Here is a 57,671-nt window from a genome sequence, read left to right as displayed (position 1 = left end):
AAGATACGGTCGCAATTTCAGAGTTAGGCACTTCAATCCCGACCAAGGATTTCCCTGGAATTGGAGCTTCGATACGGACATCTTTCGCAGCCAAGGCCAGAGCCAAGTCATCTGCTAGATTGGAAATACGATTGACCCGCACACCAACGGCTGGCTTGACTTCGTACTTGGTAACGGATGGACCAATTTCAGCACGTTCAACCGTTACCTTGATACCAAAACTTGCAAAGGTTTCTTCCAAAATCTTGATGTTTTCGCGAACGATTTTCTTTTCCTTGGACTGGTCTTTTGGCTTATCGGGTGCAAAAAGTTGCAAGCTTGGAAGTTTGTACTCTAAAGCTTTTTTAGCAGAAAAATCTACCTCAACATCCTCATCCTCTAAGAACTCATCCTCTTCTGGAATGTCAACTTCGCTAGGAACTTCATAGTCTGCTTGAGGGAGAATAATTTCAGGTTCTACCCATTCTTCCTCTAGAAGAGGTGGTAAATCATCAAAGTGAACAGGGGGAGCTTCTAAAATCTCGCCAGTTTCCATATCAACAGGAGGTATGTCCAACAAGGCTTGCTCTGCCTGCTCTTTCTCAAGTCTTTCCTGTTCCTCTGCTTCCTTACGAGCTTTTTCTTCTTCTCGTTTGACAAAACGTTCCTGTTTCTTCTGCTCACGTCTCTCCATCCAAAGCGAAAAACGTGCTCCAAGGAAATCAGCGACATCATAGACAGACCAGGGACTAACTAGAAGAGCACCGATCAAGATTAAGATAGCTCCGATAAAGTAAGTACCAATATTTGAAAAGAGAAAGGCGACTGGAATATAAAGGGCAACACCTAGAAGCCCTCCTCCAGCAAAGCTAGTCACACGAAAACCTGTCAAATCTGTCAAAACTTGGGCTAAAGTTCCCTTAAAGACAGCCTGCTCTAAGCCATATTTCCATACAAGATAAGCTTCAAAAATCAACAACAAGCCTGAAAAAATGCAAAGAAAACCTGAGATCAGACCTTCTTGCTTACGAATCCATTTGAAGAAAAAAAGATAGATTAGAACGACAACAATGACCAGATAGGCCAGACTTCCTACTAATAGACGAATGAGATTATAGAGGGTGAGACCCACTGCTCCTAATCTCAGAGCAGCGAACATTAAGCAAAAAGCTATGACTAAGGAAATTAACATCCGTTGGATAGCTTGCTTTCTTTCTAATTCAACTTTTGACGGTCTCCGTCTTGTTTTACTTGTATTTTTGTTTGCCATGCTTCTATTATACCATATTTCAGAAACATCTAGAGAAATCAAAAAATGACTGCATCTACTAGACACAATCATCTTTCGTTGATATTTCTGAATTTTCTATTCTATATGATTTTTCAACAACCTTGTCTCACTACTTCTTCAAAAATCTAATTGCTGATTTTCTTGCCTTCTCAATCTTTTCGATTTCCAACTTCTCTACAGCAGATGTAGGTATCCATTTTTTCCCAAATAAAACTTGAGCTGCTTCTATCATCAGAGCACAAGCCCGAAAGTCCTTTTCTTCTGTAATTGCTTCACAAAACAAATCCTTCGTTTTTTCCATTAAGATTTCTTTTTTTACTTGATGAAAAGATAATTGCATTAGACTACTGGCAGACCAGGCACGACAAAGAGCATCTTGGTCAGTCAAGAGATGTTGTCCTAAGATTTCTATCTCACCTATTGAACCAATCCAACCTAGGGCAATGATTAGCTTTCAACGATTCGAAGCTTCTGAACTAGGTAAAAGAGATATTAGAACAGGAAGTACTTGCTTGCAAGAAAACGCATAAAAATCTCTATGTCTTGCTTTGGAGAGGATTTTCGCTAGAAGATATACAATCAAAACGCGTTGACTCTCCACTTCCTCTTGATTGAGAGTTTCTAAAAGATAATCGATTCCCGCCTGCCCATGCTGGTCAAAACTCGCTTCAAAATTCAGGTAAGTTCCTTCCTCCCAATCGTTGCAAATGAGCTCAAAATGAAAGGCAATTTCTGGGCTCCTACCTAAATCAGCTATAAAATGAATTCGTTTAGAATCAGGAAAATTCTCCTCCACCAAGCTGGCATAGGTCTCTTGCAACTCTTCTTTTGTAAGATTTTGGTGAGAGATCTTTTCTTTCACTAGTTTGTCGATTTCTTCTTTTCTAGAATCACTCATGACACTTATCTCCTCAAAGGTGTTTGTAGAACTTTAGCATTCTGTCATTTATACTCTTCGAAAATCTCTTCAAACCACGTCAGCGTCGCCTTACCGTACTCAAGTACAGCTTGCGGCTAGCTTCCTAGTTTGCTCTTTGATTTTCATTGAGTATTAAATTCTCTACGATTTACCTCTATTATATCACTTTAGAGACCGGTCTCTCTAACTCCATTATCAAAAAATGACTGCCCACTTTCGTGTTCAGTCATTTGAATGTATTTGTAATTATTTTTCTAAAGGTTTACGAAGGTAACCATAAACTACACCACTAACAAGTGCTCCAATCAAGACAAAGACAAGGTAAAGAAGGGCATTTGTTGTAAGGGCGATAACGAAGATTCCTCCGTGAGGTGCCATCAGTTTGATACCTGCAAGACCAACAAGTCCACCTGCCACTGCTGAACCAAGGATAAAGCTTGGAATCGCACGAGCTGGGTCAGCCGCACCAAATGGAATCGCTCCTTCAGTGATGAATGACAAGCCCATAACGATGTTAGTCAAACCTGAGTTGCGTTCTTCTTTTGTGAATTTATCTTTAAAGAGAAGAGTTGCGACGAAGATCGCAAGTGGTGGAACCATTCCTCCAGCCATAACTGCTGCCATGGCTACTGAACCACCTGTTGACACTGTTGCTGCAAGAGTACCAGTACCAAAGACATAAGCTGCTTTATTGACAGGTCCACCCATATCGACAGCCATCATACCTCCAAGAACGATACCAAGAAGGACAGCTGAACCGCCTCCAAGACCGCCAAGGAAGTCGTTCATAGCAGTGTTGATTGCTGCCATTGGGATGTTAACAGCAAGCATGACAAATCCTGTCAAGACTGTTCCAAGAAGTGGCAAGAGAAGGATTGATTTAGCACCTTCAAGCGAACGAGGAACTTTCACGTATTTTTTAACTAAGAGTACCAAGGCACCTGCGATAAATCCACCAACAAGAGCTCCTAGGAAACCTGATGATACACCTGCAAGGGCTGAAGTTGCTTCACCACCTTGAGCATAAGGGATTTTACCAAAGGCAAAACCTTCTTTGGCAATAGCTCCAGCTACGAAACCTGCTACCAAACCTGGTTTTTCAGCGATTGAGTAGGCAACATATCCTGCAAATACTGGAAGCATCAAACCAAAGGCTGCGCCACCGATTTTCATGAACATAGAAGCGAGTTCATGGTAAGAACCAAGATTTCCAAGGCTATCATTTGGCACACCCATTGCACCATCAATCAAGAAGGCTAGGGCAATCATGATACCACCACCGATAACGAATGGCAACATTTGAGATACACCACTCATCAAGTGTTTGTAGAAAGCACCACCGATACTTTGTTTTTCATTAGACGCTGTTGAAGCTTTTGCTCCGTTAGCAGCATGATAAACTTCAGCATTTCCAGAAAAAGCCAAGTTGATCAACTCTTCTGTCTTACGAATACCATCTGCTACTGGACGATTTACCAATGGTTTGCCATCGAAACGATCCATTTCAACTGCCTTATCTGCAGCGATTATTACGGCTTTAGCCTTACGAATATCTTCTGCTGTCAATTTGTTGCCAACACCGCTAGCACCATTGGTTTCAACCTTGATACCGACACCCATTTCCGCGGCTACTTTTTGAAGAGCTTCTTGTGCCATGTATGTGTGGGCAATTCCTGTTGTACAAGCTGTAACTGCTACGATAAAGTCACCAGATTCATTCGCAGGAGCTTGTACTGGCTCTTGAGCTTTTTCTGAAGCTTGGTTAAAGAGGTCAATAACTTGATCAGCTGATGTTACTTGACGAAGTTTGTCAGCAAAGCCGTCTTTCATCAAGTATTGAGACAATTCTGCCAAGGCAGCCAAGTGAGTATCATTGGCACCTTCTGGAGCAGCAATCATAAAGAAGAGGTCAGTTGGTTGTCCATCTAAACTTTCGTAGTCAACACCCTTGTTTGACTTAGCAAATAGAACAGTTGCTTCCTTTACAGTAGCATTTTTGCTGTGTGGCATTGCAATACCATCACCCAAACCTGTAGAAGTCAAAGCTTCACGCGCTAAGATTCCTTCTTTAAAGCTTTCAAAATCTGTCACGTATCCGTGTTCAACCAAGCTATGAATCATTTCTTCGATAGCTGCTGTTTTTTCAGTTGCTTGTAAATCAAGCAACATGACATCTTTTCTCAATAAATCCTGAATTTTCATCTTTTTTCTACCTCAACTTTTTCATAAATTTCTTTAATAAATGCTGCAGTTGCCAAGTCATCAGAGAAGGTAGTTGCTGTTCCACAAGCCACTCCCCATTTGAAGGCTTCTACTGCGTCTTTTGATTTGACAAACTCACCAGTAAATCCAGCAACCATAGAGTCACCAGCACCAACTGAGTTTTTCACTGTTCCCTTGATCGGTTTAGCAAAGTAGGCTCCCTCTGATGTTACCAGAAGGGCACCGTCACCAGCCATAGAGATGATAACGTTTTGAGCACCTTTAGCCAGCAACTCTCGAGCGTATTTTTCAATCTCATCTAAGCTTTCGAGTTTCACTCCAAAGATAGCTCCAAGTTCATGATTGTTTGGTTTGACCAAAAGTGGTTGATAATCCAAACTATCGATTAAGGTCTGACCTTCAAAGTCACAGACTACTTGAGCACCCGTTTGACGAGTCAAGGCAATCAAATCCTTATAGATGACATTGCCTAAGTTTTTAGCACTTGAACCAGCAAATACCACTGTATCTTCTGCTGTTAGACTTGAAAGAATAGCTTTTAATTCTTCAAGCTGTTCTAGCTCAACAGTAGGACCAGTTCCGTTGATTTCAGTTTCTTGATCCGCTTTAATCTTGACGTTGATACGCGTATCTTCTGCTACTTGAACAAATCGCGTTTCAATTTGTTCTTCAGCTAAAGTATCTGTGATAAATTTACCAGTAAAACCTCCAATAAATCCAGTCGCTGTATTTGGAATATCCAAGCGTTTCAAGACACGGCTAACATTGATTCCCTTACCACCAGCAAACTTATCATCACTATCCATACGATTAACACTACCAACTTCCACTTTATCCAGACGGACAATGTAGTCAATAGATGGATTTAGCGTGACTGTATAAATCATACTTCGATAACCTCCGTTTTTTCTTTGATAGCTGGCAAGAGTTCGTGACCCTTGCTTGTAATGACAATAGCTCTTTTTATAGGCGCAACCTTAGCGAAACAAGACTGACCTATCTTGGATGAATCCGCCAAAATATAAGTTTGTTTGGCATTTTCTAAGATAGCACGCTTGACAGCTCCCTCCTCCATATCTGGAGTTGTATAATAACCTTCGTCCACACCATTCATTCCGATAAAGGCACGGTCAAAGTGTAATTGGTTAATCTGATTAAGCGCGACACCACCGATGCTGGCATCAGTCGTCATCTTAACCCCACCGCCAATAATAACTGTTGGGATTTGCTTATCCACTAATTGGACCGCATGGTGAATGGAGTTGGTTACAACAGTAATGTCTTTTCGCTCCAATTCCTTAATGAGAAAGGCTGTCGTACTTCCTGCATCCACAAAGATAACATCTTTTTCTTTGATGAGGGAAGCTGCTTTCTGCGCAATCAATTTTTTCTCTTGAAGGTTTTTGACAGATTTTTCTTGAATGGTTTCTTCTTCTTGCAAGGAGTGAGGCAACTCTGCTCCTCCATGAACTCGGCGAAGTTTATTTTCCGATTCCAATTCATCTAAATCTCGTCTAACCGTTGATTCTGACGTGTCTAACAAACCTACTAATTTCTCTAGAGAAACGACTTTATGTTTGCCCAGCTCCTCTAAAATCAATTTTTTTCTCTCGGTTTTTAGCACTTACTCACCTCCTGTTAACGATTACAATAATCATTCTACCACAAAAAAATCAAAGTCAAGCACTTTTTGTCACTTTCTTTCATTTTCTATCATTTTGCCAATTGTTTGAATTTTATTTGCAAGATAATTCCCTTTATGATAAACTATTTTAGTAAGTATTGGAAGATTACTCAAGAGGCTTAAGAGGCCGTGTTGGAAACGCGGTAGGCGTGTGAAAGCGTGCGTGGGTTCGAATCCCATGTCTTCCGTTGCTATAGTGTAGCTGCATCTTCATGCAGCTTTTTAAAATGGATTTTTTATCTAAGATTATGATTGCAAAAGTTGCTTGACTAAAAAATAATCCAGTAAATCTTTGCATTAAAAAACGCATAGTATCAATGTATGTGAACACTTGATATTATGCGTTTTTTATAATCATCCTACAACTTTGAAAAGTTTAGTAAATAATTAATTTAAAATCAACTTGAAATATATAATTATTTTAGTTGCAATAAATACTATTATAGTCCATTCTATATTTACCAAAATATTTTAATAGGACTATGGATTGTTCTTAGTAACTCCGCAGAATTCGCCAAATCTGATACTCTACTAAAATCTTTACGAGCTTGTTCAGATAAAACAATACCACCTGGAAATAACTCACGACTAAAAAATTCATAAAAATATCTAAAAGCTTGAGCAAATGCAACCCCTTCTAATTTCATTTCAGAGACTATTTTACTAACCAGACTGTAAGCATGGAAGTATTGTTGTTGAGGTAAGTTCATTTCTTTAAAACTATATTCAAATTTTACGATTGCATCTAGACATTGAGTTCTAAATTGTTGATTCATCTTAATACACTTTCATTACTATCTCAATCTATAAGCACCACCATCTGCTCTTATAACAGCCATCGTGATGCAACGTCAGTTACTATAAATTCTATTTTCAAAATTCCCATTTAATTGCGTATCATGATTACTATTTTCTGCATAATATCAAAATAGTTCACAATAGCCTTATGAAATTTTTTCTTCTACTTTAAATTAAACACTCTGAATTCTTCCATTACTTTGTATTCATGATAAACACCTCCAATGTAATATTATTGATTGAATCAGCATTTTGATGATCTTAATATAAGTACAACAAAAAATTGATTTCCTCAGAATCTTTAAATGTAAGTTTTTCATTATGAAATATCTTTTTAATATCCTTGATAGTAAATATAATATCCTCAATTTGACATGATAGATAAATTCTTCAACTTACTTTAAATTAGCAAATGTTATAGCGAGCATATTTAAGAAGGCTCCTTTACCTCTCTCTTGATGAGGTATCTTTGCAATCAAGCTAGCAAATTCTATCACATTTTTCGGCGCCAGATATTGATGAGTCATCAAATAAATAGACAAGTCATTACTTAATCTACCTATTGCTCCAAATTCATCATTTTTTATTGAGGTTTGTCCATTCAAAAATATTTTTTTTAATTGAACATCATGAGAAACTTCATCAGTTAATAATATGTTATCAATAAGATTTAATGTCTCTTGCTTTTTCATTATGAATACCTCCTATATAATAGATATTTTTTGTCAGATTGTAACCTTGACAAGTTCAGTATAGCAGAACAAAAGAAATTTTTACCGCTAGGTCTTTAAATGTACGATTTTCATCACGAAACGTATTTTTTCATGATTTGTAAGCATTCATTTTATTTTAATTATAAACCATGACATAAGAAAACGAGTATCTCCAACTATGGCATACTCGTTTGTTTGATAGTTAGAAGTGGGGGGTGTTCAGCCTCTTATGTAACATGCTCAAAACTTTTTAGAATAAATTAATATTAAAAGAGCTAATGATCTAATGAAGTGTCAAATGTTGCTAACTCCACTTATCTTCAAATTGAAACAGACACATTATCGGAGTCACTAATAAGAAAAAATCTAACCAATTTTGATATTTCATAATATAGGAAATAATACCAGCCATAACGAAAAGGTACAAAGCTGTACGATATCCTCTCTTTGGATTTCTATCAGGCTTAGTGTTAAAAATAATGTACACACAACAAATTGCAATGAGTATAAGTTGAACCATAGTTTCGTTTGACATATTAACACCTCTTCTTTTTTTAAACTATTTTGGGAGTCTCAATTCATAAACTAAATAGCCACCTACAATCGTCCCCTGCTGCACAAATCAAGTAAACTTGAGGTTACTCATAAAATACAAGATTGTCTCGCCTGAAATGCACCCGACAAAACTCCTGCCGTACACATAGAAACTCCGATAACTGTTCCATAGACAGCTCCTCTTCCTACTACTCCCCAATCAGTTTCTCCCTCAATGCTAGACAGCATTTCGGTATCCAAAACATCAAATTGACTCGTTGTTTTTGTTGCCCTGAGGAATACCAACATATTAATAATTATTACTTTTGGCGGATTGCAATTTTGATATATTTAGTGTATCAGAACAAACAACAATTTTACAGCAATATCTTAAAATGTACGATTTTCATCATGAAACGTAATTTTTCATGATTTGTGAACATTCAAGATTAAAAACATTCCGTTAATAAAATGGTATTAACTAATTTTCAAACCACCAATATACCATTTCTTATGTCATACTCGATTATTTAAATAACAAAAATAATTAGAAAGCCATAACAAGTGGTCGCTCATTTAAAGTTCTATTTCCAAAATCTGAGTAAAGACATGATTTTTACTTGTAGTTTTCAAACATACATTTGGATAAGATTTTAAAATTCTCCGAACATTGGCCAAACCTATACCCCGACCTACTCCTTTTGAAGAATTGTCACGCTTGAATATATCTCTCAATTCTATCTCTCTTTCTAAAGTAGAATTTTTAACAATCATGACTAATTTATTCCATTCTGTATCCTCAAGAAAACAAACTGCTATTCCTCCTTCTGCTGCGGACTCTATAGCATTATCTAACAAGATAGAAGTAATTGTTAAGAAGTCAATTTGTTCCATATTTTTTATAGAGAACTGTTCACTAATCTCCAGAGAAACTGGAACAGATAAGTTTTGGGCCTCCGATAACTTAGATAATAATAAACTCTTCAGCGCCAAATCCTTGATATTTCTTAGATGTGCCACATCAAAACGCTTACCTTTTAATTTTTCACCAGAATTTTTTAAAACACTATCATAAACTTGAGAAACTAGATTAATATCTTTTTGATCTATACCTATTTTTAAGCTGGACAAAATATTAGCATAATCATGTCTAAAGCTTCTAATTTCTTGATACAACCCTTCAACTTGTTGACTATAATTACTAAGATTTTGCAATTGAATTTCTTTTTGTAAAACGACTTTCTCCTGTAATTCTTGAAGTAATTTTCTATCCAAGAGATTAACAAAACAAATAAACAATAAAAAGTAAACTGCTGTCAATAATTCTTTATAACCTAACATTCTATCCCAGCTTACTTTGTCAATGTAGTTCATATAAGGTGGCAAGATAAAATAAACTAACATTAAGATATCCGCAGTAATTAAGATAAATTTTGTCTTTCTATCTAGGTTCTTTATTTTTAAATGACTAAAATTATATTGAAAGATACTAATAAGGAATAGCACAATAATTTTAGCTAATAAAGAGAAAATCATTATTCCAAAATTAGTTTCATATAGGCTTTGCAATATTGGAATTTTAGCAATTACAAAGTAACCTAAAAAATTTTTGATGACATCCCAAAATCCAAGTGGAAATAATGAGTAAAAAAGTAATAAAGAAACCTTACTCCTTAATTCACCAATGGACAAAGTATATAGAATAAAAAAAGTGGGATAACTCAATAATGACCCATAAAAATAAAATTCTGTTGATTCAAATACAACAATAAATAGTAATATTGAAAGATAGAACAGAATAATGGATATTACTACTTTTTTCAGGTTTAATCTCTCACCTACAACCCTAGCATGGATACATAACATTAGAAAAGTTCCTATAATATCTAGAAAAAATATCATCTAAATCTCCTTAGTCATGAAGGCTTTCGACAGTTTTCATGAGTGAACGTATTTTTAACCTAGAGACAATACAAGAGGACCCGTTCTGAAAATGAACTATCCGATTTTCTTTATCAATTGAAGATATATTATAAGGATTTACGATAAACGATCTATGACATTGAAATAAGCGTGGTTCCTGTTTAAGAATATCTGACAATTGTCCATAGAATTCAACTATGTCACGTTTGGAATAGAGCGTCAACTTATGAGCGATTGTTGATGTCTCAATATATAATAAATCTTTAAAAGGGACTTGAATTTGAGCTTTGGATCCTGTAAATACAAAAGAATCCTCAGATACTGTTCTTCCTTGTTTATCACTAACACTTGAAATAACATTTTCAATTCGTTTGATAAATAATGGTTCAGGTAATTCTTTATCAATGAAATCAATAGCTGATACTAAATATTCAAAAGATATGGGCATAAACTCAGAATGTGATGTTACAAAAGCAATCACTGCTTGAGAATCAAGTTTTCTAATTTCTCTAGCAACGTCTAATCCTCTTTTGTCATCATCTTTTATTTCAATATCAAGTAAAAATAATTGGTGATTTCCTCTCTCTGAAATGTCCTCTAAAAGCTGTTGAGGTTTTCCATAAACCTCAAAATGCCTATACTCAATCTTATTATCCACCAAAATTTTTTTGACAATACTTTCAATTCTAGTCTGTTGTAAAAAATTATCTTCTAGTATAAAAATATTCACTACTTCACTCCTATATATTTTTCCACTGATTTTTTAATATTGTAAAGTGTCTTCTAGAACAAGAGATGTCTGATACTCTATCATCCAAAAACATAATCGTTCTTGTCTCATGATTAAATCCTGCTATTTTATCTTTATTCACAAGAAACTTTCTATGGCATCTAATAAGTTCTTCTGTACTTTCTGCTTCAATTTTAGATAGTGAGGTTGAAGCTTCAAAATTCCCTTCGGCTGTTACAAAAAGAACAGCATGAGCTTTTGTTGGGTGAGTTGTAACATAATAAATTTTAGAGAGTGGTACCTTTACGATAGCTCTATCTTGATATAAAATGTAGTCTTTCATATTTAGCCTCCTTCTATTACTCTTATCTTATCAAAACTATGGAAACTAAATTGTTGTAAATCTTCAATGGTTTTTATAATGTCTTGATTGGTAAAAATGTAGACTATTTTTACATTTCATGAGAAAATAAATAACTTTAATATTCCTATAAAATACTCTCCTTGCTTTGGAGAGGAATACTATGAAACCAATTCAATTTTTAGATTATATTTTATATCAATAAATTTGCCTTATTATTTTGTAAAAACAGTGAGGAAAATAAAAAATTTCCTAAGATATAAAATTACTTACAAATACAAATTCTCTACCTATATTATCATAAAATCACAATTTTTAACATTTAAAAAAGGACTTCACCCTGTACATTACAGGACGAAATCCCTTTTGTATATTCTTTGTCTAACTTTTTGGAATCCAGTGAATTCAACTCTCGGGTGATTTTTTTCTACTTCATGTTAAAAGATCTTAAAAAATATCAAACAGCAATTTCACATTGAGGATGGTCAAGATAATGGAAACGATATAACCAAGGATGGTATTCCACTTGGCATTGGTAAATTCTCCCATCAGTGATTTCTTAGAAGTTAGATAAATCAAAGGGAAGATTGAAAATGGAAGAGCGATTGAAAGAAAGACCTGTGAATAAACCAATAACTGATCCAAGGTTTTTTCTTGATGACCAAACAGAACCGCTACTATCATAACAGGCAGTAAGGCAAAGAGACGAGTCGCCAAACGAATGAACCACTGAGGCAATCGCATATGCAAGAAACCTTCCATAACGATTTGTCCTGTCAAGGTACCTGTGATAGTCGAATTCTGACCACTGGCTAATAAAGCCAAGGCAAACAAGGTTGATAAGGTTGAGCTAGCTATAGCTCCTGCAATAGTAGAATCCTGCAGGGCGTTATACATTTGAGAAAAGGCAGAAATCTCAGATGCATGTCCGAAAAAGAGGGCCGCACCTAAGATTAAAAGAAGGGAGTTAACAATAAAGGCCAAGGACAGTTGAAGATTTGAATCCCAGATCATAAAGCGCACGGCTTTTCGAACATCATTCTTGTCCTTGTGATTGATTTTCCGAGTTTGAGACAAGGAAGAATGCAAATAGAGGTTATGGGGCATCACTGTCGCACCCACGATACCTAACGCCAAGGTTAATTGACTTTCATGCCCTGGCAAAGGACTTTCAAATAAGGTTGCATTCGGTAGATAACCCTCAACGATTCCTTGGAAGCTTGGATGTGACAAAGCTACCAGATAAGTAAAGATTGCTAAAATCGTTAAAATCAGTGTTGTCACAATAGCTTCAATCTTCTTAAAGCCAAATTTCATCAAAAGCAATAAGAGAAAGACATCTAGAACCGTCAAAAGGATGGCTATCATAATCGGAATCTTAAAGAGAAGATTGAGAGCAATCGCTGAACCTAGAACTTCTGCCAGATCTGTCGCCATCAAGGCTAATTCTAAAATCACCCATAGACTATAACGAAGCCATTTAGGTGAATGATGAGCCGTTGCTTGAGCCAGGTCCATCTGGGTTACAATACCAAGCTTTCCTGCCATCTGCTGAAGTTGCATGGCAATGAGAGATGAAATCAAGATAACAAACAAGAGACTATACTTATAGGAAGCACCACCGACTACACTGGTAATCCAGTTTCCTGGATCCATATAACCAACTGCGACAAGAGCACCCGGACCTAAAAAGGCCTTTAAATTTTGCCAGAAATGATTGTTATTTGGAGTATCGATAGATTGATTAATCTCAGAGAGTGACACTTTTTTATGAGAAGACATAGATACTTACCTCTTTCTAAACCTACTTTTTCATTATTTTCTATTAGAGAAAAATAAGATTGACTTTAAACTATTAAAACAATGAAAACTATATGAAAAACATTTAGTTTTTTCATTATTTTTCTTAAGGCACCTTAATATTTTTCTTAAGGCACCTTAATTATAACACAAAAAAATGAAAACTATATGAAAAACATTTAGTTTTTTCATTATTTTTCTTAAGGCACCTTAATTATAAAAAATATGATAAAAACTTAAGAAAATTCAACAAAATTTTAGGGAAAGTCAGAATAAGTCTACTCATTAACGATAATGATAAATCTATTGATAAACTTTGACATTTAATAGTGAACTGTAACTATTATTTCTAACTCGATTTCTCTATAAAAGAGGAAAAACCAGCGTCTTTTGACGCTGGATAAAAGCTACTTAGATCATTTAACAAGAAACTAAATTGCTTCTGTAACGAAGCTACGGCTTTCAAGTACCTTAAGCATAGCATCCGCTGTATCTAGGGCTGTAAAGAGTGGTACACCATGTTCGATAGCTGAACGGCGGATTTGTTCACCATCTTCATCAGCAGTTCGCTTGGTACCAACTGTGTTGATGATAGCTTGGATTTTCCCTTTACGAACATAGCTTGGGATATCATGTTCATCATCACCAATCTTACCAACGAGTTGAGCCTTCAAGCCATGACTTTCAAAGAAAGCTGCTGTTCCTTGAGTCGCAAGGATACCATAACCAATATTTTGGAAACGACGAGCCAAATCCAAAGCTTCTTCCTTGGCATCATCAGCGATAGTAAAGACAACATTCCCAAAGATTGGCAGGTGAAGATAAGAAGCTTCAAAGGCCTTGTAGAGGGCTTTTTCAAGAGTCGTATCAGAACCCATAACTTCCCCTGTTGACTTCATTTCAGGACCGAGCAAGCTATCTACTTTCGCTAGCTTGGTAAAGGAGAAGACTGGTGCTTTAATATGAACTCGAGTACTTTCTGGGTAAAGTCCATCTTGGTAACCAAGTTCTTCAAGACTTTGACCAAGAATGAGCTTGGTCGCTACCTGTGCCATAGGGATATTGGTTACTTTTGATAGGAACGGTACGGTACGACTGGCACGTGGATTGACCTCAATAACGTAAACTTTCTCATCCTTGATGACAAACTGAATGTTCATCATACCAAGACAGTTAAGGCCGATTGCTAGGCGTTTTGTGTAGTCTGCGATTGTTTCTTGAACCTTTTGAGACAAGGTTTGTGGAGGATAAACAGCCATGGAGTCACCTGAGTGGACGCCTGCGCGTTCGATATGCTCCATGATACCTGGGATGAGGACATTTTGTCCATCTGAGATAGCATCTACTTCACACTCTTGACCGACGATATAAGAATCTACAAGAACTGGATGATCTGGACTTGCCTTAACCGCAGTACGCATGTAAGAACGGAGATCTTCTTCGTTTTCTACAATTTCCATGGCACGTCCACCCAAGACATAAGAAGGACGAACGAGGACTGGGAAACCAATCTTACGAGCTGCAAGCACTGCTTCTTCTTCGTTTGTTGCAGTCTGTCCAGGAGGTTGTGGAATATCCAAGTCTTTGAGGGCTTGCTCAAAGAGGTCACGGTCTTCGGCACGGTCTAGGTCAGCAACCTGCGTACCAAGGATAGTTACACCAGCTTTTGCCAATGGTTCAGCAAGGTTGATAGCTGTTTGTCCACCAAATTGAACGATAACACCTTTTGGTTGCTCCAAGTCGATAACATTCATGACATCTTCAAATGTCAATGGCTCAAAGTAAAGTTTATCCGATACAGAGAAGTCGGTTGAAACGGTCTCTGGGTTTGAGTTCATGATGATGGCTTCGTAGCCAGCAGCTTGAATCGCCTTAACAGAGTGAACTGTTGCGTAGTCAAACTCAACCCCTTGACCAATACGGATTGGACCAGAACCGAGGACCAGTACAGATTCCTTTTCAGACTTGATGGATTCGTTTTCCCAACCATAAGTTGAATAGAAATATGGAGTTTCTGATTCAAACTCTGCCGCACAAGTATCAACCATCTTGTAAACTGGAACAATCTTGTTTTCTAAACGAAGTTGGCGAACTTGGTCAGCTGTAGTGTTCCAGAGTTCAGCAATCTTACGGTCTGAAAAACCATTCAATTTTGCAGTTTTCAAAACTTCAAGATCTTGTGGATGTGAGCCTAATTCTTGCTCAATTTCAAAGATATGCAAGAGTTTATCCAGATAAAAGATATCAATTTTTGTAAGCTCAGCAATTTCCTCTGGTGTATAACCACGACGAATGGCTTCTGATACGTAGAAGAGACGGTCATCTTGTGCTTTCACAACCTTTTCAATCAAGGCATCATCTGAAACATCTGCAAGTTCAGGCATTTCATTATGTTGGACACCAATTTCAAGTGAACGACAAGCTTTAAGAAGTGACTCTTCGATGTTACGACCGATGGCCATAACTTCTCCAGTCGCCTTCATCTGAGTACCAAGACGGCGCTCACCCTTTTCAAACTTGTCAAATGGGAAGCGTGGAATTTTGGCGACCACATAGTCAAGGGCTGGTTCAAACATGGCATAAGTTGAACCTGTAACTGGGTTAATGACCTCATCCAAGGTCAAACCGACTGCAATCTTAGCGGCCAATTTAGCGATTGGATAACCTGTCGCCTTAGAAGCAAGGGCTGAAGAACGAGACACACGAGGGTTTACTTCGATGACATAATACTTGAAGCTGTGTGGATCAAGGGCTAGCTGAACGTTACATCCACCTTCAATCTTGAGAGCGCGGATAATGCTCAAACTTGCATCACGAAGCATTTGGTTTTCATAATCTGACATAGTTTGCGCTGGGGCAAATACGATGGAATCCCCTGTATGAATCCCGACTGGGTCAAAGTTTTCCATGTTACATACAACAAGAGCATTGTCAGCTGAGTCACGCATCACTTCGTACTCGATTTCCTTGAAACCTGCAATAGAACGCTCAATCAAACATTGGGTTACAGGTGACAACTTCAAACCATTTTCAGCAATTTCACGCAATTCTTCCTCGTTGGCACACATACCACCACCTGTACCACCAAGTGTGAAGGCTGGACGGACGATCACTGGGTAACCAATTGTTGCTGCGAAGGCTACGGCTTCTTCCACTGTGTTAACAATTTCAGATTCTGGAATTGGTTGGTTCAGCTCTTCCATCAATTGTTTAAAAAGATCGCGGTCCTCCGCTTGGTCGATGGCAGACAATTTAGTGCCGAGAAGTTCTACTCCCAATTCATCAAGAATACCGTTTTTAGACAATTCCATTGCCATGTTAAGCCCTGTTTGACCTCCAAGAGTTGGTAGCAAGGCATCTGGACGTTCTTTACGGAGAATACGAGTTACAAACTCAAGTGTAATTGGCTCAATGTAAACCTTGTCTGCAATTTCCTTATCCGTCATGATGGTTGCAGGGTTTGAGTTCACCAAGACAACCTCATAACCTTCCTCTTTCAAAGACAAGCAAGCCTGAGTCCCAGCATAGTCAAACTCAGCAGCCTGACCAATAATAATCGGACCAGAACCAATCACCATAATTTTTTGAATATCAGTACGTTTAGGCATTTATAAGATATTAAGGGCGTCAAGCGGACAAAGCTAAAATAGGAGTTATGACGAAGAACTGTCAGTTCTAGGAATAACTATCTTTTTAGCACCGTCCGTAGCCCGTATTCAGTTCAGCAAATACGGCTCACCCTTCTCCTTTCTATTCGTCGCCTCACAGGGCGACATTAAATATGATACAAAGGACGAATAGAAAGCGATTGAATTTTAGGAAACCAAGGAAAGATTGACAATCCGAGTTGGGTTCTCTAAATTCCGAGCTTTCCGTCCGTGTTCAGTTACATAAATTCTCCGACGATTTCACACTCGTCTTTAGTTTGCTTGTTTGAAGGCTTCCATCATCTCGATGAACTCGTCAAATAGATAACTTGCATCGTGCGGACCTGGTGCAGCATCTGGGTGGAATTGCACAGAGAAACCTGGTTGGTATCTGTGACGTACACCTTCAACTGACTTGTCATTGATTTCTTCATGAGTAATCATCAAATGGTCTGGAAAATCTTCACGACTCACTGCATATCCATGGTTTTGACTAGTGAAATCCACGCGCCCTGTTGCAATTTCGCGTACAGCATGGTTAAATCCACGGTGACCAAATTTCATCTTATAGGTCTTGGCACCATTTGCCATCGCAAAGAGCTGGTGCCCCATACAAATACCAAAGATTGGAATTTTCCCGAGAATACCACGAATCATATCGAGTGCTTCTGGTACATCTTCTGGATTTCCCGGACCATTTGACAACATAACTCCGTCTGGATTTAAGTGAAGGATTTCCTCTGCTGTTGTAGTATAAGGAACGACCGTTACATTACAATCTCTCTTAGACAACTCTCTTAAGATTGAATGCTTGAGACCAAAGTCTACAAGTACCACACTTAAACCTACTCCTGGAGCTGGGTAAGCAGTTTTTGTAGAAACCTGTTTGATATTATCAATTGGTAGAACAGTTGCTTGAAGCTGGTCTGTGATGTGATCGATACTATCTCCAACATGTGTCAGAGTCGCTCTCATAGTTCCATGTTTACGAATGATTTTTGTCAAAGCACGTGTATCAATACCTGAAATACCAGGGATTTTCTTAGACTTCAAAAATTCATCCAGTGTCATCTGGTTTCGCCAGTTGCTGGCTCTACGAGCTTCTTCAAATACTACTACACCTTTACAGGTTGGACTGATAGACTCGTAGTCATCACGGTTAATCCCATAATTTCCAACCAAGGGATAGGTAAAGGTTAGGATTTGCCCATTGTAAGACTGATCCGTAATGGATTCTTGATAACCAGTCATCCCGGTATTAAAGACAATTTCACCAGTTACATCGATGTCAGCCCCAAAGGCTTTTCCTTCAAAAATTGTTCCATCTTCTAAAACTAGAAGTCGTTTAGTCATAAATTCACCTCTCGTGGATGCTCTCAGGCATCTTTTAACGTTTTGTGTCTTATTTTGCGTTTCTGTAAGTCAATACAGATTCTAAAATTGCCATTCTGACAAAGACACCATTGGTCATTTGTTGAACAATACGTGATTTTGGTGCTTCGACCAAGTGATCAGCAATTTCAACATCGCGATTTACAGGAGCAGGATGCATGAGAATAGCTTTATCTTTCAAGCGATTATAACGTTCTTGAGTCAAACCATGCTGGGCATGATAGCCCTCTTTTGAAAAGACTGTTCCACTTTCATGACGCTCATGTTGAACACGGAGAAACATCATCACATCAACTTGGTCAATGATTTCATCAATGCTTACAAACTGTCCATAGTCTGCAAACTCTTGACTTCTCCATTCCTCAGGGCCAGCAAAGTAGAGTTCTGCTCCTAAGCGTTTTAAGATTTGCATATTGGATTTAGCCACACGCGAATGGTCAAGGTCACCAGCAATGGCTACCTTGAGTCCTTCGAAGTGTCCAAATTCTTCATAAATGGTCATCAAATCAAGCAAGCTTTGGCTTGGGTGTTGGCCCGAACCATCCCCACCATTGATAATCGAAGTCGTAATCGTTGGACTGTCGATCAACTCTCTGTAGTAATCCACCTCTGGGTGTCGGATGACACAGGCATCTACTCCCAAGGCTGACAAGGTCAAAATTGTATCGTAGAGTGTTTCACCCTTGTTGACTGAACTTGTTTTCACATCGAAGTCCAGTAGCTGAAGGCCCAGTTTAATCTCTGCTACTTCAAAAGATTTGTGGGTACGAGTCGAACTCTCAAAGAAGAGATTAGAGACAATGTGTTGGTCCTCGTAAGACGCTTTTGCTCCATTTTTAAACTCAATTCCTCGTTTAATCAATTTCATGACTTGTTCTACAGTAAGGTCTTCCATTGAGACTACATGTTGAATGGCTTGTTGATTTTCTGACATGGCTAACTCCTTTTAGCTATCTAGGCTTCTTCGGTAATAAGAACACGATCTTGTCCATCTAGTTCAGTCATCTCTACGATGATTTCTTCTGAACGACTGGTTGGGATATTTTTCCCTACATAGTCTGGACGAATTGGCAATTCTCTATGTCCACGGTCAACTAGTACTGCTAGACTCACGCGCGCTGGACGACCATGTCCAACAATGTTATCAATAGCAGCACGAATCGTACGACCTGTGTAAAGAACATCATCCACCAAAATAACTTCACGATCTGTCACATCGACAGAGATAATAGAAGTATCTTCACCGCTTTTGACATCGTCGCGGAAAGGTTTGGTATCTAACTCAACGATTGGGACTGAGATTGACTCCAACTGTTCCAATCGTTCTTGAATGCGGCGGGCAATAAAGACACCTCGTGTTTTAATCCCTGCCAATACAATCTTGTTCAAATCTTTGTTTCGCTCGATAATCTCGTAGGTAATTCGAGTAATCGCTCGCTTGACGGTCAATTCGTCAACTACTTCTTTTGTCTTCATGACAAACCTCCAAAAAGAAAAGTCTCCTTAAACAAGGAGACTTCAGAATATATAGTTAAGCTAGCCCTACCAAAAACAGTATAGACTCCACCTTTCTACTTAATCCAGCTCCTTGCCTGCCTCACGGGACAGGATTAAAGGAATATTTGATTGGTACTACTATAACACAAAGTAGTAATCGATGCAAGAAAAAACACAAGAAATCAATTTTATAACGAACTAAAATCGTATAACTGTGGATAGTGATCGCATTCTGGATTTTTCGGATGACAGATAGCACGACCAAAGTAAATCATAGCCTGATGAGCTGCTAGCCATTCTTCTGGTGGCAAAACATCCATGACACGTTTTTCGACCTCAAGTGGCGTAGCTGATTTTTTTACAATATCGTGGTGTTTACAGATTCGCTCTACGTGAGTATCTACTGCAAAGGCTGGAATACCGAATCCTACGCTCAAAACTACATTGGCTGTTTTACGACCAACTCCTGCCAAACTCTCTAATTCTTCTCTAGTCTGAGGGACTTGACCGTCAAAATCATCCAGTAGTTGTTGGGCACATTTTTTGAGGAATTTAGCCTTATTGCGATAAAGGCCTAGGCGAGAAATATACGAGGCAATCTCACTCTCACTTGCATCTGCCATGGTTTGTGGGGTTGGAAAAGCTGCAAAAAGGCCAGGAGTAGCCTTGTTGACTGCCGCATCTGTCGTCTGAGCAGACAGCATAACAGCAACCAGAAGTTCAAAATGATTGCGAAAATCTAGACTTGGTTTTGCATCTGGAAAAAGAGCAATGATTTCCTCAATGACATGACGGGCACGTTTTTTGGATAAAACCATCTATTCGTCTCCGTCAAACAGTCCTTGCAAACCTGCAAAAGGACTATTTTCTTCTTTCTTGACTGCCTGTTGAGCTTGATATTCTTCCTCTGTCATGATTTGCCAGTCATTTCCAGAAACAAAGCCCTGACCTGCTTCTTCTTCAGCTGTTAGGACTTTGATAGGAATATTGAGCAAGATATTATCTGAGACACTTTCAGCCAGGTCGATTTCCCCATTTTCAATCGGTAAAACCAAGTCATCATCTAGAACTTCTTGGTCCAGTTGATTGGTAGCACCTTCCATAAAGACTTCCGTCACTGGATATGATTCATTCAATTCTACAGGTTTCATGCTACGGCTAGAGGCTAAGACGATTGTATAAGACAACTGATAATCTAGGAAAAACATAAGGTCTTCGTACTGAACTTTCCCTACAGCAACAATATCTTTTACATCTATAATTTCTTGATTACGGGCACGCAAGTCAGCTGCTAAGTCTAAAGTTTGCTCAAAGTGCAAACCTTCAGGCAACTTACGAATTTCTTGAATATTTAATTTCATACTTCCTCCATAAAGATTTTCTATCTTGATTATACCATGAAAAAAGTTCAAACAAGGTATCTAAACATTTTAAATATTTTTCACTATTTTTTGATATATTTATTATGACAATTTTATTTTTTGTGCTATACTATAGGCATCAATACATGAGCAAAGGAGGACGCTCATATGGAAGACAAAGAACTAATCTTAAAAGCACATCAACTCATTTCCGAGTTAAATAAAGCTTACCAAACTTGCAAACAAGGATTTCCTGATGATATACGCTTGCAACAAAATATTGACGAGCTACTCAAACAACTTAAAAAGACAGAGAAACTAGATAACTCTATCTTAATTGATCTTGAGACATTTTACCAACATACCAGTCTCTTGATTGGACTTGGCACCCTTAAACTCAATGAAGAAGCTCGCACAGCTTGGCGAAACTATGACAAGTTCCACTACGATCAAGTCAAACACGTACTGACTCTCTATGGACCTGTTTTTGGTTTCTAGAAAGATTTGAATTTCTCATTTCTTTTGACAAAGTGTTCTAAAAGGTATAAAATAAACATAATAATTTTCGGAGGTAAGGGAGACATGAACAACTAAGTCTATCAAATAAAGAACCTTTATTTAGTAGATCTTGTTTCTGTCTCTTTTTGTGTGCTCTTTTTTCTGCTGCTTTTTGCAGCCCTTTTAAAAGAGGATTTTTTGACATAGACAATTGGCTCTACTAGGTAAAGTAGAGCTTTTATTATGTATTATCCAAATTTAGAAAGGGAAACATGATGATAAAAATCAACCAGCTAACCATCACTCAAAACAAAGACCTACGAGACCTTATTTCCGATTTAAATATTACTATCCAAGACGGAGACAAGGTCGCTATTATCGGCGAAGAAGGAAATGGAAAATCAACCTTACTTAAAACTTTAATGGGCGAAAGATTAGCTGACTTCTCAATCAGTGGAGAAATCCAGTCTGACCTTCAGTCCTTGGCCTACATTCCCCAACATCTCCCTGAAGAATTGAAGAAAAAATCTCTACAGGACTACTTCTTTTTAGAGTCTGCTGATTTGGACTTCAGCATTCTCTACCGTTTAGCTGAGGAATTGCACTTTGATAGCAGTCGTTTTGCTAGTGACCAAGAGATTGGTAGCCTATCGGGTGGTGAAGCTTTGAAAATTCAGCTCATCCATGAATTAGCTGAGCCTTTTGAGATCCTCTTTTTAGATGAACCTTCAAATGACCTGGACCTTGAGACAGTTAATTGGCTAAAAAGTAAGATTCAGAAGATGAGGCAAACCGTTATTTTCATTTCTCATGATGAAGACTTCCTCTCTCAAACGGCAGACACCATTATCCACTTACGACTGGTCAAGCACCGGAAAGAAGCGGAAACGCTAGTAGATCATTTAGACTACGATAGCTATAGTGACCAGAGAAAGGCTAGTTTTGTCAGACAAAGCCAGCAAGCTGCCAACAACCAAAGGGCCTATAACAAAACAATGGAAAAACACCGCAGAGTCAAGCAAAATATCGAAACTGCACTTCGAGCTACCAAAGATAGTACTGCTGGTCGCTTACTGGCTAAGAAAATGAAAAATGTTCTTTCTCAAGAAAAACGCTACGAAAAAGCAGCTCAATCCATGACCCAAAAGCCACTTGAAGAGGAAGAAATCCAACTTTTCTTTTCAGATATAGAGCCATTAGCAGCTTCTAAAGTCTTACTTCGACTGGAAAATGATACTTTATGCATCGGCCAACGAATTTTGTCTCAAAAACTCCAACTAACTGTTTGGGGGCAAGATAAAATCGGCATCATCGGTCCCAATGGAATTGGCAAATCGACTCTGTTAGCCAAGTTGCAACAACTACTAAGTAGCAAAAGTGAGATTTCACTTGGATTTATGCCACAAAATTACCAAGAAACATTGCAATTGGATCTATCCCCAGTAGAATTTCTCAGCCAAACTGGACACAAAAAGGAATTACAGAAAATTCAATCTCACTTAGCCAGCCTTAATTTCAGCTTTCCAGAAATGCACCACCAAATCCGCTCCTTATCTGGAGGTCAACAAGGCAAACTCCTTCTTTTGAATTTAGTTCTGCGAAAACCAAACTTTCTCCTTCTGGATGAACCCACACGAAACTTTTCTCCAACTTCTCAACCCGAAATCAGAAAACTCTTTGCCAATTACCCTGGGGGCCTCATCACTGTTTCACATGATCGACGTTTCTTAAAAGAAGTCTGCAGGAGTATCTATCGTTTGACAGAGAATGGTTTGGAAATAGTTGATTTACAAGATTTATAACTGTAGAAAATAGCAAACATCCAGAGGAAAATCTCTGGATGTTTTTACATATGTTTCAGACGCTCAATCCGTTCTGAGATTGGCGGATGGGTATAGAAGAGTTTTTGCAAGCCACCTCGTTTTTGAGGATCGTTGATGTAAAGTGCACTGCTAGCATCATCCACATGACGACTCATAGGCTGACTATTGTCCAGCTTACGAAGGGCATTGATCATCCCTTGAGGATTACGAGTCAACTCTACACTTGAAGCATCTGCTAAAAATTCTCGTTGACGAGAGATGGCTAGTTGTACCAAGGTTGCTGCTAGGGGCGCCAAAACAATTGCTAGGAGAGAAACAACTAGCATAATAATTTCAAGTCCACCACTATCTCGATCATCACTTCTACGACCACGGCCTGCACCTCCCCACCACATCATGCGTCCAGCCATACTTGATAAAAGTGTAATGGCACTGGCAAGGGCAACCGCAATCGTAGAAATACGAATATCATAGTTACGAATGTGACTGACTTCATGGCCTATAACCGCCTCTAACTCTTCACGATTCATAATCGCAAGGAGTCCTGAAGTTGCTGCTACCGCTGCATTTTGGGGATTTGAACCCGTAGCAAAGGCATTTAAGCTGGCATCATCGATGATGAAGACACGTGGCATAGGGATTTGCGCCACCATAGCCATATCTTCAACAACATGATAAAGAGTTGGTGCTGTCTGCTCATTCACCTCACGCGCACCATTCATGGACATGACAATCTCTGTCGATTGAAAAATCATAGACAAGGCATAGATAAAGCCGATAATCAGAGCGATAACTAAACCACCAAGACCAGACCGCATAAAGAGGTAACCAACTGCATAGCCAACAAGAGCCAAAAGTAAAAAGAATACTAGTAGTAAAATCCAAGTTCTTCGCTTATTACTCGCGATTTGATCATACAACATCCTAGTCACCTAAACCACTAAAATCAACCTTTGGTACTGCCTTTTCTTCTTCAGGAGTCTGAAGGAAATCAGCCACTTTAAAACCAAAAAGTCCTGCAACTAGGTTACTTGGGAAAGTTTCCAATTTGACATTATAGTTGCTAACAACACTATTGTAGAGTTGGCGAGAGTAAGAAATTTTATTTTCAGTATTGGTCAACTCCTCTTGCAACTGTGCAAAGTTGCCACTTGCTTTTAGGTCTGGATAATTTTCTGCAACCGCAAAGATTCCTGAAACCTGACGTGTAAGAGCATCACTAGCCTTCATAGCTTCTGCTGGTGAAGTTGCTGCGGCTACTTGATTACGAAGTTCTGCAACTTTTTCAAGCGTTGAACCTTCATACTTTGCATATCCTTTCACGGTCTCAATCAAGTTTGGCAAGAGATCGTTACGACGTTTCAACTGAACATCAATCTGACTCCATGCCTCCTTAGTTTGCATGCGATTTTTAACCAAACCGTTATAACTAACAATTACGAAAGTAACAATAAGAGCAAGAACTCCAAGAATAATCCAAGTCATCATATAATTCCTTTCTGCTTTTAGATTAGTACCAGTATATCAAATTTCCATCTTTTTGTGGTAAAATAAGATGATACTAAAGAAGGAAACTACTATGAAACCAGAAACATTTTATCAACTACTAGCTGAACAAAATATCAATCTTTCTGACCAGCAAAAAGTTCAATTTGAGCGTTATTTTGAACTCTTGGTCGAATGGAATGAAAAAATCAACCTAACTGCTATTACAGAAAAAGAAGAAGTCTATCTCAAACACTTCTATGATTCCATCGCTCCTATTTTACAGGGATTGATTGAAAACCAGCCCATTAAACTCTTAGACATTGGTGCTGGAGCAGGTTTTCCTAGCCTCCCTATGAAGATTCTCTATCCTCAGGTAGATGTGACCATTATTGATTCCCTTAATAAACGAATTAACTTTCTGAATCTATTAGCCCAAGAACTAGGGTTAAAAAATGTCCACTTCTATCACGGACGTGCAGAAGACTTCGCCCAAGATAAGAACTTCCGTGCTCAGTTTGATATCGTTACGGCTCGTGCTGTTGCCCGTATGCAGGTCTTGTCCGAGTTGACTATTCCCTACTTAAAAGTCGGTGGAAAATTGCTAGCACTGAAGGCCAGCAATGCCCCAGAGGAATTGACCGAGGCAAAAAATGCCCTTAACCTTCTCTTTAGTAAGGTTGAAGATAATCTCAGTTACACACTTCCTAACGGAGACCCTCGATACATTACTATTGTCGAGAAGAAAAAAGAAACGCCAAATAAATACCCAAGAAAGGCTGGTATGCCTAACAAACGTCCGCTTTAGAAAGATTAAAAATCTGCAAACTCACACCTCACTTTCTTATTTCTTAGCTCGGGAAAAAATGATTTACAAAATCATACCTCGCTCTCTCATTTCAAGGCTCGGGAAAAAATGATTTACAAAATCATACCTCGCTCTCTCATTTCAAGGCTCGGGAAAAAATGATTTACAAAATCATTTTTTTCTGCTATACTATCCTAAGCAAAGGTTTTTAATGTCATCCCGTGAGGTGACGAAGGCGCAGATCTATATAAAACTTTTTAAAACTTGATGAAGGAGTCTTGTTTTAGAGAGGTCTTACTCTGGGAGCCTATTGCTATAAAATAATGGGCTCTTTTTTGATGCCCAAAAGTGAGGTTAATATGAAACAGGAATCAACTGTTGATTTGCTTTTAGACGTTGACCAACGTCCTTCAGCTGGAAAGGGAATTCTTCTTAGCTTCCAGCACGTATTCGCCATGTTTGGTGCAACCATCTTGGTACCTTTGATCTTGGGAATGCCTGTATCGGTTGCCCTTTTTGCATCAGGTGTAGGAACACTCATTTACATGATCTCTACTGGCTTTAAAGTTCCAGTTTATCTGGGTTCTTCTTTTGCCTTTATCACAGCTATGTCACTTGCCATGAAAGAAATGGGTGGTGATGTATCTGCTGCTCAGACAGGGGTTATCCTGACTGGTCTTGTTTATGTCCTTGTTGCTGCAAGTGTGCGCTTTGCAGGTACAAAATGGATCGACAAACTCTTACCACCAATCATTATCGGTCCTATGATCATTGTTATCGGTCTTGGACTAGCTAGTTCAGCTGTAACCAATGCTGGCCTTGTAGCTGATGGAAACTGGAAAAACGCTCTTGTAGCCGTTGTTACTTTCTTGATTGCTGCCTTTATCAATACAAAAGGAAAAGGCTTCCTACGAATTATCCCATTCCTATTTGCCATTATCGGTGGTTACCTCTTTGCCCTAGCACTTGGATTGGTTGACTTCACTCCTGTTCTTGAAGCTAACTGGTTTGAAATCCCTGGTTTCTACCTACCATTCAATACAGGTGGTGCCTTCAAACAATACGACCTTTACTTCGGTCCTGAAACAATTGCCATCCTACCAATCGCAATCGTAACCATTTCTGAACATATCGGAGACCACACCGTTCTAGGTCAAATCTGTGGACGCCAATTCTTGAAAGAACCAGGTCTTCACCGTACCCTTCTTGGTGATGGTATTGCAACATCTGTTTCTGCCTTCCTCGGTGGACCAGCCAATACAACCTACGGTGAAAATACAGGGGTTATCGGAATGACTCGTATCGCTTCTGTCTCAGTTATCCGTAACGCTGCCTTTATCGCAATTGCCCTTAGCTTCCTTGGTAAATTCACTGCATTGATTTCAACAATTCCAAACTCTGTACTTGGTGGTATGTCTATCCTTCTTTACGGGGTTATCGCAAGTAACGGTTTGAAAGTCTTGATCAAAGAACGTGTTGACTTTAGCCAAATGCGCAACCTTATCATCGCAAGTGCTATGTTGGTGCTTGGACTTGGTGGTGCTATCCTTAAACTTGGACCAGTTACCCTTTCAGGTACTGCCCTATCAGCTATGACAGGTATCATCCTAAACTTGATCTTGCCATACGAAAACAAAGACTAATCCATATAGAATCAACAAGAGGTCGGGACCAAAAATCCCGACCTCTATTTTTATTATGTGACTATTAGTCCGTCTCGCTCCGTGAGGTGCGAGACAAATAAACCACCCGCTATGCGGGTGCGCGTCGAAGGTTATACCAAAAAAACTCCAAGCGCGATACAATAAAGGTGTTCAAGCCAATTGTAAAGCGAAAGGAGAAAACCATGGCACAAAAGTCTCATAGTTTATCACACACAAAGTGGATGTGTAAATATCACATTGTGTTCACCCCTAAGTATAGACGAAAAGTGATCTATAATCAATATCGAAGTAGTTTGGGAGAAATATTCCACCGATTATGTAGTTATAAAGGTGTTGAGATTATCGAAGGTCATTTAATGCCTGATCATGTACATATGTTGGTAAGTATTCCACCTAGGATAAGTATTTCAAGTTTCATGGGGTATTTAAAAGGCAAAAGTGTACTCATGATGTTTGATAAACACGCCAACCTCAAGTACAAGTTTGGGAATCGGCATTTCTGGGCAGAAGGTTATTATGTGAGTACAGTAGGGCTTAATGAAGCCACAGATCAGGAAAAGCATGATATAGCACTAGATAAATTAAGTGTAAAAGAATATGAGGATTCCTTTAGGGATAGTGGCAAGTAATACTCACGCCTCTTTAAGAGGCAAGTGACGAGTCAAGAGCAATGAGGCTTGAACAACGTGAAAGCCAGCGTCTTTAGGCGCTGGCTGGTAATTTGGGCTTATAGCCCTGGTGCAAACCACCCGTTAGACGGGTGGTTATGATTCACAAGAAGACTTTGATACAGTGACTCATTGGACTGTTGTCAAAAAGTTTGATTTCTTAATTTCCCCAAGCAATCAAAAGATACAAGAGACTGGAACCAAACATATCAGCAAGAGCATGCATGAGAAAAAATGGCAGTAAATTCTTGACTACATATTTGTACAAGAAATAATAAAAGAGACCATAAACAAGCCCAATAACCAAGGCCCAAAGTAATCCTTGATAGGTATGGAAAGAAATCCGTATAATTACCGAGTAGACTAGAGCTAACCACTTGTGCTTTTCTTTTACTGAAGTCAGTAAGCCTAGGAAGAAAAATTCTTCATAAAAACCATTTAGTAAAGCATAGCAAATCGCCATCGGCGTTAAAGCCATGAATTTTCGAATGATTTCCATAGGATCTATAAAAGGGATCAACTGAGGATTAAAATAATTATACTCACCACTAAGGGTTGTAATGATATCACCGAATATCCCAACTACAGCAAAGATAAGGGGAATCCAAATTAAAACAGACCAGCGCCAGCGTAAAGGAAGCTGTTTAAAATCATAATTTCGAATCACAAGATAAAGGAAGGTAATCCCTAACATCATCAATTGAAAATTGAAATTACTAGAATAGGCTGCCCCATCACTTGCTACATTTGTCGTAGTTTCTGTGACACTAGTAAGAGTTGAGGGCGATAAACTCTCCATAAATTGTTGAGTAGAACGAATGATAAACTCTCCAAACATTAAAACAGTGATGATGAGGATATCGAACCATTTTAAGTATCTTAAAGGTTTTGATGGATGAATACTTTGTAGCAAATTCATATTTCCTCCTTTATCTTTAAATGTATGGATTGATTATAAACATTCATTCTTAAAGTTATATGAACCACCTTGCTGGAAGATTAAAAAACAGCCTTATCAAAGACTGCTTTAATACATTAAACGGAATGATGTTTCTTTTCCAACATTAGATCCTTCAATGATATGATAGTCACGGCTAGTAAAATCATAGCCATTCCAATAAAATCTATCGGATAGAAAATATCCCCCATAATCATGAAGGCAAAAAATACTGCCGAGATAGGCTCAATCGAAGCCAAAAGGCTAGACTTGACTGGTCCTATCATACTTGCTCCCTTGAGGAAGGCTGTATAGGCAAAGACCGTTCCAATCAGAATGATACCTGCAAAAGCTAGAAAGATATCAAAAGATAAGGGAATACTAGCCCCGATAAGCCCTGTAAAAGGTACTGCTAGAAAACCTGAGATTGTCATTCCAACACCAATAACCAAAATGCTCCCCCATTTTTGAATCAATTTTATGGGTAAAATGATATAAAGAGCATAGGTTAAGGCCGAGAACAAACCCCAAAATAGACCAGCTGGAGTCATCGAGAGTTGATCCAATTGCCCATGGGTTGCAATGAGAAAGATCCCACCTATAGCTAAAAACATAGAGATGATTTCTGAAAGCGTCGGAGCCACCTTATCCTTGATACAAGTGTAAGCAAGGATTCCAACTGGACAGACATACTGGAGAACTGTCGCTGTCCCAGCATTTGTCTCCTGAATAGCTGAAAGATAAGCTAATTGATTTAGAAAAAGACCAAATAAAGAAAATAACAAGAGAGAAAACAGACTTGATTTATCCTTCAGAAAGGCCATAAATTTATCCCTTGATTTAGTATAGGCAAGAAGAATCAGGAGTAATCCAGCGATTATCAAGCGGATATTGGTCAGAACGAGAGCTGAAATCCCGTGAACCATCAAGTACTGACCACTGGTTCCCGACAAGCCCCAAGCAATACCTGCAATGACTGTATAAAGAGTTCCTTTTAAAGCTTTTGACATACTTCCTCCCTAGTCTGCCTCTCGAATCAAGTCCATGACCTGATTACGATCCAATATCCACTGAGCACGCTCATCTTTTTCATAAGTTCGGTTAGATAGAAAAATTGCCGCCTCTTGCTTCTTACGATTCCACATGATAAAGGTCCCAGTATAGCCTGTATGGTCCAGCCAATCACCTTCAAGATTCCAGGCCAATGAGCGTTCTTTATCATTCAGATCCGAAAAATTCTGACTTAAGTCTGCAGCAAAATCATCCTGCAAATAATGCTCTAGAAAGACTTTTAAATCATGAACTGTCGAAAACAAGCCTGCACTACCTGCATGCTTTCCAAGCAAACGAGCCTTGGGATCATGGACCACTCCTGCTTTCTGTCCACGGACCGTTGGAACAGCACAGTTAACTGGACCAAACTGAGTTTCCTTCATCTTCCATGGATTCAACACTTGCTCTTGTAAAATCTGATCCAAGTCCTTTTCAAAATAAGATTCTAAAAGAAAACCTAGTAAGAGAAAGTGCACATCTGAGTATAGAAAGGCTCTCTTCTCTCGGCGATTCAGATGAAACATAGCTTCTCTTAACTGATCTGCTGAAAACTGATCTCTATTAGGAATAAAAGGATCCAAATCCGTTGCATGCGTTAGGAGTTGTCGAATGGTGATGTCTGGGTAATCCACTTCTGGAAGATAGTCTCTTATGGAGTTATCTAACTCAATCTTGCCTTCCTTCCACAAAAAGGTTAAGACCGTTCCTACTCCAACGACCTTGCTCACACTTGCCAAATCATAGACCAAGCCCTCACGAGTCTGCTCACCAGTTTCTGGATTTGCTTCTCCTAGATACCAGTCAGACCAAACGCCATCCTGATAATATGCAAAAGAGGCACCAGGATAAATCCCTGCCTCAATTTGTTGCTTTATTTTTTGAATGATTTTTTGTTTCATACTGCTTCAAACCACAATTCGATGTTGTTGGTGTCCTTACTTAGGAAAAACTTCTCAGATTTTGGAATAAAGTAACCAGCTTCTTCAAATCGCTGACGCAATACAGGCAAATCTAAATTCTCTACTTGAAATTTCAACATGGACAAGTCCCAAGTTACATTATTTTCAACCAGTAAATCGCTCCCTTGAGCTTGATTAAAAGCTAGTCGGTTTTCAATTTCTTCTTTTTCAAGTAGGCTTGATGTCTCATCTGGTAAGTTGATTTCCACCGAGATTTCAAAAGCTGTCAAATATCTCAGTTTCTCAGTTTTTGAAAAAGTGACTTCTTCCTCAACTTTTTTCAAATCCTTGATATCATCTTCAGCATGAATAAGAATACAATCCCCTTCTGGAGAAAGAACCTCAAAAGCATATCCCTTAGCTCCTTTATAGAGTTGAGGGATTGCTTCCATTCTAGCTAGTAGTGCTTCAATCTCAGATGGCTTCTCTACCTTTACAAGTAATCTAGCTAATTTTTTAATCCCTTCAACCTTACGGCTCCTCATACTTGGTGACTCTTCTAAAACTAACTTTTCAATACCTGATTGGTCTCCTAGTGATAAGAATGCTGACTCTTCAAGCAAGGGTTTCATCCCCAAAGTCTCAATATAAAACAACTCATTTAAATTTCTATTATTTACCTTTAGCGTCGGGATCATACGCTTTATTTGATTTACAATCATAAATTCCTCCAACACTTTTTATTTTAAAGGATTTTATCTTTTTTTACAAGTTATTCAATAAAAAACTTTAACTATATTAACTCTTTAAATTAAATTCCCCCTTCTGTTTGTAGAAGGGGGCTTGATTGTTTTTACTAAAATAGCTTATTTAGTCTTTCCAAGATAGTGTTGCTTGCAGACCGTAATGATCACTAACTTGTGGACTGTTTTTACCATCAAAGACCACGTGAAGTTTTTCTACCTGCACATCCTTTGTTGTAAAGATATAATCGATTCGAAGAGGTTCGCTATTTCCCTTCCAACCATCAATTTCAGGCGGAACAGTGTAACTACCACTTCTTTCTTTTGCAACTTCAAATGCATCTTGTAAGTTTAGTGGACTAGCTAAAATAGCTTGGTAGCCCTCTTGACCTGCAGGATTATTAAAATCACCTGCTAGCAAGAGTGGCTTGTTCAATTCTTTCAGAACTGCTTCAAAGCGCGCCCATTCCTCTTGGAAGCCTTTATCCCACCAAGAGAGATGGACACTCGCAACTGCAAGTTCTTTACCTTCAACTACTGTCTCTGCTAGAGCAACTCGACGAGTGTGGTAATCTGTCGGATCATCTACATCTGAAACCAAAATTTCACGCGCCTCAATTGGTGTTTTAGATAGGATTGCAACACCTTCATGGTAACGATCATAACCGATATGGTTATAGGCCCAAGTCCAATAATAGTTTTGACCTTGCTCAGCCAACTTCTCTACCAAAAGTCGCACATAGTGGTCTTGATGAATCGGCTCAGCAGATGGTAATGGCTGATAAAGTACACCAGCTTCTACTTGCGCTGAAGTAATTTCCTGGTTAATTTCTTGAAAACAAATCAAATCATAACTGTTTTCAAGTATATCTTGAAGTAAAAGTTGAAACTTTTGTTCAGGATCTTTTTCCATCCAACTATGGGTATTGAGTGTTAAAAACTTCATGCTTTTCTCCTATTAAACAAGAGGTTGGAAACAGCTTCCAACCTCCTAAATATTACAATTCTACTTTTGCAACTGCTGTTTTAGCAGCAAGAGAACCTGTTTGTTCTAATTTAACTGATTTGATCGCATCACCATTTGTGAAGACAACTACAGTTGTAGTTTCACGACCAGCTTCACGGATAGCACCCAAGTCAGCTGTGACAAGAAGATCACCAGCAGCAACCTGTTGTCCTTCAGTAACACGAACTGTAAATGGTTTTCCTTCAAGACTTACTGTGTCCAAACCAATGTGAACAAGTACTTCAAGGCCTGCTTCAGTCACAAGACCAAGAGCGTGTTTAGTTGGGAAGATACTTGATACAGTACCTGATACTGGAGATACAATGTTTCCGTTTGATGGTTCTACTGCAAATCCATCACCCATCATTTTTTGTGCGAATACAGGATCCTTAACTTGATCCAATTCAATCACTTGACCGTCAGCAACTGAGTATACTTCTTCAGTCACACCTTTGTATACAACAGCATCTTGTTGAGCTGCTGCCATTTGACTTGGAAGAGTTTCAGGAATCACTTCACCTGAGTCAAGAAGGTCTTGGATATCTGATTTCAAAACGTCAGCTTTAGGTCCGTAGATAGCTTGGACACCTTGTCCTTTCATGACAAGTCCCATAGCTCCTTCAGCTTTCCATTGTTCCTCTGTTCCAACTTTTCCAGCATCTTTTACAGTAACACGAAGGCGAGTCATACATGCATCCACATCAACGATGTTAGCACGTCCACCAAGAAGGTTAATGATGTTAACAGCTTGAGAAGCTTCTGCAACTTTTGACTCACCAGAAGCAGCAGATTCTGATGAACCTTCAGCAGTTTCGTAGTTTCCGTTACGTCCTGGAGTAGCATAGTTGAATTTTTGAATCATGAAGTTGGCGATAAAGTACATGATAACTGCAAATAGTGCTGTTACCCAGATAAAGTTAATGATATCCATACCAAGACCAGCATTGATAGCTAGTGGAGTACGAGTCAAGAATTCAATTGAACCGAATGAGTGCACACGAAGGTGAACAATATCAGCCATAGCAAAGGCAGCACCTTGAACAACAGCGTAGACAAGGTAAAGAGGTGTTGCAACGAACATGAACATATATTCAATTGGCTCAGTAACACCAGTCAAGAAAGTTGCAAGAGCTGTCGCAATCATCATACCTTTGTATTGGTGTTTCTTGTCTGCTTCAACATTACGGTAAATAGCAGCAGCCACACCCATCAAAATACCGAATGAACCAATCATTTGTCCAACTTTGAAACGAGCTGGATGAACTGTATCTAGCAATGTTTGGTATTGACTAGCATCAGTACCTTTAAGGTTTACAAGGTCTGTTACCCATGCAAGCCAAAGTGGATCTTGTCCAAATACTTGAGTGCCTTTTGCTGCACCAGTTAAAATATCGTAAGTACCACCAAGAGCTGTATAGTTCATTGGGATAGTCAACATATGGTGAAGACCAAATGGCAAGAGCAAGCGTTCCAAAGTACCATACAAGAATGGTGCAAGAACTGGTGCTGTTTCTTGTGAATTAGCAATCCAGATACCGAAGTTGTTGATACCTGTTTGAACAACTGGCCAGAAAGCTGAAAGAAGAATTGCAGCGATTGCTGAGCGAAGAATAACTACAAATGGTACAAAACGTTTCCCGTTAAAGAATGAAAGGGCATCAGGAAGTTTACGGAAATTATAGTATTTGTTAAATGCAGTCGCTCCAACAAAACCGGAGATAATCCCTACAAATACCCCCATGTTAAGGGCTGGTGACTCAAGTACACTAATGAAGTAATCAGCAACCTTGATAGATCCACCAAAGATTGTTGAAACCATAGCGTTAGGATCTTTCAACATATCCCCTGATACACCGAAGATTGTACCAGTGATACGGTTAATAAGGATAAATGCAAGACCTGCCGCAAAAGCACCACCAGCACGTTCTTTAGCCCAACTTCCTCCAATAGCGAGGGCAAACAAAATATGAAGGTTACCGATAACTCCCCAACCAATTTGCTCTAGTACGCCACCAGTAATAACTAGGGGAGCAAGGTTTGGGTCAATCATTGCAAGTGACTTACCGATTGAAATCATCAATCCAGCCGCTGGCATAACAGCGATAACCACCATTAGAGCCTTACCGAATTTCTGCCAAAATTCGAAAGACAAGACATTTTTGAATGTATCTTTCATCATTCAAATCTCCTTTATATTTATTCGGCAAACGTTTTACGAAAACGTTTGCGCTTGTTTATGATTTAATTCTACCACTTTTTATTTTTTTGTAAAGGCTTTTATAAAAAAATTTTGACTTTTTCTTTCGTTTCACTTTCTAGGCACGCTCTCTCTTACTGACCTTTTTTGAGTTTGTAGGGCTTTTCTGATATAATATTAGCTATGAAATCCTATAATACCTTGAATGATTACTATCGAAATTTATTCGGAGAAAAAACTTTTAAAGTTCCTATTGATGCTGGCTTTGACTGTCCAAACCGTGATGGAACTGTAGCACATGGGGGCTGTACTTTTTGTACGGTTTCTGGTTCTGGAGATGCAATCGTTGCTCCTGATGCTCCTATCCGCGAGCAATTCTATAAGGAAATTGACTTCATGCACCGTAAGTGGCCTGAAGTTAAAAAATATTTGGTTTATTTCCAAAATTTTACCAATACACATGAAAAGCTGGAAGTGATTCGCGAGCGTTATGAGCAAGCCATCAATGAACCTGGGGTTGTCGGTATCAATATCGGGACTCGACCAGATTGCCTTCCTGATGAAACAATTGAATACTTGGCAGAATTATCAGAGCGAATGCATGTTACCGTAGAGTTAGGCTTACAAACTACTTATGAAGAAACTTCCGAATTGATTAACCGCGCCCACTCCTATGAACTCTACGTAGATACAGTCAAACGACTTCGGAAGTATCCGAAAATCGAGATTGTTGCCCATTTGATCAATGGTTTGCCCGGTGAAACTCATGAAATGATGGTGGAAAATGTTCGGCGTTGTGTAAGGGACAATGATATCCAAGGGATTAAGCTTCACCTACTTCACCTCATGACCAACACTCGAATGCAACGCGACTATCATGAAGGTCGTTTGCAACTCATGAGTCAGGATGAATATGTCAAGGTCATCTGTGACCAACTAGAAATTATTCCCAAGCATATCGTTATCCATCGGATTACGGGTGATGCGCCTAGAGATATGCTGATTGGTCCTATGTGGAGTCTCAATAAATGGGAAGTTCTAAATAGCATTGAGGCTGAAATGAAACGACGAGGTAGTATCCAAGGATGCAAGGCTGTAAAACAGGAGTTTATGAATGAAAAGACCACTTGAAATGGCGCATGATTTTCTTGCCCAAGTCATCACCCAAGAAGATATTGTCGTTGATGCGACCATGGGAAATGGCCATGATACCCTTTTTCTAGCTAAGTTGGCTAAACAAGTCTACGCTTTTGATATACAGGAACAAGCTCTAGAAAAGACAAGCCAACGTCTACAAGAAGCTGGTTTGACCAATGCAGAATTAATCCTACAAGGTCATGAAACCGTGGATCAGTTTGTAAGGGAAGTTAAGGCAGCCATCTTTAATCTTGGTTATCTTCCTTCAGCTGATAAAAGCATTATCACCCAACCTCAAACAACCCTTGAGGCACTAGAAAAACTCTGTCAGATGCTCGTTAAGGGCGGGCGGATTGCCATTATGATATACTACGGGCATGAAGGCGGAGATATCGAACGGGATTCAGTCATGGATTTTGTCAGTCAGTTACCGCAACAAGAATATACTGCCTCTATCTATCGCACCCTCAACCAAATCAACAATCCACCATTTTTAGTCATGATTGAAAAATTAGAAAGGTATCGCCATGGATCAACAATACCTACGAGATAAAATAGAAGGACTTCGTCACAAATTTGTCGAATCAACCCAACATGAACGGGCAGTTGGTATGTTAGATGAAGCTCATATGAGCAAGAAGATGCTGAAAATCAAGAAGAAAATGATAACACTTGAAATGGAACGTTGTCAGAAGAAAATCGAGCACAAGGACTGCTCGAAGATTGATCAAAAAATCCAAGAACAAAAGGAACTTTTTGAAGCTTGCCGCAAACAAAAATAAGGAGGTAGAAGATGAATTTACTTTTTTATCTCTTAGTATTTTTACTAGTTCTTATTGTTTCTAGCACGACCAATAAACTTCTTCCCTTTTTACCCATGCCCCTGATTCAAATTTTATTAGGGATTGGAATTGGACTTTGTTTACCCAACAACCAATATCACTTAGATACTGAGTTATTCCTAGCTTTAGTCATTGGCCCGCTACTCTTTCGAGAAGCTCAAGAAGCAGACATTACTTCTATCCTAAAACACTGGCGGATTGTCCTCTACTTGATTTTTCCAGTTATCTTTATCTCAGCTCTGAGCATGGGGGGAGTCGCTCATGTCCTTTGGACTAGCCTTCCATTAGCCGCCTGCGTAGCAGTTGGTGCCGCTTTAGGGCCTACAGACCTAGTAGCCTTCGCATCCCTTTCTCAACGCTTTTCATTCCCAAAGCGGGTTTCTAATATCCTAAAAGGGGAAGGTCTTCTGAATGATGCTTCTGGACTAGTAGCCTTTCGAATGGCTCTCATCGCTTGGACAACAGGAACATTCTCCCTTACCCAAGCCGGAACTTCATTAGCTATTTCCATCGTTGGAGGTTTTGCAGTTGGCCTTATAACAGCCTTCATAAATCGCTCCCTCCACTCTTTCCTACTCAGCGTACGAGCTACTGATATCGCCAGTGAACTCTTGCTGGATCTCAGTTTACCACTTTTAACATTCTTCATAGCTGAAGAGATTCATGTTTCTGGAATTATTGCGGTCGTTGTCGCTGGTATTTTAAAAGCTAGTCGTTTCAAGAAAATAAATCTGCTTGAAGCCCAAGTTGATACTGTTACAGAGACTGTATGGCACACAGTAACCTTTATGCTTAATGGTTCTGTCTTTGTTATTTTGGGAATGGAACTGGAGATGATTGCGGAGCCAATTCTGAAGAGTGCTTTTTATAACAATGTGCTCCTTCTCATCACTATCTTCCTCTTAACCTTCCTACTCTTTGCCATCCGCTTTCTCATGATTTACGGCTTTTACGCGTTTCGAATAAAGAAACTTCAAAAAAGCCTCCACAAGTATGTCAAAGATATGCTCCTCTTGACATTCTCTGGCGTTAAAGGTACTGTTTCTATTGCCACCATCCTCTTGATACCTTCTAATCTGGAGCAGGAATATCCGCTCCTTCTCTTCCTCGTAGCCGGTGTAACCCTGGTCAGTTTCCTTACTGGATTATTGATCTTGCCACACCTTTCTGAAGAGCAAGAACCATCTAAGGATCAGCTCATGCACATCGCTATCCTAAACGATGTTGCCATGGAGTTGGAGAAAGATCTGGAACATACTAAAAACAAGGTTCCCCTCTATGCTGCTATCGATAATTATCACGGACGGATTGAAAATCTCATCCTCAGCCAAGAAAACAAAGAAATCCAAGAAGACTGGGAAGCTCTTAAACTCTTGATTCTCAGTATCGAGAACGATGGTTTGGAACAGGCCTATGAAGAAGGCAAAATCGGTGAAAGAGGTTATCGTGTTTATCAACGGTACTTGAAAAGCATGGAGAACAATATTAAGCGAAACTTTGCTTCTCGCCTAACCTACTACTTCCTTGTTTCTATCCGGATTGTGCGTTTTCTCCTTCATGAATTGCTCACATTTGGAAAAACCTTCCGTTCTTGGAGAGACAAGGGAAATCAAAGACTTCTTGCCATCGATTATGACCAAATTGCAGAGCTCTATCTAGCCAACACTGAAATCATCATCGAAAGTTTGGAAAACCTGAAAGGGATTTATAAGAGTTCCTTGATTAGCTTTATGCAGGAATCACGTCTCCGTGAAACCAGTCATATTACCAGTGGTGCCTTTGTGGAACGGGTTATCAATCGTATCAAACCCAATAATATCGACGAAATGTTAAGAGGCTACTATCTAGAGCGTAAGTCTATCTTTGAATACGAAAAACAAAAACTCATCTCAGCCCAGTATGCCAAAAAATTACGACAAAATGTAAACAACCTAGAAACCTATTCTCTAAAAGAAGCAGCCAACACACTACCTTATGATATGATGGAATTAGTTCGCAGAAATTAAGATTTAGGTTATTATTGTGGAGGATTATGCAATGAAAAAGTTGTGGAAACAACTAACCAATAGGCCTTTATTTAAAGCTTTTTTGCACTACTATCGTGTTTCAGATATTGAATTAACCAGTGTAGCTGTGGCCTATTATTGGTTGATTTCAATCTTCCCCTTACTTATGATAGCTGTCAATATCTTGCCTTATTTTCAAATTCCAGTCTCCGATTTCTTGATCACACTAAAGGAATTTTTACCAGATACGATCTATGATGTAGTAGCAAAGATTGCTCGGGAAGTGCTGACACAACCATCTGCTGGACTCTTGAGTTTTGCGGTAATATCAGCTCTTTGGACATTTTCAAAATCCATGAATTTCCTACAAAAATCTTTTAATAAAGCTTATGGAATCGCTAAAAACAGAGGGCTTATTTCCCATCAACTGATGAGTCTCCTGGTTAGTTTAGGATTACAGATTCTCTTTGCACTTGCTCTATTCCTAAGTATGTTTGGTCATATGTTATTGGATCTGTTAAAAAACTACTGGAAATCCGAAAGTTCTCTATTTGCATATTTACAGGATTTTACTGGACCGCTGATTTATGCCTTTCTTTTTGCGATTTTGATCATGCTCTATTATTTACTTCCAAACGTGAAAGTCGGTCGTATTCGTTACGTCCTTCCTGGAAGTCTGTTCGTACTTCTTACTCTCATATCTCTATTAACGATCTTTTCAGCTTATTTCAACAATTATGTTAACTATCTCGTTGACGTCAGATTTTTCAGTTCGATCGTCGTCGTTGTCATGATGTTCTGGTTTATAATTATTGCCAAGATATTAATTATCGGTGCAGTGATCAATGCCAGTGTTCAAAGCCTAAAAGACCCGGACTTTAAAGCTAATCAATAATTTTTTATCGATTAATACTCAATGAAAATCAAAGATCAAACTAGGAAGCGAGCCGCAGGTTGCTCAAAACACCGTTTTGAGGTTGTGGATAGAACTGACGAAGTCAGCTCAAAATACTATTTTGAGGTTGCAGATGGAAGCTGACGTGGTTTGAAGAGATTTTCGAAGAGTTTAAACAAATCAATCCCCCAGTCATTTGATACTGAGGGATTTTTGAATTAGTTACTTTATTGTCCACTAGTCAGGGCTTGCAATTCTGTTTTTAGATACTGAGCCAAATGTTGGTGAGCAAAAATATTGGCATTTTTTTCTGCGGTAGGATTGTAGTTGGTGTTGGTATTTACATCATAGACATAAATATCTCCACTCTCTGATTGAACCCATTCAATTGCCGCAACTTCAATCTGAGCATTTTTCAAGAAATTCTCATAAGCTTCTCTTCGGCCATCTGGTAGAGGTTCTGTAATCTGGAATTTCTCAGACGTTTCTAGTTGTTCTGGTCTCTTGCCGATTTGACAACCATCTGCTGGACAAAGTTGGAAACCATCTGAAGAGTCGATTGAAACAGTGTAGAGGAACTTTTGATTGATAAACTCTGAACGACGGATACGTCCATCACTTGGTTTGATGTAGGCTTGTAACAAGGTAATCCCGTCCACTGATGGTTCAAAGAGGGGACTATTGACGTAAGCTTCAAGTTCCTCTTCATTTTGGAAGAGTTGAACTCCTAAACCTTTACCTGCTCGATTATGTTTGGTAATCAAAGGATAGATGTTCAATTTTCTTGCTGCTTCAATGATGTTTTCTTGACCCAAAACTGCAACTGTCGCAGGAGTCTCGATACCAGATTCGTTTAACTTCAAATATTGTTTGACTTTACTAATTTCAAGGTTGATAGCACCGGTACCATTCACAACTTTGCGTCCGTGTGCTTCTAACCAAGTAATCACTTGCTCTGTAAATTCTGGCGCATAACGATGTCCTCTTGTGTGAGAAGAGGCAGACATACGATTGTAAAAGATACCTTGTGGCGGTGGGCTTTGCAAATCTAAAATCCCACTAGACAAATCCCATAGTTCATAAGGGACTTTTAATTCTTCCAACCATTTCACTAAATGTTGAGTCCATTCTAGATTCTCATGAATCACATAAACTTTTGCTTCACTCATTACTTATAAACTCCTTAAGAAAAGCTGACTGATAATTGGCTTTCCTTTTCTTCTTCTAAAATATATCCTTCTGTTTTTTCGATAACGCTAACTGTTAAGATTTGACCCAAAACGTTGATCATGGTACGGCCGGCATTGACAAAGAAATCAACTGCAAAAATCAAGGCTACTCCTTCAACTGGTAAGCCCAATTGAGGTGCTGCAGCAAGTAAAACCACAATAGCTCCTGATGGTACGGTTGCTGCTGTTTTTCCAATCAAGGTCAAGAGTAAAACAGTAAACAAGAGGCTTGATAAAGAAAATTGAATGCCATAGGCGTGGGCGATAAAGATTGTCGCTACTGAGAAATAAACTGCTGCTCCCTCTAAGTTAAAAGTATATCCTAAAGGAACAACTAAATCAATTGTATGCTCGTCATGCCCCTGTTTTTTCAAATCTTTAAGAAGTGATGGCAAGACCACACTAGAACTTCCAGTAACAAAAGCCAAAGTTAAGAGACTCCAATTTTCACGAAAGGCTGACAAATACGGAACTTTAAAGAAGACTGCAATCAAAGGGAAAATAAGGAGAACCAAAACAGCATAAGCCAAATAAGTTCCAATTACAAACTGACCAAGCCCAATCAACTTGTCGACACCCGTAGTTGCAACATCTTTGGCGATAAATCCAAAAATTCCAATCGGTGATAGTTTGACAATCACTGTAACAATCTTGTAGATGGCTTCAATCCAGATTTGGAAACCTTGGATAATTTTCTGAGATTTATCAGACTTAAGATTCCCAATTCCGTAACCAAGAAAGATGGCAAACACGATAATTGGCAAGAGGGCACCTTCTGAAAGTGACTTGACGATATTTGATGGAATAAAACCAAGCAAAAATTCGCTAAACTTGACATTGTTAGCAATCCCATCAAGGTTTCCACCAGTTTGACCGATATTCACTCCTTGACCAAATCCTAGATAGTAACTAGCAAATACAAACAAAAGAGTAATAGCAGTTGTTACTGCGAAAAAGTAAACCAAACTCTTGGTCAAGATTTTCCCAAAAGATTTTTTCCCGATAACACCAGCTACCGCAACAACGATAGTTGGGAAGATTAAAGGAATGATAACCATATTGATCAATTTAATAAAGGCTTGACCTAAAAATTGATAAAAGCCTGCAAATTGTGGCCAGATAAGGGCAGCGATAACACCCAAGACCAAAGCCACCAATAATTGAATGCCTAGTGAGAGTTTTGACCATAAAGTAACTAATTTCATAAGAAACTCCTTTGTTTTATTTGCTACTCATTCTACTACTATTCTTCACTTCTGACTAATATATATTTTCTATGGTGAACATAAAAAAGATTTATATTGAGGACTCAAACTATCATTGTATCGAACACATGATTTATTCTGATCAAGCAGGAATTATAAAATCTGTTTCTTATCAATGATTTTTTGCTAAAACTGTGATAAATCAAGGAATTTACTTTTCTATTCTCAAAATTTTATGATACAATAATGGTATGATTTTAATGAAACTTGCTTCCATCTTGCTTTTGGTACTAACCTTAGCTCTGGCGATTATTTTAAGCAGACTCTTTAAGTTAAAAAAAAGGGGCATCAATGCTGCTGATTTAGCTTTTCCTTTTCTGATATTTGAATATTATTTGATTACGACTAAGATGTTTACACATAATCAACTTCCTGTATTGGGAATAGCCTTATCAATACTAGCAATTGTGTTAGTCTTTTTCTTCTTAAACAAAAGACGTAGTTTTTATTATCCAAAATTTATTAAATTCTTTTGGCGAGCTGGATTTTTACTAACACTGCTCATCTATATCATCATGATTGTTCAAATTTTCGTGATGAAATAGTCAACTATTACAATATAGCCCACCAACACCTCGATCTTGGTTTCTAGATATTCCTAAGAGGGGCTTTTCTAATGAGATTTTAAAAAAAGATTATAAAAATGTATAGGAGATTAATCAAGTGAAAAAAACGCTCTTGGCAAGCGCCATTACGCTTTCAGTTTTTGGTCTAACAACCAACCTTAGCTATGCTGAGGAGAACAAAGTACAGTCAACCCCAGTAGAAACAACACACAGTGAAACCTCTACTGACAAAGTGGAGAAAAACAGTCTTCCTGCCAAGGAAGCTGAACCTTCAACTGAAGCAAATGCCAATCAAACGACAAATCCAGCTAAGAAAGAAGAAGACAAGGCACCAGAAATTCAAAAAGAAGGTTGGGTATTAGAGGAAAATATCTGGCGCTTCTATGAAAATAATGCCCCTGTTCTTAACTGGAAAAAAATCCACGGAAAATGGTACTACTTCAACAAAGATGGAATCATGTTGAGCGATACTATTTTTGACGGATATATCCTTACTAGTAGCGGGGCCATGGTCGATTCTGGTTGGAGTAAACTCCAAGAAAAATGGTATTACGCTAACGCTTATGGAAAAATTTCTCAACAAAAATGGGAAAAGATCGGTGGTGTCTGGTACTATTTTGATCAAGACGGTGTCATGCTCAGCAACACGATTTTTGACGACTATCTGTTTACTAATAGTGGTGCCATGGCTGAGAGTTCTTGGGTAAAACAAGATGGACAATGGTACTATGCCCCTGCTTCTGGTAAATTAATCAAAAATAAGTGGGACAAAATTAGTGGTACCTGGTACTACTTTAACAAAGACGCCACTATGGCAAACAACCAATGGCAAGGTAGCTACTACCTAAAAGCTAGCGGTGCTATGGCTGAAAAAGAATGGATTTTCGATAAAAACTATGATAGTTGGTTCTACTTGAAATCTGGTGGTACTTATGCAGAGCGTCAATGGATTGGTTCATACTACCTCAAGGCAGGTGGCTACATGGCTAAGAGCGAATGGATTGACGATAGTTACTATAAAGCTCGCTACTATGTAGATGAAAATGGAGTCTATGTTACAGGTACCTATAAAATAGATGGGAAAGACCAGCAATTTCAAAGTGATGGAAAATGGCTTGGAGAAGCTTCTACAAGCCACGGGTTTGAAAAGGGGAAATATAACAATATCATCTTCCTAGATCCAGGCCATGGTGGTAAAGATCCTGGAGCATCTTATTATAACATCACCGAAAAAGAACTGAACATGCAAGTTTACCAAAAGCTACGCAAGGAGCTTGAAGGACTCGGCTATACTGTTCTTTCTTCAAGAGACAGTGATGTCTTTGTAGACTTTGTCACCGAACGTTCAAGAATGGTTAATAAGACTGACTCAGATATCTTTATTAGTATTCACTTCAATGCTAGTGGTAATCCAGCTTCAAACAGAGCTGGAATCCAGACTTATTCTTATGAAGAAGCTGCTGGTTATCCTTCTAAGATCAATCCTTACTGGCATAACCACCCTGACAGAATCAGTGAAAGCAATCGCCTCGCGGCAGATATCCACTCTTCACTATTAGCTGAAACTGGTGCTAAGGATGCAGGTCGTCTACGAAGTAGTTTTGCTGTCCTTCGAGAAACTAATAAACCAGCCGTTCTATTGGAATTGGGATATATTGACAATTTCAATGAGAATCAACAAGTCCGCAGTGATGCCTACCAAAACAGATTGGTTGCAGGTATTGTAAAAGGGATTCAAAAATATTACGCAGGTCAATAAAGAAAAAATCTCGAGAAAATCTCGAGATTTTTTTGTATTATTTTTCTTACTTGTTGGCTTCAGGATAAAGAAATCCAATTCCAACGCAAGCCAAGACTCCAGCACCGATAACCAAACCGCTTGAAAGTGGCAAGATATCAAGAATGGCATTGGCGATGATAAAGGCAATAATCAAGCTCATGAGACTGGCCTTGTAATCTTTTTTCACCAAATTCTCAAGAGTAAAAAATAGGAATAAACCTACTGGAAAGAGGGCCCAGATATTAACATCCAAACTTGGCCATCCAACTAAACCAAAATACAAGACTGCTGCTGCAACGACTAAAAATCCGATACCTACTACTTTTTTCATGATACGACCTCATTTTCTATTTTGTTAGGAAGTTTTATCTCCCTTTAACAATTACAACTATAACAGAAATAAAAATTGCAAACAATAGCTTTTGTCTATGTGGCAGACATGATAGACTATGTGGTCAGAATTTTTCTAAAAAAGAAGCCATTGCTGACTTCTTTTCATTCATTTTTCATTTTTCTTTAGACTCTAAAGCTGATTTGATGGCATCACGGTCAACTTTCAATTTCGTTAAATTTTTCTCTTCAGATTCTAATTGACTCGTATCTGGTTTAACACGATAGTAAACATTTTCTGGATGCATCAACATTCCTTCATATTGTTGTCCTGCAAAGAGTCTATCCTCAGCGTGATTGGAATTGTCTGTTATTTTACCATCACCACCAGGTTCCATGACAACAGCACTTGGTACAACGACTACCACAAACCCTCCCGCCTGAGAACCTTTTGCCCAAGCACCAAGGGCTACTGTTTCTGGGTTGCGATCATTCTGACTTTTTGATACTTTCAATTCAACAATAGACTCATGCTTTTGATCATTGTATATCCAAGAAGATTGGACTTCCCCTGAATCATTAATGATATATTCATTACCAGACTGTGTCCGCCAAGTACCCTCTAAACTTGATAAATCATTATTTCTGAGGGCTTCAATATCTAATTTGGGAACAGAAGCTTCTTTTTTTAATTGACTAACATGCTGCTCCGATTCTGAGATCTTGGTATCCAAATCAGCCAATTGCTCCTTTAGCTTTTGAATTTCCTCTTCCTTTAACTTATCCTTATCGTCCTCTTTCTCCTGACTTCTTGTCGTCTCTTCAGTCTTAGATGAGAAAGTAGTTTGATTTGCTTCTTGCTTAAGATTAGGTGAATTTAAAAAGATGCTAGCAACAATGATTATAACTAGAGCTGTTATGGCAAGACCGATATACATTTTTATATTTTTAGTTGTAGAAGAGGCTTCTGCCAATCTCGATGCAGTTGCTTTTCGACCATGGGTCTTATCTACTTGTTTTATCCGTTCTTTCTTTTTCATGATACTCCTCCTCATTTTGATGAGTATTGATGATTCTAATCAGCTATTGTAGTTTTACTCTTTCTAATGCCGATCTATAATATTTGTATAAAGGTAATCTATCACATAGATTATACCACTCTTCAAATACAGATAAAAAATTTTATAGAAACTTTTTTGAATATTATTAAAGAGTAAATCAATCTAATCTACTTTATTCAATCTTCCCTTTTGGGTCAAAATTTGGTCATGATTTGGTCAAAAAGACAAAAAATACTAAATTATTTTTAACAATGAACTTGAGAAAATTGCCTTCAAATAAACATTTTGAATTTTCTTTGTCTTTCTTTACATTTCTAAAAATGCCGATTGCAGAGTTGCCAAAGATTCCCGCAACTTTTTTTTAAAATACAAATTTAACAAAATATATTTCTAAATCGCCTTCATATTCAATTTCAGTATCAAATTCTGAACCAACTTCCAATTCATTTAATTGATCTGAATAATCATTTAAAAAATCTCTTAAAAAATAATTCAATTTTGGTTTTAGAAATTGAGTACAGAATTATAATAACTCACATTTTTTATTTCCATTTTCTATCTCCTAATCATTAAAAAATACATCAACATCTTCTTTTCTTCTAAAATCAAGTTTTACAACTTCTAATTTTTCTTCGACCAAATTTTGAATATCTTTCTTTGCTTGCTCTACTTCTTCTTTTGAATATTCATCTAAAGCAAGTTTAAAAGGAATACTTCTAGTCAAAACACTTTGCTTCAAAAACAACTTTACAGCAGTTGTCATATCTAAACCCAATTCATTAAAGAGCGCAGTTGCTTCTTTTTTAATTGATCGTCAACTCTTACAGCAATTTGTGGCATAGTTTTCCACTTTATATCTTGTATATCTATTGTATCACTTATAGAAAGACAATTAAATTTTTTATACTCTTTAAACACAAAATAAAATAGACCAACTTCCTGATCTATTTTATTATATATTTACTAAACAAATATTTTATACAGAAACTAAAAATTTATTCGTTTAAAAAGTATATTATTAACTATTAAAAATATACTTTATCTACAATCTTTACACCATGATTGATTCCGAATAGTTCCATCTCCCATATTTCTATAACCAAAATCACTTAACGGTTTCTCAATTCCACAATTTGGACATATCCTAGTCGGTTCACTTCCATTATAACCACTAGATTGAATAATAACTTCTTGATCATTTCCAAACATAATCAACGCTCCTTATTTTTATATATTTACTAAATTAAAAATCCAGTTTAGCCAACCTATAACAGAAGTCGCTCTCCTTGAAGCTACATCTATACTACATACATTATATTCCAATTCAAGTTCAACTACTCTACCTTTATCTGGAATCATACCTGTTTCTATAATTTCTCCAAATAAATCTCTAAAAATTCTATGAGATAAAATTAACTTGACTAATTCTAACTGTCTTTCTTTATAACTCTTTTTATAAACAGCCACACCAACATTAGTCAAGCCGTATTTTGTAACTTTATCTTCTTTTATTCTTTGAAATAGACCTAAATATTTGCCAGCATTAAAATAATATTCTTTTTGGCGAATTGTAAACTTCATCAATTCAATAATTTCTTCACTTGTCATTGGATTGTCATACATATTTTCTAACAAAGAAACTATTCTTTCAAAGTTATCAGCCTGTATAAATGGAACACTGCTTTCACCATTCATATTATCACTAATAACTTCAATATCCTCAATGCTATCATAGACATCTTTTATTTCATCTAACGTAATAGAAGTATCTTCTAAAGAATAATTTTTAGTCCTAACTAATTCTATTGAAGAATAATTCCACTTCTCTTTAAAACGATATTCCATTAAACGAAAAATTTTATTTGTATAAATAGAAAATATCAAACGTACAGGTTTATCAACCTTACTTTCCCACAACCTATACGGATAATAAAGCTGGCGAATATGAAAATCCTCATGTAGAACATTTTTTGCTTCTAGGATCACAACACAATGATTCGATTCAAAACCACCATCAATTTCTATTTGCGTCCTATCAACATCTACTTTTAGTGGAATCTTCCTTTTTGTATCAACTTTAAAATCAAATTTTCCTGATGACATTCTACCATTGAAAGTACCATATAAAATATCATCTACATCAAGTTCAAGAAAATCTTCTAATATTCCAGAAATCTGTAATACATTTATCGCATTTGCTTCAGAAGTAATATTATCAACATCAATAGTTTGCAGGTCAGGTAATTCAACTTTTGCCATATTTTTTACATGCTCCACCACTTTAGGCAGTTTTTCATACAGCAAAAAATCACTTAAAATATACGAACTTCGACTATCAGGTAAAATGTTAATCTTATTATTTTTTAGACTGCTTGGCAACTGTTCTGAACTATCCCATTTTGCCATCAATCTAGGCTCTTTTACTTCTTTTATTTGTAAAGCAGAAATCTTAAAAAAACCATTATTCAATATTTCTGTTAAAATATCATACTTATCAATTAACACTTGCCAAGCGTCTGAAACGTTTATTTTGCCCATAACCTACTCTTTTTCGTAATTATAAATTAAAACCTCAGCAATTTCTCCTCTGCCATCTGCCTGACTATTTATACTTCGTCTTGCTTGCACAAGTTCAATAGTAAATACATCTTCATCAGCATACAATTCTAAAATTTCAGGAGAATATGAATTAGATTGTAAAAATTTAACTCCTTTTTTATGGAGTTTTAAACACTCATCTCTAAGTTCTACTTGTTTCTCATAGTCAAAACCATGTTCTGTATAACCTGTAAAACTAGAAGAAGTTGAAATAGGCATATAAGGAGGATCAAAATAAACAAATGCACCCCTTCTTAACCTTTTTAATGCTTCTTTATAATCACCAGTTAAAAATTTAACATTCGCTGAATTAAAATAATTTGAAATAGCTCTAATTGTCACTTCATTCACGATAGAAGGATTCTTATACTTTCCATAAGGTGTATTAAAAAAACCTGCTCTATTAACTCTAAATAAACCATTATAACAAGTTTTATTCAAATAAATAATTCGTCCAGCTTTTTCCACATCTGACATATTCTCATAATCTTCACTTCGATCTAAAGAACGAACTTCATAAAAATATTCTTCAGAATGTAATTCTTTATGCCTTTTTAAAACTTCTATTAAACCATCCGGATTATCTTTTATCACTTGATAAACATTCATCAATTCTTGATTATAGTCATTGATAATCGCCTTCTTTGGTTGAAGATGAAATAATATTGCACCACCACCAATAAAAGGCTCTACATAAGTAGAAATCCTTCTTGGTATTAAAGGTTCAATATCCGAAATTAACTGTCTTTTTCCACCTACCCATTTAAGAACAGGGGCAACAAGTCTATTTTTTTTCATTTTTTATATAACCTCATTATCTTTTAATTATATCATATTTCAACTAAATCTTTCATTCAGTACATTCTCAAATACTAAAAATGACAAAGTAAAAAATACAAAACAAAATAGACCAGCTTCTGTACTGATCCATTTTATTTATCTATTTTAAAATTCTGATTTTGAAATTTGCATGAGTGCATTCTCAAACTCAACTTTCAAACGATTTTGGCCTACTCCACCAGCTTGAAATTCTTCAGAAATAAGTTGAATATGTTTATGTTTAAAAATATTTTTTATACCCTTAAAGATACTTACAAAAAACTCCTCATCTAATCTTCCTTGTTCTATACCAAAATTATAAAATTTTCCAAAAGCCTTCATTAACGCTAAATATCCAGTTGTTTTGGTTAAAATATAGTCATTTGAATTCCACTCTTTTTCAAAAACCACACTCACAGCAGTAAAATAATTTTTAAGGATTTTCAAAATTATATCATCTTTCTCATTTATAAAGAGATTTCGTAGTGGTAATTTCTCATCTTGTAATAATTCATCACCATTTTTAATACGAATCATATCTTCCTGAGGGTTTTTTGAAATTAATTCAACCAATCCTTTTACAAAAGTCCCTTGAGATAAAGTGTTTAATCCGTGTTCTTTTTTTCCCAACATCTTCAACTTTTGATAGAAAGGGTATGTGTTTTTAGAATTCATAATTCTAGCTATATAGTGGCAAGTTTTTAATGGACTTCTTTTTGTGCTAAGTTCAAATAAATCATAGATTAAAGATTTGTCAACTTTTGTTTGATTACTATTTATTGTAGAAAAAACATATGCTTTCTCCTCTTCAGTTAAATCAAACATTAATACAACAACTAATTCACAACTAAATCCAGTCTGATTATTTGCTTTACTAATACCACCGACTCGATGTTGTCCATCAATTATCTCGAAAATGTAATTGTCATCTTCATACTCGATGAGAGTATCATCATTCTTCAGACTACAAATTGAAGAATCAACTGCTAATATTATTGGTGTAGGGAAAGTAGCATCCGGATCCTTACAATATGATTCTATTTCCATTTCCCTTTTAATAGATATATCTCTTTGAACTCCTTCTTTATCATAACCTCTACGACGTACAAAAGAACTTTGTATTAAATCATTAGAATTAATTTTACCAATGAAAAATGTGCCTATAGGTTGAGTAATCTCTATTACTTTTATTTCTTTTTTCATTATAATTTCACTTCCTTCCCTGTTATGTCATCCTTATATTCATTAATTTCTTCATTTTTTTTACCTAAATTTTCTATTTCTTTTTTTTCTGTTTTCAAATAATCTTCATAATTGTTAGGGTATTGTATGAGTCTATTTAAACAATAATAAAATAAAGCAATATAAATTGAAAATACAAAAATGCCAACTTGAATCCAAGGATTATCTCTGTATATACCTGCATATAACAGTAGAGATGCAATAAGTATAAAAGTTATAAACAATATTATCCACAAAAGATAACTATTTATTGAAGTTTTACCTATAATTGGTATCAATTTTTCATTCTCTAGCTTCGCCTCATTTAGTTTTTTATTTGCTTCTACCTTCTTATCTTCCGAGACTAGATAAATAATTGCATCAGAAAAAACTGTAATTATCAATGTAATTGAAAAAATATAGATATTTCCATGTTGAAATGTATCCTGAATAGGTTCTCCAATCAAAAATTGTGAAACAGCTGTAAATAAAGCTCCTAATAAAGTAGTAAATACCCAACAAAATAAAATTTTCTCTTTCATTATAACTATAAATGGTAATTTCAAAATATTACTATGCTTCTTTTTATCCATATTTATTGTTTCTCCCTAACTAAATTTAATACTACATAGTTGATTTAAATTCTACACTTAATAAATATTTATGTTAGCTACTATTATATCAAAAAATGTAGAAGCTTTAAAGAAGAATATTATTATATTTTTTAATACCAAATATAGAATACAAAATAAAATAGACCAGCTTCCTGATCCATTTTATTCTATATTCATTAACTCAAATCTATTTTTTGGTTAAAATTTGGTCAAAATTTGGTCAAAAAAATTAAAAATGCTAAATTATTTTTAACAATGAACTTGAGAAAATTGCCTTCAAATAAACATTTTGAATTTTCTTTGTCTTTCTTTACATTACTAAAAATGCCGATTGCAGGGATCGAACCTGTGACCTTCGCGTTACGAATGCGGTGCTCTACCAACTGAGCTAAATCGGCGGTTCCACTTATAGTATAGCACTATAAGGAAGGATGTCAAGGGATTCTTAACCCATCTTTTTAATCAAAATCTGGCAAGGATTTTGAGGTCCCCAAAGTTGTGGAAAAATCTCTAATTTTTTAAAGCCAAGACTGCGATAAAAGACATTTGTTCGATCATAATCTTTATTAGAGCCTTCTGCTACTGTTTTCACTTGTAAATAATCAACGTTTTTGCGTGCTTCACTTTCTAAAGTAGCAAGCAATTGACTCCAAATTCCTCTACCTTGATGAGCTTTTTTTACACCGAGACAATCAATCTCAGCGCAATCTTCACTAGAATAGGACAAGCTCACAAAGCCAAGCAAATCACTCTCCTGAAAGGCGGCCCACACTTGCAAGTCCTTGGCTCCTTCTATGTAGGCTTGCGTACTTTCTGGTATTCCAAACCATTCTGGCAAATCCTTTAATACCTCAGCGACAGTTGTCATTTTTTGATCTTCATACTTGACTTCTTTAATTACAAACACCATAAGTTCCTTTCTTGATTTTAGTCCTACTTTTCCTCTTATGAACCAGCACTTTCGTAGGCGTCTAACCCCCTGTCCCAAAGTTTTAGAGAGATGCAAAAGAAGATAAGAGAAATCAGAATCAAACCACCAATATTAAAGAAGACATCCTTGTCCTGCAAGAAATAGCTGGCAGGATAGTAGGCCGTAAAGGCGAAAGGCACAATGAAGCTAATCAACCATCGAAGAAATGAATTGTAAATAGAAATAGGATACTTGGCAAAATCATTAAACATATAGAAAATGTAAATCATGGCACCTGACTGCTTGGTCCAAAAAGCGATGCTGGCTGTCGCGATTTTCAAGGAAGTATAAATCAAGGTCGCAAAGGGAATACAAACTAGGAAAAGCAGAAACTTAGGAAGAGTCCAAGCAATGCTAGTCGCCGTTGTTGCTAGTAAGATTCCACCGACCAAAAGTTCACCCAAGGCATCAATCTGAAAGGTCTCAACGAGGATGTGAAAGAGAGGATTGATAGGACGAGTCAGATACTTGTCAAACTCCCCTTTTCGAACTAGTCGTTGACCTAAAGCCCAGAGATTGTCAAAAAAGAGATGATCTAATCCCTTTGGAATTAAGGAAAATCCATAGATAAAGGCAATTTCTTGAAAGGTCCAACCTTCTAGCGAGGGGATGTGTTGAAAGATGACATTGAGAAACAAGAGGTTCAGGCCTTGAGTGAGAAAGACTCCCAAGACACCAACCACAAAATCAACCTTGTATTCCATGATTTGTTTGATGTACTGTCTGATAAAAATCAGATGCATGCGTTGATATTTTTTCATCCTAACCTCCCTGAATGGTGATAAATGACTGGACTCGTTTCCAAATCAACTGAGACAAGCCCACCATCACTATAAGCCAGAAAAACTGAAGCAAAAGTGCTTGAAAAATCTGACTGGTATCGTATTTCCCAACAATAATCATGACTGGAGTGTAAATCAAGGACGAGAAAGGTAAGAAGGACAGAATATTTGAAATGACCTTTGGAAAGAAAGCCAAGGGAATCAAACTTCCTGACATAAAGGATACTAGTGAAGCTTTGAATACTTGAGAACCCCATAGATTTTTAAATATAAAGGCTGAAAATCCAAAACAGATATTAAAGAAAAAGTTAATCAGATATGCCAGTGCTAAGCTAAAGAGATAAAGGACAGTTAATCCCAGCACTTCTACAATTCCTTGTCCAGATAAGATTTTCATCAAGACAATAACGCTTAAAAACGGCAGGCCAACAGAGATGAAAATCAACCACTTTGACCCAAGCTCAGTGAAAAGATAAGAGGCTGCAAAATGCACTGGTCGCAATAAGCGCATGATAATGGAACCATCCTTGACCTCATCACCTATCATAAAGGAGCTATCTGACTCAGTTAATAAATTAGTCACAAAACTCATGATGATGTAAAGGGTGATATCTGCCATGCTGAATCCCTGAATCAAAGGCTCCTGCGAGGAATCAAAGACTGCCTTCCAGAGATAAAAGGCCACAAAAGCTCCCATGACATCGCCAATCCGATAGAGCAGAAAATTGACTCGATAGGTAATCAACTCCTGAATCCCTGCATTGATAAAGGGTTTATAACGTCTCCACAATTTGACCATCTTAGAGCTCCTTTCGGTAGAAGCGACGGATAATATCCTCAATATCCGTATCCACCATCTTCAAATCGCGGATGTCAAAATCAGACAGGGTTTGCTTGATAATGTCCGCCGACTGGTAGCGGGAACTATCAAATTCAATAGTCAGGTTATTTCCTTGTCTATCAATGGACATATCCGAAAATCCTTCATAGTGAGAGACGAGATGACTTTGACCTGGCACCAGTTCAAAGGAGAGAGTCTTCATCTTGCCAAAGGTCTCCTTGAGCTGGCTAACCGTTCCATCAAAAATTTCCTGCCCCTTGTCAATCATGAAAATCCGATCACAGAGTTGCTCAATATCACTCAAATCATGAGTAGTCAAGAGAATAGTTGTCTCTTCCTCCTGATTGATCTGAGTAATGGCCCGACGAATGTTATCCTTGACCGAAACGTCCAAACCAATGGTCGGCTCATCTAAAAAGAGAACTTTGGGATTGTGAAGCAAGGAAGCCGCAATATCCGCCCGCATCCGTTGACCCAGTGAAAGAGTCCGCACGGGATCCTTGATAAATTCCTTCAAATCCAAGACTTCATTCAAAAAGTCCATACGCTTATGGAAGAGCGAGTCTGGCACATCATAAATCTCTTTTAAAACCGTGTAGGTCTCTTGCAGAGCCAAATCCCACCATAGCTGGGTGCGTTGCCCAAAGACTACGCCAATATCCTTGACATAATCTTGGCGATTATCCTGGGGAATCTTGCCGTTAATCCGACAAAAACCAGATGTCGGTTTTAAAATCCCTGTCAGCATTTTGATGGTGGTTGACTTTCCAGCACCATTTGCCCCGATAAAGCCTAGAATCTGCCCTTTGGGCACCTCAAAGGTCAAATCTTTGACCGCTTCAAAGGTCTGCTTTTCAGGATAAATAAAGGAGCGCAAAGCTCCCTTTAATCCCGGTTCCTTAACAGTCTTCACAAAATTTTTCTGAAGATGTTCCACTTCTATCATTGCCATAAATCTCTCCCTAGCGCAAGGAATAGCAACATTGTGCTTTTGACTACAAATATTCTAAATCCTTACTTTCTACACCTTCTACATTTTATTCTTACAGAAGGATTTATACCAACCTATTATAATCCAATAAAAAAAGGAATGCAAGCGTTTGCTTATAGATTATGAAATTAGAGATTTCTCTCTTAAAATAATATTTTTAAACAAAAATTATGTTTAATAGTTTCCTTAAAACACCCAAAAAACCTGCCTTCTTTTTCAACATAAGGAAAGAAAGCCCTAATAACACCCTATTATAGTGCAAATGTCTACGGAAAACAATTGTTAATTTATATCGAAAATTTTTAACTCTAAGAAAAGATAAAAAGGTGATGCTGCATCACCTCCCTCTACCAAGTTAAGTCTTCAATCATGCTTCTTACTTGTGAATCAAGGGTCTTATCCTTCTTCAGTTCTCCAACTAAAGTCTGAATCTGCCGGACTAGATTTGGATCATTGTCATTATAGCATCGATGAAGCATCCAGATGTTATGCACAGTTGGACTTTTTAGAACTGACTCCATCAATAATTCCTCATAGCCTTGATGATAAAATCGCTCCACGAAGTGAACCAACTCACCTGGAGCTCCAAAATCTACTTCTGGATGCTTGGAAATAAAGTCTAAAATGGGGGCAACCAAATCAAAGGGTTGATCATAAAGCTCCATAGCATCCATAATCTCATCTGCCAACTCAAATTCTTGGTCTTCAGTAATTGCATCTTGCAAAGCAACTAAAATCTCATCTCTAGTAAGCATCTGATTCTCCTTTTTCACTTTTCCATATCATATTTGTCTTCGAACTTTTTCTTCACTTATCAAACCTTGTTCGTAAGTAGTTTTCCAACTCTTTTTGGGGTAAAACACTAGGAAGCTCCAACACATACTCATATCCTTCATCACAAAAGAAAACCTTCTCTTCAGCTGGAAACCATTTCCGAAGCCAGATGATGTAGGAGGCATAATCTTGTAACCTGTTCGTTGAATCAAAGTAATCAATCACAAAAACATTTTTCTTGCTACTCAAAGAACTTTCCAAAGTAAGCTGAGGATTTTGATAATCCCAAGAAAGCGAGTAAGCTTTTTTAGGATTCGTCCTTTCTCTGATCAAAATACCTGGGAATTTTTCTCTCAAAGCAGTACAAAAGTCTTGTAAATCTAGGAATATGGGGTCTTTACTCTCAATAAAGACAAAATCAGCAGTACTCATCAGTCTCTCTCCTTCTTTTTAAAACTGAAAACAGACCTTAACCATCAATGGCAAAATTCTCCAGACCCTCAAATGCCTGCCCCTGATAGTCAAAAGAAAAGATATGAATATCATCAAAAGTTTGATCGCAAAAAGTAACTGTTTGTCTTTCTGACTCGATGATGGGTTTACCCAATTTTTCAGTAGCTTCTTCATCTGTGAAATACCCATAAAATTCTTGTAAATGAGGCAGTATAAATGCAAGAATACGAGATTTGTTTTTATGGTAATTGGCTGCAAGCAACTGAGCCTCCACCTCAAAATTTCCACTTGATTTTTCTTCCCAAGCTACAAGAACATCATCTACTTCATGTATGTAAGCTTGCAAGGACTGATCGAATATCATGGCTATCTTTCCTTTCAAAGGTTGATTACAAAGCTGGTTTTATCCCAAAATCAACTAGATAACTAGTTCCATCTTCATTATATCACTTTTTAAATAAGATTGAGAAGGGTTGGAAATGAAAAAACCCACCCTTACGGGCAGGTTTCTATTTTATATGGTTAAGCTAGATTAAGCTTTACCTTCTTGAGCCTACTGAGTAGTGTCATATATTTTTAAAAATCTTTAGCTATGATTTTATATAAAGTGACATAAAATAGAATATAATCTGACTAAATACGTATATATCAATCGGATTTGTTTCCGATTTCAAACAGTAATCTATCCAAGCTACTTGATTGATGTAACACTCTCAGGACGGTAACTGTATCCTTATCAAAACGATAAAACACTGAATAATTTTTTACTAGCAGTCGTCTAACTTTAATATCTAAACTGAGTAATTCTTCTACAATAGCACATCTTTCAGGAAATATTTTTAAGGTTTGAATCCCTTCTGCAATAGCTTCAAAGTGATTCATAGCAGTTTTCGGCGATTGAAGTTCATCTGCAATATAATGATAAATTGCTTCCATATCACTTTCAGCTCTTTTTAAAATATTAATGGTTATTTTAGTCATGCATTCTGTTCCTTAAATTCTTTAAAGAATTCATTGACAGATCGAACCTGACCGTTTTCTGCTTCATGATAAGCTTCAACCATCATTTGTCCAAATTGTTCAGCTGTCATTTCCTCTACATTCACTGATGAAGGTGCGTCTGGTAATGTAATATCAAAAGGAATTCTCTTCGTTAATGATACCTGCTTCAATAATAGTGTAACTAATGTTGACATTGGTATCCCAAGCTGCTTCAAAACCTGTTCAGCTGATTGTTTATCTAATTCATCAACTCGAACACTAATTGTAGCTGTTTTTCCCATTCATATCACCTCATTTACGATTTGTACTGTAATTGTACAGCAATTTGCATTACTTGTCAATTAATACTCAATGAAAATCAAAGAGCAAACTAGGAAACTAGTCGCAGGCTGTACTTGAGTACGGCAAGGCGACGTTGACGAGGTTTGAATTTGATTTTCAAAGAGTATAAATGTTTTCTGAAAACAAAATACCACTATTACATTGTTTAAAGATTAGCCATCAAAAAAGTGGTTATTCAGAAAACTATTGATCATGTAGCGCTCTCGTAATCCTAACCCCTAGAAGTTTCAAAAACTTACTGGTTTATTGAATGTTGCGGATATAGAAACTTAAATTATAAGAAAAGTCTCATTTTTTAAAAAACGAAGTCGAATTTTTTATCCCAACATCATTGAAAACTTTCCTGTGTGACTTTTGATTTACATTCATTCTCACAAGTCTATAAAACATTAAAGGCTCTATAATATTTGTAGTGGGTAAATCCCCTATGGATCTTATGGAGCCTATTTTTGTGTAGAAAAAAAGTCCCATAAGATCTATAATGAAAAGCGACCAAACCATCATTAGAAAGAATCATATG

General features: G+C 37.4%; 56 protein-coding genes, 2 tRNA genes and 2 pseudogenes (1 of these 60 running past the window's edge). 14 read left to right on the top strand and 46 right to left on the bottom strand.

Features of this window, described 5'->3' with window-relative positions; all coding sequences use genetic code 11:
* The 5 genes and pseudogenes from QM460_RS00300 to QM460_RS00280 form a co-directional block, all read right to left on the bottom strand.
* A protein-coding gene (locus QM460_RS00300; protein ID WP_414288753.1) for a DNA translocase FtsK crosses the window boundary here: on the bottom strand, positions 1-1,249 show its 5' portion. 1,082 nt of this gene lie to the left of the window's left edge; the window shows 1,249 of its 2,331 coding nt (coding positions 1-1,249); the start codon lies at positions 1,247-1,249; its stop codon lies beyond the left edge, outside the window.
* A 130-nt stretch (positions 1,250-1,379) separates the two neighbouring features.
* A pseudogene (locus QM460_RS00295) lies at positions 1,380-2,168 on the bottom strand (HEAT repeat domain-containing protein).
* Between the two features lie 267 nt (positions 2,169-2,435).
* Positions 2,436-4,391, bottom strand: a complete 1,956-nt coding sequence (locus QM460_RS00290) for a fructose-specific PTS transporter subunit EIIC (RefSeq protein ID WP_414288752.1) — start codon at positions 4,389-4,391, stop codon at positions 2,436-2,438.
* Positions 4,388-5,299 carry a 1-phosphofructokinase gene (gene pfkB / locus QM460_RS00285; protein ID WP_414288750.1) on the bottom strand — a complete coding sequence of 304 codons (912 nt, stop codon included), beginning with the start codon at positions 5,297-5,299 and terminating at the stop codon, positions 4,388-4,390. The genes QM460_RS00290 and pfkB overlap by 4 nt, the downstream gene beginning before the upstream one ends.
* Positions 5,296-6,036 (bottom strand): DeoR/GlpR family DNA-binding transcription regulator, encoded by a 741-nt coding sequence (locus tag QM460_RS00280; protein ID WP_414288749.1) that lies wholly within the window; start codon positions 6,034-6,036, stop codon positions 5,296-5,298. Before QM460_RS00280 ends, pfkB begins: the two co-directional genes overlap by 4 nt.
* 160 nt (positions 6,037-6,196) lie before the next feature.
* Between QM460_RS00280 and QM460_RS00275 the strand changes: the two genes are divergently transcribed.
* Positions 6,197-6,284 (top strand) — tRNA-Ser (locus QM460_RS00275).
* Positions 6,285-6,554: 270 nt separating this feature from the next.
* On the opposite strand, the gene QM460_RS00270 is transcribed toward QM460_RS00275, so the two are convergent.
* The 13 genes from QM460_RS00270 to QM460_RS00210 all read right to left on the bottom strand — a co-directional run bounded on the left by QM460_RS00270 (position 6,555) and on the right by QM460_RS00210 (position 20,852).
* On the bottom strand, positions 6,555-6,872 hold the full coding sequence (locus tag QM460_RS00270; RefSeq protein WP_414288747.1) for a hypothetical protein: 318 nt from the start codon (positions 6,870-6,872) through the stop codon (positions 6,555-6,557).
* A gap of 417 nt (positions 6,873-7,289) precedes the next feature.
* A complete protein-coding gene (locus tag QM460_RS00265) occupies positions 7,290-7,586 on the bottom strand; it encodes a bacteriocin immunity protein (protein ID WP_414288745.1) in 297 nt (98 codons plus the stop codon).
* A 663-nt stretch (positions 7,587-8,249) separates the two neighbouring features.
* Positions 8,250-8,450: a ComC/BlpC family peptide pheromone/bacteriocin gene (locus QM460_RS00260; RefSeq protein ID WP_414288743.1), complete on the bottom strand. Its 201-nt coding sequence runs from the start codon at positions 8,448-8,450 to the stop codon at positions 8,250-8,252.
* 267 nt (positions 8,451-8,717) lie between these two features.
* Positions 8,718-10,043 (bottom strand): GHKL domain-containing protein, encoded by a 1,326-nt coding sequence (locus QM460_RS00255; protein ID WP_414288741.1) that lies wholly within the window; start codon positions 10,041-10,043, stop codon positions 8,718-8,720.
* A 10-nt stretch (positions 10,044-10,053) separates the two neighbouring features.
* Positions 10,054-10,794 carry a response regulator transcription factor gene (locus QM460_RS00250; protein ID WP_049509271.1) on the bottom strand — a complete coding sequence of 247 codons (741 nt, stop codon included), beginning with the start codon at positions 10,792-10,794 and terminating at the stop codon, positions 10,054-10,056.
* Between the two features lie 10 nt (positions 10,795-10,804).
* Entirely contained in the window at positions 10,805-11,137 is a 333-nt protein-coding gene (locus QM460_RS00245; protein WP_414288739.1) for a LytTR family transcriptional regulator DNA-binding domain-containing protein, read from the bottom strand.
* Positions 11,138-11,602: 465 nt separating this feature from the next.
* A complete protein-coding gene (locus tag QM460_RS00240) occupies positions 11,603-12,937 on the bottom strand; it encodes an Nramp family divalent metal transporter (RefSeq protein WP_414288737.1) in 1,335 nt (444 codons plus the stop codon).
* A gap of 449 nt (positions 12,938-13,386) precedes the next feature.
* On the bottom strand, positions 13,387-16,563 hold the full coding sequence (gene carB / locus QM460_RS00235; RefSeq protein WP_414288735.1) for a carbamoyl-phosphate synthase large subunit: 3,177 nt from the start codon (positions 16,561-16,563) through the stop codon (positions 13,387-13,389).
* A gap of 312 nt (positions 16,564-16,875) precedes the next feature.
* The gene (locus QM460_RS00230; protein ID WP_000166838.1) at positions 16,876-17,955 is read right to left on the bottom strand and encodes a carbamoyl phosphate synthase small subunit; all 1,080 of its coding nucleotides are present in this window, start codon (positions 17,953-17,955) and stop codon (positions 16,876-16,878) included.
* A gap of 49 nt (positions 17,956-18,004) precedes the next feature.
* A complete protein-coding gene (locus QM460_RS00225) occupies positions 18,005-18,928 on the bottom strand; it encodes an aspartate carbamoyltransferase catalytic subunit (protein ID WP_414288733.1) in 924 nt (307 codons plus the stop codon).
* A 20-nt stretch (positions 18,929-18,948) separates the two neighbouring features.
* The gene (gene pyrR, locus QM460_RS00220) at positions 18,949-19,470 is read right to left on the bottom strand and encodes a bifunctional pyr operon transcriptional regulator/uracil phosphoribosyltransferase PyrR (RefSeq protein ID WP_414288731.1); all 522 of its coding nucleotides are present in this window, start codon (positions 19,468-19,470) and stop codon (positions 18,949-18,951) included.
* 209 nt (positions 19,471-19,679) lie between these two features.
* Entirely contained in the window at positions 19,680-20,309 is a 630-nt protein-coding gene (gene nth, locus QM460_RS00215) for an endonuclease III (protein WP_049509065.1), read from the bottom strand.
* Positions 20,310-20,852 carry a YceD family protein gene (locus QM460_RS00210; protein ID WP_414288729.1) on the bottom strand — a complete coding sequence of 181 codons (543 nt, stop codon included), beginning with the start codon at positions 20,850-20,852 and terminating at the stop codon, positions 20,310-20,312.
* A gap of 168 nt (positions 20,853-21,020) precedes the next feature.
* Between QM460_RS00210 and QM460_RS00205 the strand changes: the two genes are divergently transcribed.
* Together QM460_RS00205 and QM460_RS00200 are read left to right on the top strand one after the other, a co-directional pair.
* A complete protein-coding gene (locus QM460_RS00205; RefSeq protein ID WP_414288727.1) occupies positions 21,021-21,350 on the top strand; it encodes a helicase BlpT in 330 nt (109 codons plus the stop codon).
* A gap of 275 nt (positions 21,351-21,625) precedes the next feature.
* Complete coding sequence (locus tag QM460_RS00200; RefSeq protein ID WP_414288941.1) at positions 21,626-23,152, top strand: ATP-binding cassette domain-containing protein; 1,527 nt, start codon at positions 21,626-21,628, stop codon at positions 23,150-23,152.
* A 44-nt stretch (positions 23,153-23,196) separates the two neighbouring features.
* Here QM460_RS00200 and htpX read toward each other — a convergent pair whose 3' ends face one another.
* Together htpX and QM460_RS00190 are read right to left on the bottom strand one after the other, a co-directional pair.
* Positions 23,197-24,096, bottom strand: a complete 900-nt coding sequence (gene htpX / locus QM460_RS00195; protein ID WP_301559712.1) for a zinc metalloprotease HtpX — start codon at positions 24,094-24,096, stop codon at positions 23,197-23,199.
* A 1-nt stretch (position 24,097) separates the two neighbouring features.
* Positions 24,098-24,658, bottom strand: coding sequence for a LemA family protein (locus QM460_RS00190; protein WP_414288725.1), 561 nt, complete (start codon positions 24,656-24,658; stop codon positions 24,098-24,100).
* Between the two features lie 94 nt (positions 24,659-24,752).
* Here QM460_RS00190 and rsmG point away from each other — a divergent pair, with 94 nt between their 5' ends.
* The 3 genes from rsmG to tnpA all read left to right on the top strand — a co-directional run bounded on the left by rsmG (position 24,753) and on the right by tnpA (position 27,759).
* A complete protein-coding gene (gene rsmG, locus QM460_RS00185; protein WP_414288723.1) occupies positions 24,753-25,466 on the top strand; it encodes a 16S rRNA (guanine(527)-N(7))-methyltransferase RsmG in 714 nt (237 codons plus the stop codon).
* A gap of 359 nt (positions 25,467-25,825) precedes the next feature.
* Complete coding sequence (locus QM460_RS00180; RefSeq protein ID WP_375555178.1) at positions 25,826-27,109, top strand: uracil-xanthine permease family protein; 1,284 nt, start codon at positions 25,826-25,828, stop codon at positions 27,107-27,109.
* Between the two features lie 203 nt (positions 27,110-27,312).
* Positions 27,313-27,759, top strand: a complete 447-nt coding sequence (tnpA, locus tag QM460_RS00175) for an IS200/IS605 family transposase (protein WP_414288721.1) — start codon at positions 27,313-27,315, stop codon at positions 27,757-27,759.
* A gap of 199 nt (positions 27,760-27,958) precedes the next feature.
* Here the strand turns inward: tnpA and QM460_RS00170 are convergent, their stop codons facing one another.
* The 6 genes from QM460_RS00170 to QM460_RS00145 form a co-directional block, all read right to left on the bottom strand.
* On the bottom strand, positions 27,959-28,717 hold the full coding sequence (locus QM460_RS00170) for a CPBP family intramembrane glutamic endopeptidase (protein WP_414288720.1): 759 nt from the start codon (positions 28,715-28,717) through the stop codon (positions 27,959-27,961).
* 116 nt (positions 28,718-28,833) lie between these two features.
* Positions 28,834-29,745, bottom strand: coding sequence for a DMT family transporter (locus QM460_RS00165; RefSeq protein ID WP_414288719.1), 912 nt, complete (start codon positions 29,743-29,745; stop codon positions 28,834-28,836).
* Between the two features lie 9 nt (positions 29,746-29,754).
* A complete protein-coding gene (locus QM460_RS00160; protein WP_414288718.1) occupies positions 29,755-30,687 on the bottom strand; it encodes a serine hydrolase domain-containing protein in 933 nt (310 codons plus the stop codon).
* Positions 30,684-31,409, bottom strand: coding sequence for a CppA N-terminal domain-containing protein (locus QM460_RS00155; RefSeq protein WP_414288716.1), 726 nt, complete (start codon positions 31,407-31,409; stop codon positions 30,684-30,686). Before QM460_RS00155 ends, QM460_RS00160 begins: the two co-directional genes overlap by 4 nt.
* Before the next feature lie 148 nt (positions 31,410-31,557).
* The gene (locus QM460_RS00150; RefSeq protein WP_223339281.1) at positions 31,558-32,376 is read right to left on the bottom strand and encodes an endonuclease/exonuclease/phosphatase family protein; all 819 of its coding nucleotides are present in this window, start codon (positions 32,374-32,376) and stop codon (positions 31,558-31,560) included.
* A 52-nt stretch (positions 32,377-32,428) separates the two neighbouring features.
* Positions 32,429-34,615: a PTS transporter subunit IIBC gene (locus QM460_RS00145; RefSeq protein WP_414288714.1), complete on the bottom strand. Its 2,187-nt coding sequence runs from the start codon at positions 34,613-34,615 to the stop codon at positions 32,429-32,431.
* A 201-nt stretch (positions 34,616-34,816) separates the two neighbouring features.
* On the opposite strand from QM460_RS00145, the gene QM460_RS00140 reads away from it, so the two are divergent.
* From QM460_RS00140 to QM460_RS00115, 6 genes are read left to right on the top strand one after another with little or no spacing between them, the layout of a single operon-like run.
* Positions 34,817-35,764, top strand: coding sequence for a TIGR01212 family radical SAM protein (locus QM460_RS00140; protein ID WP_414288712.1), 948 nt, complete (start codon positions 34,817-34,819; stop codon positions 35,762-35,764).
* Complete coding sequence (locus tag QM460_RS00135) at positions 35,748-36,323, top strand: class I SAM-dependent methyltransferase (protein WP_414288710.1); 576 nt, start codon at positions 35,748-35,750, stop codon at positions 36,321-36,323. The genes QM460_RS00140 and QM460_RS00135 overlap by 17 nt, the downstream gene beginning before the upstream one ends.
* Positions 36,298-36,552, top strand: coding sequence for a hypothetical protein (locus tag QM460_RS00130; protein WP_414288708.1), 255 nt, complete (start codon positions 36,298-36,300; stop codon positions 36,550-36,552). The genes QM460_RS00135 and QM460_RS00130 overlap by 26 nt, the downstream gene beginning before the upstream one ends.
* 11 nt (positions 36,553-36,563) lie before the next feature.
* The gene (locus QM460_RS00125; protein ID WP_414288706.1) at positions 36,564-38,618 is read left to right on the top strand and encodes a cation:proton antiporter; all 2,055 of its coding nucleotides are present in this window, start codon (positions 36,564-36,566) and stop codon (positions 38,616-38,618) included.
* 31 nt (positions 38,619-38,649) lie between these two features.
* Entirely contained in the window at positions 38,650-39,513 is an 864-nt protein-coding gene (locus QM460_RS00120) for a YihY/virulence factor BrkB family protein (RefSeq protein ID WP_414288704.1), read from the top strand.
* A gap of 21 nt (positions 39,514-39,534) precedes the next feature.
* Positions 39,535-39,657, top strand: coding sequence for a hypothetical protein (locus QM460_RS00115; protein ID WP_414288947.1), 123 nt, complete (start codon positions 39,535-39,537; stop codon positions 39,655-39,657).
* An 83-nt stretch (positions 39,658-39,740) separates the two neighbouring features.
* Here the strand turns inward: QM460_RS00115 and QM460_RS00110 are convergent, their stop codons facing one another.
* The gene (locus tag QM460_RS00110) at positions 39,741-40,682 is read right to left on the bottom strand and encodes an ATP-grasp domain-containing protein (RefSeq protein WP_414288702.1); all 942 of its coding nucleotides are present in this window, start codon (positions 40,680-40,682) and stop codon (positions 39,741-39,743) included.
* Between the two features lie 14 nt (positions 40,683-40,696).
* Complete coding sequence (locus tag QM460_RS00105; RefSeq protein ID WP_061862881.1) at positions 40,697-41,947, bottom strand: dicarboxylate/amino acid:cation symporter; 1,251 nt, start codon at positions 41,945-41,947, stop codon at positions 40,697-40,699.
* Positions 41,948-42,198: 251 nt separating this feature from the next.
* Here QM460_RS00105 and QM460_RS00100 point away from each other — a divergent pair, with 251 nt between their 5' ends.
* Together QM460_RS00100 and QM460_RS00095 are read left to right on the top strand one after the other, a co-directional pair.
* A complete protein-coding gene (locus QM460_RS00100) occupies positions 42,199-42,552 on the top strand; it encodes a DUF3397 domain-containing protein (RefSeq protein ID WP_061862880.1) in 354 nt (117 codons plus the stop codon).
* 118 nt (positions 42,553-42,670) lie between these two features.
* A complete protein-coding gene (locus QM460_RS00095; RefSeq protein WP_414288700.1) occupies positions 42,671-44,332 on the top strand; it encodes an N-acetylmuramoyl-L-alanine amidase in 1,662 nt (553 codons plus the stop codon).
* A gap of 46 nt (positions 44,333-44,378) precedes the next feature.
* Here QM460_RS00095 and QM460_RS00090 read toward each other — a convergent pair whose 3' ends face one another.
* From QM460_RS00090 to QM460_RS00005, 18 genes and pseudogenes are all read right to left on the bottom strand, one after another.
* Entirely contained in the window at positions 44,379-44,684 is a 306-nt protein-coding gene (locus QM460_RS00090) for a hypothetical protein (RefSeq protein ID WP_414288699.1), read from the bottom strand.
* Positions 44,685-44,859: 175 nt separating this feature from the next.
* Positions 44,860-45,723 carry a DUF6287 domain-containing protein gene (locus tag QM460_RS00085; protein WP_414288697.1) on the bottom strand — a complete coding sequence of 288 codons (864 nt, stop codon included), beginning with the start codon at positions 45,721-45,723 and terminating at the stop codon, positions 44,860-44,862.
* A gap of 583 nt (positions 45,724-46,306) precedes the next feature.
* Positions 46,307-46,584: pseudogene (locus QM460_RS00080) on the bottom strand (type II toxin-antitoxin system RelB/DinJ family antitoxin).
* 198 nt (positions 46,585-46,782) lie between these two features.
* Positions 46,783-46,953, bottom strand: a complete 171-nt coding sequence (locus QM460_RS00075; RefSeq protein WP_414288695.1) for a hypothetical protein — start codon at positions 46,951-46,953, stop codon at positions 46,783-46,785.
* An 18-nt stretch (positions 46,954-46,971) separates the two neighbouring features.
* Positions 46,972-48,282 carry a type II restriction enzyme gene (locus QM460_RS00070; RefSeq protein WP_414288694.1) on the bottom strand — a complete coding sequence of 437 codons (1,311 nt, stop codon included), beginning with the start codon at positions 48,280-48,282 and terminating at the stop codon, positions 46,972-46,974.
* 3 nt (positions 48,283-48,285) lie between these two features.
* The gene (locus QM460_RS00065; protein WP_414288692.1) at positions 48,286-49,140 is read right to left on the bottom strand and encodes a DNA adenine methylase; all 855 of its coding nucleotides are present in this window, start codon (positions 49,138-49,140) and stop codon (positions 48,286-48,288) included.
* Between the two features lie 147 nt (positions 49,141-49,287).
* Positions 49,288-50,364 carry a DGQHR domain-containing protein gene (locus QM460_RS00060; protein WP_414288691.1) on the bottom strand — a complete coding sequence of 359 codons (1,077 nt, stop codon included), beginning with the start codon at positions 50,362-50,364 and terminating at the stop codon, positions 49,288-49,290.
* The gene (locus QM460_RS00055) at positions 50,364-50,975 is read right to left on the bottom strand and encodes a hypothetical protein (protein ID WP_414288690.1); all 612 of its coding nucleotides are present in this window, start codon (positions 50,973-50,975) and stop codon (positions 50,364-50,366) included. The genes QM460_RS00060 and QM460_RS00055 overlap by 1 nt, the downstream gene beginning before the upstream one ends.
* 346 nt (positions 50,976-51,321) lie before the next feature.
* Positions 51,322-51,394: transfer RNA gene (locus tag QM460_RS00050), tRNA-Thr, on the bottom strand.
* Positions 51,395-51,441: 47 nt separating this feature from the next.
* Positions 51,442-51,903 carry a GNAT family N-acetyltransferase gene (locus QM460_RS00045; RefSeq protein ID WP_414288939.1) on the bottom strand — a complete coding sequence of 154 codons (462 nt, stop codon included), beginning with the start codon at positions 51,901-51,903 and terminating at the stop codon, positions 51,442-51,444.
* A gap of 38 nt (positions 51,904-51,941) precedes the next feature.
* Entirely contained in the window at positions 51,942-52,727 is a 786-nt protein-coding gene (locus QM460_RS00040) for an ABC transporter permease (RefSeq protein ID WP_414288689.1), read from the bottom strand.
* Position 52,728: 1 nt separating this feature from the next.
* Positions 52,729-53,547 carry an ABC transporter permease gene (locus QM460_RS00035; RefSeq protein ID WP_414288688.1) on the bottom strand — a complete coding sequence of 273 codons (819 nt, stop codon included), beginning with the start codon at positions 53,545-53,547 and terminating at the stop codon, positions 52,729-52,731.
* Position 53,548: 1 nt separating this feature from the next.
* Positions 53,549-54,541, bottom strand: coding sequence for an ABC transporter ATP-binding protein (locus tag QM460_RS00030; protein WP_414288687.1), 993 nt, complete (start codon positions 54,539-54,541; stop codon positions 53,549-53,551).
* A 386-nt stretch (positions 54,542-54,927) separates the two neighbouring features.
* The gene (locus QM460_RS00025) at positions 54,928-55,335 is read right to left on the bottom strand and encodes a hypothetical protein (RefSeq protein WP_414288686.1); all 408 of its coding nucleotides are present in this window, start codon (positions 55,333-55,335) and stop codon (positions 54,928-54,930) included.
* 52 nt (positions 55,336-55,387) lie between these two features.
* Positions 55,388-55,786, bottom strand: a complete 399-nt coding sequence (locus tag QM460_RS00020) for a hypothetical protein (RefSeq protein WP_414288685.1) — start codon at positions 55,784-55,786, stop codon at positions 55,388-55,390.
* A 37-nt stretch (positions 55,787-55,823) separates the two neighbouring features.
* A complete protein-coding gene (locus QM460_RS00015; protein WP_414288684.1) occupies positions 55,824-56,171 on the bottom strand; it encodes a hypothetical protein in 348 nt (115 codons plus the stop codon).
* 284 nt (positions 56,172-56,455) lie between these two features.
* Positions 56,456-56,788 (bottom strand): type II toxin-antitoxin system RelE/ParE family toxin, encoded by a 333-nt coding sequence (locus tag QM460_RS00010; RefSeq protein ID WP_414288683.1) that lies wholly within the window; start codon positions 56,786-56,788, stop codon positions 56,456-56,458.
* Positions 56,785-57,090, bottom strand: a complete 306-nt coding sequence (locus QM460_RS00005; RefSeq protein ID WP_414288681.1) for a type II toxin-antitoxin system RelB/DinJ family antitoxin — start codon at positions 57,088-57,090, stop codon at positions 56,785-56,787. The genes QM460_RS00010 and QM460_RS00005 overlap by 4 nt, the downstream gene beginning before the upstream one ends.
* Positions 57,091-57,671: the final 581 nt, after the last annotated feature.

Origin of the sequence: Streptococcus infantis (genome assembly GCF_047464415.1) — a bacterium.
GTDB lineage: Bacteria > Bacillota > Bacilli > Lactobacillales > Streptococcaceae > Streptococcus > Streptococcus infantis_AE.
Note: the sequence above shows the minus strand (reverse complement) of the source record. Positions and strands in the feature narration are given on the sequence as shown.

What these genes read in the sequence shown, in the direction of transcription:
- QM460_RS00290 (WP_414288752.1), bottom strand. Translation starts at nt 4,391, where the DNA reads ATGAAAATTCAGGATTTATTGAGAAAAGATGTCATGTTGCTTGATTTA.
- pfkB (WP_414288750.1), bottom strand. Translation starts at nt 5,299, where the DNA reads ATGATTTATACAGTCACGCTAAATCCATCTATTGACTACATTGTCCGT.
- QM460_RS00270 (WP_414288747.1), bottom strand. Translation starts at nt 6,872, where the DNA reads ATGAATCAACAATTTAGAACTCAATGTCTAGATGCAATCGTAAAATTT.
- QM460_RS00265 (WP_414288745.1), bottom strand. Translation starts at nt 7,586, where the DNA reads ATGAAAAAGCAAGAGACATTAAATCTTATTGATAACATATTATTAACT.
- QM460_RS00260 (WP_414288743.1), bottom strand. Translation starts at nt 8,450, where the DNA reads ATGTTGGTATTCCTCAGGGCAACAAAAACAACGAGTCAATTTGATGTT.
- QM460_RS00255 (WP_414288741.1), bottom strand. Translation starts at nt 10,043, where the DNA reads ATGATATTTTTTCTAGATATTATAGGAACTTTTCTAATGTTATGTATC.
- QM460_RS00245 (WP_414288739.1), bottom strand. Translation starts at nt 11,137, where the DNA reads ATGAAAGACTACATTTTATATCAAGATAGAGCTATCGTAAAGGTACCA.
- QM460_RS00240 (WP_414288737.1), bottom strand. Translation starts at nt 12,937, where the DNA reads ATGTCTTCTCATAAAAAAGTGTCACTCTCTGAGATTAATCAATCTATC.
- carB (WP_414288735.1), bottom strand. Translation starts at nt 16,563, where the DNA reads ATGCCTAAACGTACTGATATTCAAAAAATTATGGTGATTGGTTCTGGT.
- QM460_RS00230 (WP_000166838.1), bottom strand. Translation starts at nt 17,955, where the DNA reads ATGACTAAACGACTTCTAGTTTTAGAAGATGGAACAATTTTTGAAGGA.
- QM460_RS00225 (WP_414288733.1), bottom strand. Translation starts at nt 18,928, where the DNA reads ATGTCAGAAAATCAACAAGCCATTCAACATGTAGTCTCAATGGAAGAC.
- pyrR (WP_414288731.1), bottom strand. Translation starts at nt 19,470, where the DNA reads ATGAAGACAAAAGAAGTAGTTGACGAATTGACCGTCAAGCGAGCGATT.
- nth (WP_049509065.1), bottom strand. Translation starts at nt 20,309, where the DNA reads ATGGTTTTATCCAAAAAACGTGCCCGTCATGTCATTGAGGAAATCATT.
- QM460_RS00210 (WP_414288729.1), bottom strand. Translation starts at nt 20,852, where the DNA reads ATGAAATTAAATATTCAAGAAATTCGTAAGTTGCCTGAAGGTTTGCAC.
- QM460_RS00205 (WP_414288727.1), top strand. Translation starts at nt 21,021, where the DNA reads ATGGAAGACAAAGAACTAATCTTAAAAGCACATCAACTCATTTCCGAG.
- QM460_RS00200 (WP_414288941.1), top strand. Translation starts at nt 21,626, where the DNA reads ATGATAAAAATCAACCAGCTAACCATCACTCAAAACAAAGACCTACGA.
- htpX (WP_301559712.1), bottom strand. Translation starts at nt 24,096, where the DNA reads ATGTTGTATGATCAAATCGCGAGTAATAAGCGAAGAACTTGGATTTTA.
- QM460_RS00190 (WP_414288725.1), bottom strand. Translation starts at nt 24,658, where the DNA reads ATGACTTGGATTATTCTTGGAGTTCTTGCTCTTATTGTTACTTTCGTA.
- rsmG (WP_414288723.1), top strand. Translation starts at nt 24,753, where the DNA reads ATGAAACCAGAAACATTTTATCAACTACTAGCTGAACAAAATATCAAT.
- QM460_RS00180 (WP_375555178.1), top strand. Translation starts at nt 25,826, where the DNA reads ATGAAACAGGAATCAACTGTTGATTTGCTTTTAGACGTTGACCAACGT.
- tnpA (WP_414288721.1), top strand. Translation starts at nt 27,313, where the DNA reads ATGGCACAAAAGTCTCATAGTTTATCACACACAAAGTGGATGTGTAAA.
- QM460_RS00170 (WP_414288720.1), bottom strand. Translation starts at nt 28,717, where the DNA reads ATGAATTTGCTACAAAGTATTCATCCATCAAAACCTTTAAGATACTTA.
- QM460_RS00165 (WP_414288719.1), bottom strand. Translation starts at nt 29,745, where the DNA reads ATGTCAAAAGCTTTAAAAGGAACTCTTTATACAGTCATTGCAGGTATT.
- QM460_RS00160 (WP_414288718.1), bottom strand. Translation starts at nt 30,687, where the DNA reads ATGAAACAAAAAATCATTCAAAAAATAAAGCAACAAATTGAGGCAGGG.
- QM460_RS00155 (WP_414288716.1), bottom strand. Translation starts at nt 31,409, where the DNA reads ATGATTGTAAATCAAATAAAGCGTATGATCCCGACGCTAAAGGTAAAT.
- QM460_RS00150 (WP_223339281.1), bottom strand. Translation starts at nt 32,376, where the DNA reads ATGAAGTTTTTAACACTCAATACCCATAGTTGGATGGAAAAAGATCCT.
- QM460_RS00145 (WP_414288714.1), bottom strand. Translation starts at nt 34,615, where the DNA reads ATGATGAAAGATACATTCAAAAATGTCTTGTCTTTCGAATTTTGGCAG.
- QM460_RS00140 (WP_414288712.1), top strand. Translation starts at nt 34,817, where the DNA reads ATGAAATCCTATAATACCTTGAATGATTACTATCGAAATTTATTCGGA.
- QM460_RS00135 (WP_414288710.1), top strand. Translation starts at nt 35,748, where the DNA reads ATGAAAAGACCACTTGAAATGGCGCATGATTTTCTTGCCCAAGTCATC.
- QM460_RS00130 (WP_414288708.1), top strand. Translation starts at nt 36,298, where the DNA reads ATGGATCAACAATACCTACGAGATAAAATAGAAGGACTTCGTCACAAA.
- QM460_RS00125 (WP_414288706.1), top strand. Translation starts at nt 36,564, where the DNA reads ATGAATTTACTTTTTTATCTCTTAGTATTTTTACTAGTTCTTATTGTT.
- QM460_RS00120 (WP_414288704.1), top strand. Translation starts at nt 38,650, where the DNA reads ATGAAAAAGTTGTGGAAACAACTAACCAATAGGCCTTTATTTAAAGCT.
- QM460_RS00115 (WP_414288947.1), top strand. Translation starts at nt 39,535, where the DNA reads ATGAAAATCAAAGATCAAACTAGGAAGCGAGCCGCAGGTTGCTCAAAA.
- QM460_RS00110 (WP_414288702.1), bottom strand. Translation starts at nt 40,682, where the DNA reads ATGAGTGAAGCAAAAGTTTATGTGATTCATGAGAATCTAGAATGGACT.
- QM460_RS00105 (WP_061862881.1), bottom strand. Translation starts at nt 41,947, where the DNA reads ATGAAATTAGTTACTTTATGGTCAAAACTCTCACTAGGCATTCAATTA.
- QM460_RS00100 (WP_061862880.1), top strand. Translation starts at nt 42,199, where the DNA reads ATGATTTTAATGAAACTTGCTTCCATCTTGCTTTTGGTACTAACCTTA.
- QM460_RS00090 (WP_414288699.1), bottom strand. Translation starts at nt 44,684, where the DNA reads ATGAAAAAAGTAGTAGGTATCGGATTTTTAGTCGTTGCAGCAGCAGTC.
- QM460_RS00085 (WP_414288697.1), bottom strand. Translation starts at nt 45,723, where the DNA reads ATGAAAAAGAAAGAACGGATAAAACAAGTAGATAAGACCCATGGTCGA.
- QM460_RS00075 (WP_414288695.1), bottom strand. Translation starts at nt 46,953, where the DNA reads ATGTTTGGAAATGATCAAGAAGTTATTATTCAATCTAGTGGTTATAAT.
- QM460_RS00070 (WP_414288694.1), bottom strand. Translation starts at nt 48,282, where the DNA reads ATGGGCAAAATAAACGTTTCAGACGCTTGGCAAGTGTTAATTGATAAG.
- QM460_RS00065 (WP_414288692.1), bottom strand. Translation starts at nt 49,140, where the DNA reads ATGAAAAAAAATAGACTTGTTGCCCCTGTTCTTAAATGGGTAGGTGGA.
- QM460_RS00060 (WP_414288691.1), bottom strand. Translation starts at nt 50,364, where the DNA reads ATGAAAAAAGAAATAAAAGTAATAGAGATTACTCAACCTATAGGCACA.
- QM460_RS00055 (WP_414288690.1), bottom strand. Translation starts at nt 50,975, where the DNA reads ATGGATAAAAAGAAGCATAGTAATATTTTGAAATTACCATTTATAGTT.
- QM460_RS00040 (WP_414288689.1), bottom strand. Translation starts at nt 52,727, where the DNA reads ATGAAAAAATATCAACGCATGCATCTGATTTTTATCAGACAGTACATC.
- QM460_RS00035 (WP_414288688.1), bottom strand. Translation starts at nt 53,547, where the DNA reads ATGGTCAAATTGTGGAGACGTTATAAACCCTTTATCAATGCAGGGATT.
- QM460_RS00030 (WP_414288687.1), bottom strand. Translation starts at nt 54,541, where the DNA reads ATGGCAATGATAGAAGTGGAACATCTTCAGAAAAATTTTGTGAAGACT.
- QM460_RS00025 (WP_414288686.1), bottom strand. Translation starts at nt 55,335, where the DNA reads ATGCTTACTAGAGATGAGATTTTAGTTGCTTTGCAAGATGCAATTACT.
- QM460_RS00020 (WP_414288685.1), bottom strand. Translation starts at nt 55,786, where the DNA reads ATGAGTACTGCTGATTTTGTCTTTATTGAGAGTAAAGACCCCATATTC.
- QM460_RS00015 (WP_414288684.1), bottom strand. Translation starts at nt 56,171, where the DNA reads ATGATATTCGATCAGTCCTTGCAAGCTTACATACATGAAGTAGATGAT.
- QM460_RS00010 (WP_414288683.1), bottom strand. Translation starts at nt 56,788, where the DNA reads ATGACTAAAATAACCATTAATATTTTAAAAAGAGCTGAAAGTGATATG.
- QM460_RS00005 (WP_414288681.1), bottom strand. Translation starts at nt 57,090, where the DNA reads ATGGGAAAAACAGCTACAATTAGTGTTCGAGTTGATGAATTAGATAAA.